Origin of the sequence: Vibrio sp. Vf1514 (assembly GCF_052076135.1) — a bacterium.
GTDB lineage: Bacteria > Pseudomonadota > Gammaproteobacteria > Enterobacterales > Vibrionaceae > Vibrio > Vibrio furnissii.
In genome coordinates, this window is the sequence record NZ_CP197267.1 from 346029 (window position 1) to 402392 (window position 56364).

54 protein-coding genes, 9 tRNA genes and 2 pseudogenes (2 of these 65 running past the window's edge) are annotated in these 56364 nt (G+C 51.6%); 25 read left to right on the forward strand and 40 right to left on the reverse strand.

Going from position 1 to position 56364, the window contains the following annotated elements; all coding sequences use genetic code 11:
- The 9 genes from mreC to ACS18Q_RS01665 form a co-directional block, all read left to right on the forward strand.
- Positions 1 to 745, forward strand: partial view of a rod shape-determining protein MreC gene (gene mreC / locus ACS18Q_RS01625; protein WP_441257302.1) — the 3' portion only. 143 nt of this gene lie to the left of the window's left edge; the window shows 745 of its 888 coding nt (coding positions 144-888); its start codon lies off the left edge, out of view; it ends in the stop codon at positions 743 to 745.
- Complete coding sequence (gene mreD / locus ACS18Q_RS01630; RefSeq protein WP_004724042.1) at positions 735 to 1223, forward strand: rod shape-determining protein MreD; 489 nt, start codon at positions 735 to 737, stop codon at positions 1221 to 1223. Before mreC ends, mreD begins: the two co-directional genes overlap by 11 nt.
- 9 nt (positions 1224 to 1232) lie before the next feature.
- A complete protein-coding gene (locus tag ACS18Q_RS01635) occupies positions 1233 to 1799 on the forward strand; it encodes a Maf family protein (RefSeq protein WP_004724041.1) in 567 nt (188 codons plus the stop codon).
- 23 nt (positions 1800 to 1822) lie between these two features.
- The gene (gene rng, locus ACS18Q_RS01640; RefSeq protein WP_004724039.1) at positions 1823 to 3292 is read left to right on the forward strand and encodes a ribonuclease G; all 1470 of its coding nucleotides are present in this window, start codon (positions 1823 to 1825) and stop codon (positions 3290 to 3292) included.
- Positions 3293 to 3303: 11 nt separating this feature from the next.
- A complete protein-coding gene (locus ACS18Q_RS01645; protein ID WP_441257303.1) occupies positions 3304 to 7185 on the forward strand; it encodes a YhdP family protein in 3882 nt (1293 codons plus the stop codon).
- A gap of 10 nt (positions 7186 to 7195) precedes the next feature.
- Positions 7196 to 8023, forward strand: coding sequence for a carbon-nitrogen hydrolase family protein (locus ACS18Q_RS01650; RefSeq protein ID WP_158108014.1), 828 nt, complete (start codon positions 7196 to 7198; stop codon positions 8021 to 8023).
- Positions 8024 to 8025: 2 nt separating this feature from the next.
- Positions 8026 to 9471 carry a metalloprotease TldD gene (tldD, locus tag ACS18Q_RS01655; protein ID WP_441257304.1) on the forward strand — a complete coding sequence of 482 codons (1446 nt, stop codon included), beginning with the start codon at positions 8026 to 8028 and terminating at the stop codon, positions 9469 to 9471.
- Between the two features lie 224 nt (positions 9472 to 9695).
- The gene (rraB, locus tag ACS18Q_RS01660) at positions 9696 to 10115 is read left to right on the forward strand and encodes a ribonuclease E inhibitor RraB (protein ID WP_004724031.1); all 420 of its coding nucleotides are present in this window, start codon (positions 9696 to 9698) and stop codon (positions 10113 to 10115) included.
- Between the two features lie 119 nt (positions 10116 to 10234).
- Positions 10235 to 11041: a glycosyl hydrolase 2 galactose-binding domain-containing protein gene (locus ACS18Q_RS01665; RefSeq protein WP_055466939.1), complete on the forward strand. Its 807-nt coding sequence runs from the start codon at positions 10235 to 10237 to the stop codon at positions 11039 to 11041.
- 93 nt (positions 11042 to 11134) lie between these two features.
- On the opposite strand, the gene ACS18Q_RS01670 is transcribed toward ACS18Q_RS01665, so the two are convergent.
- The 5 genes from ACS18Q_RS01670 to argR all read right to left on the reverse strand — a co-directional run bounded on the left by ACS18Q_RS01670 (position 11135) and on the right by argR (position 16750).
- Complete coding sequence (locus ACS18Q_RS01670) at positions 11135 to 11524, reverse strand: DUF2061 domain-containing protein (protein ID WP_041942638.1); 390 nt, start codon at positions 11522 to 11524, stop codon at positions 11135 to 11137.
- Positions 11525 to 11670: 146 nt separating this feature from the next.
- Positions 11671 to 12108: a universal stress protein gene (locus ACS18Q_RS01675; RefSeq protein WP_004724026.1), complete on the reverse strand. Its 438-nt coding sequence runs from the start codon at positions 12106 to 12108 to the stop codon at positions 11671 to 11673.
- 107 nt (positions 12109 to 12215) lie between these two features.
- Positions 12216 to 14795 carry a TRAP transporter permease gene (locus tag ACS18Q_RS01680; RefSeq protein WP_206982512.1) on the reverse strand — a complete coding sequence of 860 codons (2580 nt, stop codon included), beginning with the start codon at positions 14793 to 14795 and terminating at the stop codon, positions 12216 to 12218.
- Between the two features lie 166 nt (positions 14796 to 14961).
- Positions 14962 to 15930 (reverse strand): TAXI family TRAP transporter solute-binding subunit, encoded by a 969-nt coding sequence (locus ACS18Q_RS01685; protein WP_004724023.1) that lies wholly within the window; start codon positions 15928 to 15930, stop codon positions 14962 to 14964.
- Positions 15931 to 16279: 349 nt separating this feature from the next.
- Positions 16280 to 16750, reverse strand: coding sequence for a transcriptional regulator ArgR (argR, locus tag ACS18Q_RS01690; RefSeq protein WP_004724020.1), 471 nt, complete (start codon positions 16748 to 16750; stop codon positions 16280 to 16282).
- Positions 16751 to 17077: 327 nt separating this feature from the next.
- Between argR and mdh the strand changes: the two genes are divergently transcribed.
- Together mdh and ACS18Q_RS01700 are read left to right on the forward strand one after the other, a co-directional pair.
- Positions 17078 to 18010, forward strand: coding sequence for a malate dehydrogenase (gene mdh / locus ACS18Q_RS01695; RefSeq protein ID WP_004724018.1), 933 nt, complete (start codon positions 17078 to 17080; stop codon positions 18008 to 18010).
- Positions 18011 to 18369: 359 nt separating this feature from the next.
- Positions 18370 to 19775: pseudogene (locus tag ACS18Q_RS01700) on the forward strand (basic amino acid/polyamine antiporter).
- Between the two features lie 110 nt (positions 19776 to 19885).
- Here ACS18Q_RS01700 and ispB read toward each other — a convergent pair.
- Positions 19886 to 20857: an octaprenyl diphosphate synthase gene (ispB, locus tag ACS18Q_RS01705; protein ID WP_041942715.1), complete on the reverse strand. Its 972-nt coding sequence runs from the start codon at positions 20855 to 20857 to the stop codon at positions 19886 to 19888.
- Between the two features lie 270 nt (positions 20858 to 21127).
- On the opposite strand from ispB, the gene rplU reads away from it, so the two are divergent.
- From rplU to folA, 6 genes are all read left to right on the forward strand, one after another.
- Positions 21128 to 21439: a 50S ribosomal protein L21 gene (gene rplU, locus ACS18Q_RS01710; protein ID WP_014205844.1), complete on the forward strand. Its 312-nt coding sequence runs from the start codon at positions 21128 to 21130 to the stop codon at positions 21437 to 21439.
- 20 nt (positions 21440 to 21459) lie between these two features.
- Positions 21460 to 21717 (forward strand): 50S ribosomal protein L27, encoded by a 258-nt coding sequence (rpmA, locus tag ACS18Q_RS01715; RefSeq protein ID WP_014205843.1) that lies wholly within the window; start codon positions 21460 to 21462, stop codon positions 21715 to 21717.
- 217 nt (positions 21718 to 21934) lie between these two features.
- Positions 21935 to 23113 carry an Obg family GTPase CgtA gene (gene cgtA / locus ACS18Q_RS01720; RefSeq protein ID WP_004723698.1) on the forward strand — a complete coding sequence of 393 codons (1179 nt, stop codon included), beginning with the start codon at positions 21935 to 21937 and terminating at the stop codon, positions 23111 to 23113.
- 166 nt (positions 23114 to 23279) lie between these two features.
- Complete coding sequence (locus tag ACS18Q_RS01725; protein WP_038150551.1) at positions 23280 to 24041, forward strand: threonine/serine exporter family protein; 762 nt, start codon at positions 23280 to 23282, stop codon at positions 24039 to 24041.
- A 1-nt stretch (position 24042) separates the two neighbouring features.
- Positions 24043 to 24516, forward strand: a complete 474-nt coding sequence (locus ACS18Q_RS01730) for a threonine/serine exporter family protein (protein WP_014205842.1) — start codon at positions 24043 to 24045, stop codon at positions 24514 to 24516.
- Between the two features lie 41 nt (positions 24517 to 24557).
- A complete protein-coding gene (gene folA / locus ACS18Q_RS01735; protein ID WP_392441186.1) occupies positions 24558 to 25037 on the forward strand; it encodes a type 3 dihydrofolate reductase in 480 nt (159 codons plus the stop codon).
- Positions 25038 to 25111: 74 nt separating this feature from the next.
- Here folA and apaH read toward each other — a convergent pair whose 3' ends face one another.
- From apaH to lptD, 6 genes are all read right to left on the reverse strand, one after another.
- Complete coding sequence (gene apaH, locus ACS18Q_RS01740; protein WP_441257305.1) at positions 25112 to 25927, reverse strand: bis(5'-nucleosyl)-tetraphosphatase (symmetrical) ApaH; 816 nt, start codon at positions 25925 to 25927, stop codon at positions 25112 to 25114.
- A gap of 10 nt (positions 25928 to 25937) precedes the next feature.
- A complete protein-coding gene (apaG, locus tag ACS18Q_RS01745) occupies positions 25938 to 26318 on the reverse strand; it encodes a Co2+/Mg2+ efflux protein ApaG (RefSeq protein WP_004723687.1) in 381 nt (126 codons plus the stop codon).
- 69 nt (positions 26319 to 26387) lie between these two features.
- Positions 26388 to 27203, reverse strand: coding sequence for a 16S rRNA (adenine(1518)-N(6)/adenine(1519)-N(6))-dimethyltransferase RsmA (gene rsmA, locus ACS18Q_RS01750; RefSeq protein ID WP_004723685.1), 816 nt, complete (start codon positions 27201 to 27203; stop codon positions 26388 to 26390).
- A gap of 20 nt (positions 27204 to 27223) precedes the next feature.
- On the reverse strand, positions 27224 to 28225 hold the full coding sequence (gene pdxA / locus ACS18Q_RS01755; protein ID WP_014205840.1) for a 4-hydroxythreonine-4-phosphate dehydrogenase PdxA: 1002 nt from the start codon (positions 28223 to 28225) through the stop codon (positions 27224 to 27226).
- A complete protein-coding gene (surA, locus tag ACS18Q_RS01760; RefSeq protein ID WP_004723680.1) occupies positions 28215 to 29510 on the reverse strand; it encodes a peptidylprolyl isomerase SurA in 1296 nt (431 codons plus the stop codon). Before surA ends, pdxA begins: the two co-directional genes overlap by 11 nt.
- Before the next feature lie 62 nt (positions 29511 to 29572).
- Positions 29573 to 31933 carry an LPS assembly protein LptD gene (gene lptD, locus ACS18Q_RS01765; protein WP_004723677.1) on the reverse strand — a complete coding sequence of 787 codons (2361 nt, stop codon included), beginning with the start codon at positions 31931 to 31933 and terminating at the stop codon, positions 29573 to 29575.
- Between the two features lie 147 nt (positions 31934 to 32080).
- Between lptD and djlA the strand changes: the two genes are divergently transcribed.
- A complete protein-coding gene (djlA, locus tag ACS18Q_RS01770) occupies positions 32081 to 32941 on the forward strand; it encodes a co-chaperone DjlA (protein ID WP_055466948.1) in 861 nt (286 codons plus the stop codon).
- A gap of 253 nt (positions 32942 to 33194) precedes the next feature.
- Here djlA and ACS18Q_RS01775 read toward each other — a convergent pair.
- The 12 genes and pseudogenes from ACS18Q_RS01775 to ACS18Q_RS01830 all read right to left on the reverse strand — a co-directional run.
- Positions 33195 to 33270, reverse strand: a tRNA-Asn gene (locus tag ACS18Q_RS01775).
- Positions 33271 to 33283: 13 nt separating this feature from the next.
- Positions 33284 to 33359, reverse strand: a tRNA-Thr gene (locus tag ACS18Q_RS01780).
- Positions 33360 to 33395: 36 nt separating this feature from the next.
- A tRNA-Asn gene (locus ACS18Q_RS01785) sits at positions 33396 to 33471 on the reverse strand.
- Between the two features lie 17 nt (positions 33472 to 33488).
- Positions 33489 to 33564 (reverse strand) — tRNA-Thr (locus ACS18Q_RS01790).
- A 48-nt stretch (positions 33565 to 33612) separates the two neighbouring features.
- Positions 33613 to 33688: transfer RNA gene (locus ACS18Q_RS01795), tRNA-Phe, on the reverse strand.
- A 604-nt stretch (positions 33689 to 34292) separates the two neighbouring features.
- Positions 34293 to 34368, reverse strand: a tRNA-Asn gene (locus tag ACS18Q_RS01800).
- A 39-nt stretch (positions 34369 to 34407) separates the two neighbouring features.
- Positions 34408 to 34483 (reverse strand) — tRNA-Phe (locus ACS18Q_RS01805).
- A 7-nt stretch (positions 34484 to 34490) separates the two neighbouring features.
- Positions 34491 to 34566 (reverse strand) — tRNA-Thr (locus ACS18Q_RS01810).
- Between the two features lie 56 nt (positions 34567 to 34622).
- A tRNA-Phe gene (locus tag ACS18Q_RS01815) sits at positions 34623 to 34698 on the reverse strand.
- Positions 34699 to 34807: 109 nt separating this feature from the next.
- Complete coding sequence (gene mltC / locus ACS18Q_RS01820) at positions 34808 to 35935, reverse strand: membrane-bound lytic murein transglycosylase MltC (protein ID WP_004724275.1); 1128 nt, start codon at positions 35933 to 35935, stop codon at positions 34808 to 34810.
- A gap of 99 nt (positions 35936 to 36034) precedes the next feature.
- A complete protein-coding gene (locus ACS18Q_RS01825) occupies positions 36035 to 36310 on the reverse strand; it encodes an oxidative damage protection protein (RefSeq protein WP_014205836.1) in 276 nt (91 codons plus the stop codon).
- 61 nt (positions 36311 to 36371) lie between these two features.
- Positions 36372 to 36464, reverse strand: a pseudogene (locus tag ACS18Q_RS01830) (NUDIX domain-containing protein); the annotation flags it as partial.
- Between the two features lie 237 nt (positions 36465 to 36701).
- Between ACS18Q_RS01830 and ACS18Q_RS01835 the strand changes: the two are divergent.
- From ACS18Q_RS01835 to ACS18Q_RS01845, 3 genes are read left to right on the forward strand one after another with little or no spacing between them, the layout of a single operon-like run.
- A complete protein-coding gene (locus ACS18Q_RS01835) occupies positions 36702 to 37784 on the forward strand; it encodes an ABC transporter substrate-binding protein (RefSeq protein ID WP_441257306.1) in 1083 nt (360 codons plus the stop codon).
- Positions 37784 to 38800 carry a FecCD family ABC transporter permease gene (locus ACS18Q_RS01840; protein ID WP_441257307.1) on the forward strand — a complete coding sequence of 339 codons (1017 nt, stop codon included), beginning with the start codon at positions 37784 to 37786 and terminating at the stop codon, positions 38798 to 38800. Before ACS18Q_RS01835 ends, ACS18Q_RS01840 begins: the two co-directional genes overlap by 1 nt.
- Positions 38797 to 39567: an ABC transporter ATP-binding protein gene (locus ACS18Q_RS01845; RefSeq protein WP_441257308.1), complete on the forward strand. Its 771-nt coding sequence runs from the start codon at positions 38797 to 38799 to the stop codon at positions 39565 to 39567. Before ACS18Q_RS01840 ends, ACS18Q_RS01845 begins: the two co-directional genes overlap by 4 nt.
- A gap of 75 nt (positions 39568 to 39642) precedes the next feature.
- Here ACS18Q_RS01845 and mutY read toward each other — a convergent pair whose 3' ends face one another.
- Positions 39643 to 40662, reverse strand: coding sequence for an A/G-specific adenine glycosylase (mutY, locus tag ACS18Q_RS01850; RefSeq protein ID WP_441257309.1), 1020 nt, complete (start codon positions 40660 to 40662; stop codon positions 39643 to 39645).
- A 462-nt stretch (positions 40663 to 41124) separates the two neighbouring features.
- Here mutY and trmB point away from each other — a divergent pair, with 462 nt between their 5' ends.
- On the forward strand, positions 41125 to 41844 hold the full coding sequence (gene trmB / locus ACS18Q_RS01855) for a tRNA (guanosine(46)-N7)-methyltransferase TrmB (protein ID WP_004724268.1): 720 nt from the start codon (positions 41125 to 41127) through the stop codon (positions 41842 to 41844).
- Between the two features lie 172 nt (positions 41845 to 42016).
- Positions 42017 to 42937 carry a glutaminase B gene (glsB, locus tag ACS18Q_RS01860; RefSeq protein WP_004724267.1) on the forward strand — a complete coding sequence of 307 codons (921 nt, stop codon included), beginning with the start codon at positions 42017 to 42019 and terminating at the stop codon, positions 42935 to 42937.
- 142 nt (positions 42938 to 43079) lie between these two features.
- Here the strand turns inward: glsB and hemW are convergent, their stop codons facing one another.
- Genes hemW through ACS18Q_RS01895 form a run of 7 tightly spaced genes read right to left on the reverse strand, consistent with a single transcriptional unit; the run spans position 43080 to position 47826 of the window.
- The gene (gene hemW, locus ACS18Q_RS01865) at positions 43080 to 44252 is read right to left on the reverse strand and encodes a radical SAM family heme chaperone HemW (RefSeq protein WP_004724266.1); all 1173 of its coding nucleotides are present in this window, start codon (positions 44250 to 44252) and stop codon (positions 43080 to 43082) included.
- Complete coding sequence (locus ACS18Q_RS01870; RefSeq protein WP_055467258.1) at positions 44252 to 44851, reverse strand: XTP/dITP diphosphatase; 600 nt, start codon at positions 44849 to 44851, stop codon at positions 44252 to 44254. The genes hemW and ACS18Q_RS01870 overlap by 1 nt, the downstream gene beginning before the upstream one ends.
- A 23-nt stretch (positions 44852 to 44874) precedes the next feature.
- Positions 44875 to 45306, reverse strand: coding sequence for a DUF4426 domain-containing protein (locus tag ACS18Q_RS01875; RefSeq protein WP_412499290.1), 432 nt, complete (start codon positions 45304 to 45306; stop codon positions 44875 to 44877).
- Positions 45307 to 45363: 57 nt separating this feature from the next.
- On the reverse strand, positions 45364 to 45657 hold the full coding sequence (gene yggU, locus ACS18Q_RS01880) for a DUF167 family protein YggU (protein WP_038150700.1): 294 nt from the start codon (positions 45655 to 45657) through the stop codon (positions 45364 to 45366).
- A complete protein-coding gene (locus ACS18Q_RS01885) occupies positions 45654 to 46211 on the reverse strand; it encodes a YggT family protein (RefSeq protein ID WP_004724262.1) in 558 nt (185 codons plus the stop codon). The genes yggU and ACS18Q_RS01885 overlap by 4 nt, the downstream gene beginning before the upstream one ends.
- Before the next feature lie 51 nt (positions 46212 to 46262).
- Positions 46263 to 47081 carry a pyrroline-5-carboxylate reductase gene (gene proC / locus ACS18Q_RS01890; protein WP_004724261.1) on the reverse strand — a complete coding sequence of 273 codons (819 nt, stop codon included), beginning with the start codon at positions 47079 to 47081 and terminating at the stop codon, positions 46263 to 46265.
- A 37-nt stretch (positions 47082 to 47118) separates the two neighbouring features.
- Positions 47119 to 47826, reverse strand: coding sequence for a YggS family pyridoxal phosphate-dependent enzyme (locus ACS18Q_RS01895; protein ID WP_014205824.1), 708 nt, complete (start codon positions 47824 to 47826; stop codon positions 47119 to 47121).
- 25 nt (positions 47827 to 47851) lie between these two features.
- Between ACS18Q_RS01895 and ACS18Q_RS01900 the strand changes: the two genes are divergently transcribed.
- Positions 47852 to 48889 (forward strand): type IV pilus twitching motility protein PilT, encoded by a 1038-nt coding sequence (locus ACS18Q_RS01900; RefSeq protein WP_004724259.1) that lies wholly within the window; start codon positions 47852 to 47854, stop codon positions 48887 to 48889.
- An 11-nt stretch (positions 48890 to 48900) separates the two neighbouring features.
- Positions 48901 to 50007 (forward strand): PilT/PilU family type 4a pilus ATPase, encoded by a 1107-nt coding sequence (locus ACS18Q_RS01905; protein WP_441257310.1) that lies wholly within the window; start codon positions 48901 to 48903, stop codon positions 50005 to 50007.
- Positions 50008 to 50103: 96 nt separating this feature from the next.
- Here the strand turns inward: ACS18Q_RS01905 and ruvX are convergent, their stop codons facing one another.
- The 8 genes from ruvX to metK form a co-directional block, all read right to left on the reverse strand.
- Positions 50104 to 50529 carry a Holliday junction resolvase RuvX gene (ruvX, locus tag ACS18Q_RS01910; RefSeq protein ID WP_055467261.1) on the reverse strand — a complete coding sequence of 142 codons (426 nt, stop codon included), beginning with the start codon at positions 50527 to 50529 and terminating at the stop codon, positions 50104 to 50106.
- A 62-nt stretch (positions 50530 to 50591) separates the two neighbouring features.
- Positions 50592 to 51155 (reverse strand): YqgE/AlgH family protein, encoded by a 564-nt coding sequence (locus tag ACS18Q_RS01915; RefSeq protein ID WP_441257311.1) that lies wholly within the window; start codon positions 51153 to 51155, stop codon positions 50592 to 50594.
- A gap of 38 nt (positions 51156 to 51193) precedes the next feature.
- The gene (gene gshB / locus ACS18Q_RS01920) at positions 51194 to 52150 is read right to left on the reverse strand and encodes a glutathione synthase (protein ID WP_441257312.1); all 957 of its coding nucleotides are present in this window, start codon (positions 52148 to 52150) and stop codon (positions 51194 to 51196) included.
- A 12-nt stretch (positions 52151 to 52162) separates the two neighbouring features.
- Positions 52163 to 52894, reverse strand: coding sequence for a 16S rRNA (uracil(1498)-N(3))-methyltransferase (gene rsmE / locus ACS18Q_RS01925; RefSeq protein WP_441257313.1), 732 nt, complete (start codon positions 52892 to 52894; stop codon positions 52163 to 52165).
- Between the two features lie 107 nt (positions 52895 to 53001).
- Complete coding sequence (locus ACS18Q_RS01930) at positions 53002 to 53703, reverse strand: endonuclease (protein WP_232658425.1); 702 nt, start codon at positions 53701 to 53703, stop codon at positions 53002 to 53004.
- A 138-nt stretch (positions 53704 to 53841) separates the two neighbouring features.
- A complete protein-coding gene (locus tag ACS18Q_RS01935; RefSeq protein WP_004724252.1) occupies positions 53842 to 54342 on the reverse strand; it encodes a SprT family zinc-dependent metalloprotease in 501 nt (166 codons plus the stop codon).
- 76 nt (positions 54343 to 54418) lie between these two features.
- The gene (locus ACS18Q_RS01940) at positions 54419 to 55216 is read right to left on the reverse strand and encodes a DUF2189 domain-containing protein (RefSeq protein ID WP_014205819.1); all 798 of its coding nucleotides are present in this window, start codon (positions 55214 to 55216) and stop codon (positions 54419 to 54421) included.
- A 271-nt stretch (positions 55217 to 55487) separates the two neighbouring features.
- A protein-coding gene (gene metK / locus ACS18Q_RS01945; RefSeq protein ID WP_004724250.1) for a methionine adenosyltransferase crosses the window boundary here: on the reverse strand, positions 55488 to 56364 show its 3' portion. Its footprint extends 278 nt past the window's final position; only the last 877 of its 1155 coding nucleotides appear in the window; the start codon falls outside the window, past its right edge; the stop codon is at positions 55488 to 55490.

Sequence of the window (56364 nt, forward strand, 5' to 3'; positions counted from 1 at the left end):
CATCCAGTATGCTGCCGACCTGCCGCGCAGCATGTTTGATGGTTTCTACGAAAACTTCAATTCCCGTCAGCAGTTGATGGAGTCGAACCGCGCACTCAAACGGGATGTGCTGACGCTGAAAAGTGATTTGATCTTGTTGGATCAATATCGCGAAGAAAACCAGCGTTTGCGAAAGCTGTTGGGCTCGTCGTTCGTCCGTGATGAAAAGAAAGTGGTGACCGAAGTGATGGCGGTGGACACATCGCCTTATCGTCATCAGGTGGTGATCGATAAAGGTCGCATTGATGGCGTGTACGAAGGGCAACCGGTGATCAACGAAAAAGGCATTGTGGGCCAAGTCACGTTCGTGGCGGCGCATAACAGCCGCGTGCTGTTGCTGATTGACCCTAATAACGCCATTCCGGTACAAAACATTCGTAACGACATTCGCGTGATTGCCTCCGGCAATGGGCAGACGGATGAAATCCAACTCGAACACATCGCAACCAGCACCGACATTGAAGTCGGCGACATGCTGGTGACTTCGGGCCTTGGCGGCGTGTACCCAGAAGGGTATCCGGTGGCTTACATTTCCGAAGTCGATAAAGACACTCGCCGTGAATTCGCGGCCATTAAAGCCACACCAGTGGTGGACTTTGACCGTCTACGTTATCTGCTGCTGATCTGGCCGAATGAAGATCGCCAACAAAAAGCGATGAGTGCGGAAAATCAACCAATGACTGGGGATGTCAGCAATGGCCAATAATGATTGGGCAGGCCGTTTGGTTATCTGGGCCTCCTTCTTTTTCGCGTTAGTCTTGCAAACCATTCCTTGGCCGGGCTCCCTCGATTTACTGCGCCCGTCTTGGTTGCTCTTGGTGACCTGTTACTGGGTGCTGGCGCTGCCGCATCGTGTCAACGTCGGGACGGCGCTGGTCATGGGCTTGCTGTGGGATTTGCTGCTTGGTTCGACGCTCGGCATTCGCGGCATGATGATGGCGATTGTGGTCTACATCGTGGCGATGAACTTTTTGGTGCTGCGCAACATGGCGTTGTGGCAGCAAGCGATCGTGATTGCGTTGTTGTCGATGGCACTCGAAGTGCTGATCTTCTTCGGCGAATATTTGATTCAAGATGTGACATTCAATCCTTTATCACTCTGGAGTGGCTTGATTAGCTGTATACTTTGGCCATGGATGTTTTTATTGCTGCGTCGTGTACGGCGCCACTGGCACGTGAAATGATGGCCGACCATGACTAACCGAAAACTGATCCTGGCATCGGGTTCGCCTCGCCGCCGGGAATTACTGTCGCAACTGGGGTATTCATTTGAGGTTCTGGTGCCCAATGTGGAGGAATCCCAGCAAAGTGACGAAAACGCAGCGCAGTACGTCGAACGTTTATCACGGGATAAAGCGTTGGCAGGTTTGGCTCTCGCCAATGCCGATGTGGTGGTGATCGGTTCAGATACCATCGTGGTTCAAGACGGGCTGGTACTGGAAAAACCGCGCGATTTTGCAGATGCCGAGCGCATGCTGCAACACTTGTCTGGCCAGCGTCATCAGGTCATGACGGCTGTGACCGTTGCGACACAACAACATTCTCGCTCTGTGGTGGTGACCACGGAGGTGTGGTTCAAGGCCTTGTCACAACAAGAAATCGAACAATATTGGCAAAGCGGCGAACCTTGCGATAAAGCTGGCAGTTATGGCATTCAAGGATTGGGTGGACGATTTGTAACAAGAATTGAAGGTAGCTACTACGCCGTGGTTGGGCTACCCCTCTATGAAACTGACCAGCTCTTGCACGAATTCTTATAATTTAAAACTATTGAGGTGCGCTCATGAGTGCAGAGTTGCTCTTAAACGTCACGCCGAGTGAAACTCGTGTGGCGATGATTGAAGGCGGTGTCCTTCAAGAAATCCATATCGAACGTGAAGCAAAACGGGGCATTGTTGGCAATATCTACAAAGGTAAAGTCAGCCGTGTCCTACCGGGAATGCAAGCCGCCTTTGTCGACATCGGGCTTGATAAAGCGGCATTCCTGCATGCCTCCGACATCGTTCCTCACACTGAATGTGTGGCGGAAACCGAAAAACAGCAGTTCCAAGTGCGCGATATTTCTGAGCTGGTTCGCCAAGGGCAGGATATCGTGGTGCAAGTGGTGAAAGATCCACTCGGCACCAAAGGCGCACGTTTGACCACCGACATCACATTGCCTTCCCGTTACTTGGTGTACATGCCAGGGGCGAGTCATGTGGGCGTGTCGCAACGGATTGAAAGCGAAGCCGAGCGCGAGCGTCTGAAAAATGTGGTGGCGCATTATTGCGATGAGCATGGCGGCTTTATCATTCGCACGGCGGCTGAAGCGGCGAAAGAGCAAGAACTGTCACAAGATGCCGCGTTCTTAAAGCGCTTGTGGGGCAAAGTGATGGAGCGCCGCGAGAAATACAAAAACCGTTCAACCTTGTACGGTGAATTGGGGCTCGCGCAACGTATTTTACGTGATTTCGTCGGTACCGATTTGACCAAAATTTTGGTCGATTCACGGCTGGAATACGAAAACTTGTTGGAATTTACCTCCGAATTTGTACCGGAGTTAACCGACAAGCTGGAGCTGTACGAAGGCGACAAACCGATTTTTGATATGTACGACACCGAAAATGAGATTCAACGTTCGCTAGAGCGTAAAGTGGAACTCAAATCCGGTGGCTACCTGATCATCGATCAAACGGAAGCCATGACCACCATCGACATCAACACGGGTGCCTTTGTGGGCCGTCGTAATCTGGAAGAAACCATCTTCAACACCAACATCGAAGCGACGCAAGCGATCGCGCGTCAACTGCGTCTGCGCAACTTGGGCGGCATCATCATTATCGATTTCATCGATATGCTGTCGGAAGAACATCGTAAGCGAGTACTAACTTCACTGGATGCCGCGTTGAACAAGGATCGCGTCAAAACCAACATCAATGGCTTCACGCAACTGGGTTTGGTGGAGATGACGCGTAAACGTACGCGCGAAAGTATTGAACATGTGCTGTGTTCGACCTGTCCAACCTGTGAAGGGCGTGGCAGTGTCAAAACGGTGGAAACGGTGTGCTTTGAAATTCTGCGTGAAATTACACGCGTCAACCGCGCTTACGATGCTGACCAGTTTGTGGTGTACGCATCGCCTGCCGTGGCGGAAACGCTGCAAGGCGATGAATCGCATTCGCTGGCAGAGCTGGAAGTCTTTATCGGCAAGGAAGTACGTATTCAGGCAGAGCCTTTGTATGTACAAGAGCAATTTGACGTCGTGATGATGTAATAGGACAACGGGTGATCTCAACCTTAACTCGCCTTGGGCGGATTGTACTGTGGCTGCTGGTCAGCTGTTTGGTTTTGTTGGCGATTGCCATCACGGCGCTGCGCGTGCTGTTGCCGGAGATGAACCGCTTCAAGGACGAGATTCAAGACTGGGTGAGCGAACAGAGCCACATTCAGTTTGTGATCACCGATGTGCGTGGCTTTTGGCGTAACACGCACCCGTCCTTGGCGCTGCAAGGGGTTCAAGCCAATTTGCCCGATGGCAGCCAAATCCAGTTCGATACCGGACGGATTGATGTTGAATTCGATCTGGTGCAGAGCGTGCTCCAGCGCCAACCGGTGATCGCCAACCTCATCATTCACCAACTCAAACTCGATATTCGCTCCATTGACTGGACGCGCCTCAACCAAACCGATGGCCAGTCCAGTCAAGCCAACACGCAGGGCAAGATCCTGCGTCGCCTTGATGATCTGTTCCTGCGTCAGTTAGATGACTTTACGGTGCAGGACTCGACCATTCTTTATCAAACGCTGGCCGGCGACATGCGCCAGTTGAACATCGAAAAACTGCACTGGAAGAATCAAGGCGCACGCCACTTTGCTGATGGTGAAATCAGTATCGCCGATACGGAAATTAACTCTTTGCAAGTGAGTGCTAACTTCGAAGACCACGGTTCGCTGCAGGATATTTCGGGCAATTTCTACCTCAGTGCCGACAAACTGCGCGTTCGCCCGTGGCTCACCCGCTATTTGACCGACGCAACGGGCATCGAGCGCGGCGTGGTCAGCTTTAATGCGTGGATGACGCTGAAAAACAGTCAACCCGTGGATGGCTATGTCGAACTCAAGCCCTCGGAATTGGCGTGGCAAAGCGATGAACGTCATGAGTTGCTGCTTGAATCCGGCATTGTCCAGCTTTCACCGACTGAAAAGGGCTGGCAGGTGAATGCGCACTCACTCAAATTGCGCACAGACGACACGCCATGGCCGGAAGTGGACGTGGCGCTTGACTGGCAACCGGAACAATGGCGTCTGAACGTTTCGCAACTCGACATTCAAGCGCTGCTGCCGCTGATGAAGTTGGTGCCTGAATCGAAGCAAACCAATCAACTGCTGAGCGAATTGAACCCCAGCGGCTTGGTGGAAGATTTACGTATCGCCCAAGGGGCACATCAAGCACCGCTGCGCTACTCCGCCACGCTGACGGATGCAGGCATTTCGCAATGGGAACTGTTGCCGGAAGTGCATCATTTGCAGGCGCGCATTTCGGGTACACCGACGAAAGCGCTCATTAACGCCTCGTTGATTGATGACACGTTGCCGTATGGCGATGTGTTCCAAGCGCCGCTCAATATTCGTCAAGGGCAAGCGGATTTGGTGTGGCAAAGCGATGACGCAGGTTGGTCATTGTGGGCGGACAAAGTCACGGCGGCAACGCCGGATCTGCAAGTGCTGGGCGCGTTTCGTCTCGATTTCCCGAATGATAAAAGTCCATTTTTGTCATTCTATGCCGAAGCGGACGCTTACAACGCCGGTGAAACGTGGCGTTATCTGCCGACATTGGCATTGGGCCACGACCTGACCGATTACCTCTCCACCGCGATTCAGGGCGGGAAAGTCACGACTGCGAAGCTGGTGTGGTACGGCGAATTGGATCATTTCCCGTATCAACATCACAATGGCATTTTTCAAGCGTGGGTTGGGCTCAAAGAGGGCAAATTCAGTTTTGATACCGCGTGGCCGGCGATCACGGACATGCAGTTAGATTTGCTGTTTGAAAATGATGCCATGTATCTCGATTCTCACGCCGCGACTTTGATGGATGTGAAAGCGACGCGCATCACCGGCCGTATTCCCGAGCTGGCGCCTGATGGTCACATTGAAATTGAAGCGACTGCGGTTGCCCAAGGCAATGCGGTGCGCGACTACATGACCGCCACACCGCTGGTGGATTCCGTGGGGGCGGCGTTAACCGCGATTCAAGTCAGCGGCGAAGTGAATTCCGAATTCCGGCTCAATATTCCTTTTACCACCGATAAAGAGCCCCGCGCTTGGGGTTGGGCGGATCTCAAACGCAACCATGTTGAGATTGATGCGCCGCCCATGGTGCTCGATTCAGTGTCGGGACGCATTCAGTTTGATAACGATGTGGTGACGGCTGCCGGGTTGTCGGCTCAATTGCTCAAACAACCGATCTCATTTGATTTCAAAGGCGAAAACGCTCAGCAAGGGTATGCGGTCAATATTGATTTGGTCGGCGATTGGGACATCAAACCGCTCACGCCTTACGTCGGCGCGCGTTGGTTAAGCCGCCTGCAAGGTCACGCGCCGTGGCAAATGGGCGTGGATATTCAGCTTAATGATGTCGGCTTTACCTACCAGATTGATGCGCAAGCAAACCTGAACCGCGTGGCCAGTCGTTACCCGTATCCGTTGTCGAAAGCACTCAATACGCCAGGCAGTGCCCGTTTGCAAGCGTCAGGCAATCAGGAAGCGATTACCGCGCGTCTGCAACTGCCGAATGCCAAATATCAGGCTGAAATTGACATCACCAAAGCGACGCCGGTCTTGACGGCGACGAACGTGGTGCTGGGGCAAGGCAGCTTTAAGATCAGCCCAGTGGTGGGCCATCACGCGCAGATTCGAACGGATAAGCTCAATCTCGATGACTGGTTGGCTCTGGCCAATGAAACGCCACAGACCAAAGCGAATCAACAAGCGGCGTTGGCGACACTCAATACGCCGGAAATTCCTATGCCACAGCGGGTCGATCTGAAAGTGAAGGATCTGACATTGGCCGGTTTGGAATGGCACGATGTGAACTTTAACGCGCGCGAGAAAAATCTCGGTTGGCTGCTGAACCTCGACAGTCAGGAAATCAAAGGCCAAGCGAACTATATTGAACCGTATGATCTGTCGGTCTCTTTAGAGCGTCTGCATGTCTACCTTCCGGAGCTTGATAACCAAGACGCCAAAGCGCCGCTGGTGGATGTTGAGAAACAAAATACCCCATTGATCTCGGATTTTGATCGTCAGTTCCACGCGATGATGCCGAATCTCACCTTGGTGATCGATGATTTTTGGTTGCAGGGATATAAGATCGGCAAGCTCAATATGGATCTTGAACGCCATGACAAGACGCTGATGTGGAAGCGCATCGATGTGGCGAGCGGCACCAATCAAGTACACATTAACGGCAGTTGGACGTTGACCGATACCACCAGTCATACCGAAATGAATCTAGACATGAAAGGCGACAACAACAGCGATCTGATGGAGCGCTTTGGCATCAGTTCCGGGATTCAGAAAGCCCCCTTTGAGATGTCGAGTCGCACACAATGGGACGGCGCACCGTGGTCGATGAAGGTCAACACCTTGCAGGGCAACCTAGAAACCAAGTTGGGGAAAGGCGTGATCTCCAACGTCAGCGGTGCCGCGCGTTTGCTGGGGCTGTTTAGTCTGGATTCGATCATTCGCAAGATGCAGCTCGACTTTAGTGATGTGTTTGATAAAGGGATGGCGTTTAACTCGATTACCGGCAGTGGCGAGACTTCCCAAGGTGTCTTTCTGACCAACAACATCAAAATGGATGCCGTGGCCGGTGAAATGACGATCAAAGGATTGGCGGATCTCAATACGCGCATGGTCGACGCGGAAGTGAATTTCGTGCCGGACATTACCTCGGGTATTCCGGTCTTGACCGCGTTTGCCGTCACGCCAGCCACGGCGCTGTATGTGCTGGCGGTGACCACGGTGATTTCGCCAGTGGTCGAGATCTTTACGCAGGTCAATTATGAAGTGAAAGGTCCGCTGGATTCGCCGACAGTGAAAGAGCTGTCGCGTAGCAAAGGTGAATTCAAGTTACCGAAAAAACTCAGAAAGCTGGTTGAATAAGGATAAACACATGGAACGTGTCGGTATCATCCAAATGACTTCAGGGCCGCAGGTCGCAGACAATTTGGCGTTTATCGCTAAGCACGCGAACCGATTGGCGACGCAAGGGGCGCGTTGGATTGTGACGCCCGAAAATGCAGTGGTGTTTGGCAATCGCAACGACTATCACCAGCACGCTGAACCGATGGGGAACGGCCCGATTCAACGTGAACTCGCCCAAATTGCACGTGAAAATGGCGTGTGGTTACTGGTCGGCAGCATGCCGATAGCGCGTGCTCACGGCGTGACCACCACATCGATTTTATTCAATCCACAAGGCGAACCCGCAGCACATTATGATAAGCTGCATATGTTTGATGTGGATGTCGCAGACAGTCACCAACGGTATCGCGAGTCGGAAACGTTCACGCCGGGCGATGCGCTGACGGTGGTTCCGACCCCGATGGGATCGTTGGGATTGTCGATTTGTTACGATGTGCGTTTTCCGCATCTGTATTCTCAGTTGCGCCGTTTAGGCGCACAAATTTTAGTGGTGCCTGCGGCATTTACCGCAGTCACCGGACGTGCGCATTGGGAAGTCTTGCTGCGCGCCCGAGCGATTGAAACCCAATGCTGGGTGGTGGCTGTGGGGCAAGGTGGGCACCATGTGTGCGGTCGAGAAACTTGGGGGCATTCCATGGTGATTAGCCCTTGGGGGGACATCGTGGCCTCGCTGGAGCAACCCGCGGCAACGTTGATCGCCGACATCGATTTGCATCAGGTGGAACAAGTGCGCCTGACCATGCCGATCATGGCGCACACGCGCTTTGATAATCAATTTAAAGAGAAAAAGAGTTAGCTATGAGTATTACCCGAATTGAAGAGGCACTATTAACCCCTGCAGGGCTGACAGAGCAAGATATCGCTGACACTCTGGCGACCATCGCCACTCGTGAAATTGATTATGCGGATATTTACTTTCAGTCCAGCTGGCATGAGTCGCTGGTATTGGAAGACAGCATTATTAAAGACGGCTCGTTCAACATCGATTGTGGTGTGGGTGTGCGTGCCGTGACCGGTGAAAAGACCGGTTTTGCTTACTCTGATCAGATTCAACTCGATGGCTTAAAGCAGAGTGCCATTGCCGCGCGCGGTATCGCTCAGCAAGGCCAGAATGGCCGCGTGCAAGCTTTTAAACGTTTAGACAATCAAAGCTACTACGCGGCGGATAACCCACTGCAAAGCTGGGAAAAGCAGAAAAAAACCGAACTGCTGATGCAGTTGGATGCCTACATTCGAACCAAAGAGCCGCTGATCCAGGAAGTTTCCGTCAGCCTGAGCGGTGTGCACGAACAGATGCTGGTGGCCGCAACCGACGGCACGTACGCCGGTGATATTCGTCCGCTGGTGCGTTTGTCGATCAGTGTGCTGGCACAAAAAGGCGATCGCCGTGAACGCGGCAGCGCGGGCGGCGGTGGTCGTTTTAACTACGATTACTTCCTGACGGAAGAAAACGGTCAGAAAATGGCATTTGCTTACGCGGATGAAGCGATTCGTCAGGCGTTGGTGAATTTGGAAGCGGATGCGGCACCTGCGGGCACTATGCCGGTGGTTTTGGGTTCTGGTTGGCCGGGCGTGCTATTGCACGAAGCGGTTGGCCACGGCCTTGAAGGCGACTTCAACCGGAAAGGCTCGTCGGTGTTCTCAGGCAAAATGGGCAAGCAAGTGACCTCAGACCTGTGCACCATTGTTGATGACGGCACACTCAAAGATTTACGTGGCTCGCTCAACGTCGACGATGAAGGCGTGAACGGTCAGTACAACGTGCTGATTGAAAAGGGTGTGCTGAAAGGCTACATGCAAGACAAGCTCAACGCACGCTTGATGGGTGTGGCGCCTACGGGGAACGGCCGTCGTGAATCGTACGCGCATCTGCCGATGCCTCGTATGACCAACACTTACATGCTGCCGGGTCAGCATACACCGGAAGAGATCATCTCCACCGTGAAAAAAGGCGTCTACGCGCCCAACTTTGGCGGCGGTCAGGTGGATATCACCTCCGGCAAGTTCGTGTTCTCGGCGTCGGAAGCGTATCTGATCGAAAATGGTAAAGTGACGCGCCCGATTAAAGGGGCGACCCTGATTGGTTCGGGCATTGAAGCGATGCAGCAAGTCTCGATGGTGGGCAACGATCTCAGCATTGACCGCGGGGTCGGTGTGTGTGGTAAAGCAGGTCAAAGCGTCCCTGTCGGCGTGGGGCAGCCTACGCTTAAACTTGACGCATTGACCGTTGGTGGTACCGAATAACTCGAAAAAGCTGCGTTGAACGCAGCTTTTTTCTTGGCGCAGAAAGGCAGAGCGCTTCCTGAGATCGTTGATGGCTATGTTCATGCTCGTTGATGGTCAATGGAAGCGTTTGCGGCTAGAAAGATCGCGTGGAGATCACTTTGTGGCTGGCAATTCATGACGATCCGTGCCATATTTCGTCGCACTGAAATTTGATCCAACTTAACCATTCTGGAGCCACATTTATGTCTCACGAAGATGAATATCTGTCCGTTGAAGATTTTATTGAGATTCAAAAAGAAGAGACTCGCGACATCATTCAAGCGCTGCTCGAGGATGGCAGTGATCCAGAAGCTTTGTATGAGATCGAACACCACTTCTTCGCGGAAGATTTTGACAAGCTAGAAAAAGCGGCTGTGGAAGCATTCAAACTGGGTTTTGAAGTGTTGGAAGCGGAAGAAGCGGAAGACGAAGATGGCAATAAACTGCTGTGTTTCGATGCGACCATGCAATCTGTACTGAATCCAGAAGCGATTGATGCACAAGTTGAAAAACTGGTGAATCTGGCTGAAAAATACGACGTGATCTACGACGGTTGGGGGACTTACTATGAGGGTGAAGACGCTCTGTACGCCGACGAAGATGAAGATGACGACGAAGAGTAATCATTGATGATTTGTAAGATACCAGCCACACGGCTGGTATTTTTTTATGCAACTGACGTTTGTGTTAGCGAAATGAACTGTGTTTAAATGGCGCAAACCCTGACGACCGACCACTGATTATGCAGCTTTCTCTCGCCGGACTCTGGCAACTTTCTCCGCTGACCGATTTATCCATTCCTCAAGATGACGTGACGTTTCCGGCCCCCTTGAGTGCGGTGCTGCCTGACAGTTTGTCGGAATCGGCCATTGCCGCACAGGAGTGGCATTTGATGCACGACATCGAAGTCGACGACGCGCTACTTGGGTTTGCCGCGATCGATTTGGTGCTAGAAGGGGTCGATTATCACGCTGAGGTGCGTCTCAATGGGGTGGCGCTGTTTGATTGCGATGGCTCTCAGGCGGTGTATAAAAAAGATATTCGTCCGCTGCTGAACCCGGGGCGCAACCGATTTGAGATTCTGTTTCTTGAACAGGAAGACGACTGGTTGGTTGACGACGAGGAAGCGGACGGCGCTTTGTGCTCACTGGCGCCCAGCAAAGCCGAGCCGTACGATGCGCGCATGGGGATTTGGCGAGCGCCTTACTTGCAATGCATTCGCCATCTGCGCCTTGAGCATGTCGCGACCGAGCAAATCTGGCACCATGGCGGCGGCTGTGAGTTGTTGGTGAATCTGTTTTTTACGACCTATTCGCCGGGCTTAATTTCTGCTGCCGTGCGCTTTGATAGCATGACTTATCACCTGCCGATTGATGTGCGCAGCGACCATGCCAGTGCGTTGTTTCAGGTTGAAGCGCCGAAGTATTATGACGTGAATCATCCAGATCCGCGCGATCTTTACGAGGTCAGTGTGGAGTTGGATGGTCAGCGCCAAGCCTTTAAATTGGGCCTCAGCCACTCCCAATGTGTCACCCATTTTCCGGTTTGAATGCAGTGAATCGTCAGAATCACGTTTATCTTTCGAAGATAATCTCTCTTTAAAACATGAAGCCCCGCATTCGCGGGGCTTCATGTTTTCATCTTAGTGGGCACATTGCCAAGGTGCAGCGCTGGCGTGTTTGCTTTGCCATACTTTTTCATGGAAGTAGTACGCACAGGTGTTGAAGCTCGGTTCAATCAGGGCCATCACACCACCCACCAGAAAACTACCCGTTAATAAGTAGGCGACGTTGAACGCCACGGTAAAGTGAATCACGGCAAAGCTGGCCGTTTTCAGGCGCGGGTTCGACGCATAGCGTTGCAAGGGGGCATACTGGTTCCAAGCTTTCTCGTGGAAGTAGAAAGCAACCGTATTCACCATCGGTTCAAGCATTGCGATCAGGCTACCGATGATAACGTCACCGGTCAGGGCGTACGCGACGGTAAAAGCAATGCTAAAGTGGATAGCAGCAAAACTCAGTGTCTTTTTCATGGTAATCGTCCAATCTCGTTTCTCTTTGATGGAATTATTATTGATAATTATTCTCATAAAAGAAAATGGGAATGAACGATTAGTGTGATAGTTAAAAACGAATAAAAAAAGGCGCATTGAGCGCCTTCATCGAATCATTGTGAGTTTCAGCCTTGCGGTTTGACCACCAGAACGTTGATCGGAGAGTGTTCCACCACTTTACTGGCGACAGAGCCCAGCATCACTTTGTCGATACGTGAACGCTTGTGACTTGGCATCACAATCAGATCTGCACCCAGCTTCTCGGCATAGTCGAGAATGGTGGCGTAAGGCTTGCCTTCAGCGACATGCAGTTTGTACACCACGTCTTCGACGATGTATTTCTCGGCGAACGCTTTGAGTTGCGCGCGAACGTCATCTTTCATTTTGGCTGCCGCATCTTTGGGGAAATACGTGGCAACCATCGACATGTGAATGCCCGGCAGAACGTTAAGCAGATGTAATTCGGCATTGGATTGTTTTGCGTGCCACACGGCATGCTGAACGGCTTTGTCAGAAAAGCCTTTTTCGTTCAAATCAACAGGTACCAAGATGTGTTTATACATTATTCGTTATCTCTGTTTAGGTTGAGCCAGATGGCAACAAGTCTTTGGCTTGAGTATATGCCCTGCTGACACAGGGCATTTTGATTAAGCGCGGATTTTGTTAAACATTAAGTACGAATGGTCTCTTTGGCGGCCCGTCGCTTCTGGTTCCAGCCTAGGAGCAAGGTGAGCAGCAGCGCAGGGACAAACACCCATTCCTTCATCGGGCGATCGCTATCGACGACGATAGAGCGAATCTCCCAACCAAAATCAATGCCTGCAGATTCTGCCGGACTGCCAAACTCCACCATGTCGATCATCATGCGATTGTTTTCAGGATTGAGCATCAGGCCCATCGACGAGATACGTTCCTGCGCGGTACGGGCGCGGTCATCAAACGGCAGGATCACGGTTTTCGAAACGTAATCGCCCTCTAATGTTTCACCAGCCACCAACATCGCGACCGATTGTCCGACCGGTGTTTTCTCCACGATGTGCGCCAATTCAGTCCCCGGGTAGAGTTTTTGCGCCGGATAGATCATGTCCCACCAGAACCCCGGACGGAAGAAAGTAAACGTCAGCAGCAGCAGCGCCGCGATCTCCCACCACTTGGTTTTGGTGAACCACCACCCTTGCGTGGCGGCGGAGAAGAGCAACATCGCGATGATCGAAGAGCCGACCGTGAGTGCCAGATGCCACCAAGAATCAATGCCCATCAGCAAGAGCTGGGTATTGAACACGAACATAAATGGCAAGATCGCGGTACGAATATCGTAGGTAAACCCTTGGATACCGGTACGAATAGGGTCCGATTTCGCAATCGCTGCGGCGGCAAACGCGGCCAAGCCCACCGGCGGGGTATCATCGGCGAGAATCCCGAAGTAGAACACGAATAAATGCACGGCGATGAGTGGAATGATCAAGCCGTGCTGCGCGCCCAGCGTCACAATCACCGGCGCCATCAGCGTCGATACCACAATGTAGTTCGCGGTGGTTGGCAGGCCCATGCCCAGAATCAAACTGATGACAGCGGTAAAGATCAACATCATGATCACGCTGCCGCCGGAGATGAACTCAACAAAGTCGGTCATCACCAAGCCGATCCCCGTTAGCGTCACGACACCCACAACCGTCCCCGCGGCGGCGGTGGCCACACCGATCCCGATCATGTTGCGCGCGCCAGATACCAAACTTTCGAGCAAATCGGTCACGCCAGCTTTTACTTCACGTGTGAGATCACCCGTCTGATTAAAGACCGCCATCAACGGACGTTGTGTGAGCAGAATAAAGATCATGAACACGGTGGCCCAGAATGCAGACAGACCCGGCGAGAAGCGTTCGACGGTCAAACACCACACCAACACGACAATGGGTAACAGGTAGTGCAGGCCAGATTTCACCGTCGGGCCGGTGTCAGGAATCTCTTGCAGATCTTCGTCGATCGCCAGTCCACCTTCCGCCGCATACTTAGACGAAATACGCACCAACAACACGTAAACCACGAGCAGGGCAGCGGTCACGATGGGTGTGGCGGCTGCGCCAAAGACGTCTTTGGTCCAGCCGACACCGTAATAGACCACGGCACTGATCACACACAGCCCCAAGATGGTGCCGGTAAATGACAGCAGGCTTTGCAGCAGCGTTGGGTTGTGACGACGTGGCAAGCCTTCCATACCCGCTTTACACGCTTCCAAATGAACGATGTAAATCAAGGCAATGTAAGAAATCAACGCAGGCAGCAGCGCCGCGCGAATCACTTCCACATAAGAAATCCCAACATATTCAACCATCAGGAATGCTGCGGCGCCCATGATCGGCGGCGTCAACTGACCGTTGGTTGAGGCAGCGACTTCCACCGCACCGGCTTTGGTGCCCGGAAAGCCAACCCGTTTCATCAGCGGAATGGTAAAGGTCCCCGTGGTCACCACGTTCGCGATAGAGGAACCGGAGACCAGCCCCGACAGACCTGATGCCACGACGGCCGCTTTGGCCGGACCGCCGCGCATGTGACCAAGCATGGAGAACGCGACTTTGATGAAGTAAGCCCCAGCGCCGGCTCGTTCGAGCATGGCACCAAATAGCACAAACAGGAATACGAACGAGGTTGATACGCCCAGCGCGACCCCGAATACCCCTTCGGTGGTCAGCCACAGGTGTGACATCGCTTTATTGAGACTAGCCCCTTTATGGGCAATCACATCCGGCATGTAAGGGCCGGCAAAGGTGTAGAGCAGGAAGACGGCGGCAACGGCCATCAACGGAGGACCGAGTGCGCGTCGCGTTGCTTCCAGTAGTAGTACCATACCCATCACGGAAACCACCACGTCCAGCGTGGTCGGTGCACCAGAACGACCGGCCAATTGTTCATAGAAAAGATAGATGTAGGCGGCCGAGAAGCTACCGGCGAGCGCCAAAATCCAATCGATGGATGGAATGTGATCGCGTGATGAGTTTTTCATCGCCGGGTAGGCGGTGAATGCGAGGAAAATAGCAAAGCTGAGGTGAACGGCCCGAGCTTGCGTGTCATTGAGTACGCCGAAATCGAAAATGAATGGCAGTGGCGATGCGTACCACAACTGGAAGAGTGACCAGCATAGTGGCACCAACCACAGAATGCGACCTGGGATGCCGGTTGGGTTCCTTGCACCTGTATCAGCCTGTGCAACCATCTCTTGCACATCTTGCGACGGAGTGTTTGTCTGCGTCATGCACGTTATCCTTATTATTTGATGGTCTTAAAATATCGAAAGGTGGCCTGTCAAACGGAGTCAAAGCCAAGAGAGTGATGACCGCGCGCAACGTGGTGACGCGCTGAGCGGCCATACTAATAAGGAGGCGCCCGGCCTCCTTATTTATGGAGTGGTGCGTACTGAATTATTTCAGTAGACCGACTTCTTTGTAGTATTTCACTGCACCTGGGTGGAGTGGGATAGAGATACCTGCTTTCACCATGTCCTCTTTTTTCAGGTTGGCAAATGCTGGGTGTAGGCGAGTGAAAGTATCGAAGTTTTCAAACACGGCTTTGGCCACGTTGTACGCGACTTCGTCAGAGACATCGGCGCTAGTGACCAAGGTTGCGGCCACACCGAAGCTTTTCACGTCCATGTCGGTGCCACGGTACATGCCTGCAGGCACGGAGGTGTATGCGTAGTAGGGGTTGTCTGCCACAACTTTATCGATTTCTGGACCTGTTGCCGGCACCAGTTTCGCATCACAAGATGTCGTCGCTTCTTTGATGGAACCGTTCGGGTGGCCCACCATGTAGATGAATGCGTCGATCTTGTTGTCACACAGGGCTTGTGAACGCTCAGAGCCTTTTAGCTCAGAAGCCAGTTTGAAGCTGTCGTTGGTCCAGCCAAATGCGTCCATCACGACCTGCATGGTCGCGCGGTCGCCCGAGCCTGGGTTACCAATGTTCACGCGTTTACCAGCCAGATCCTGTACGTTGTTGATGCCAGCATCAGAGCGCGCGATGATGTTAAAAGGTTCTGTGTGAAGAGAGAACACAGCGCGCAGTTTCTTGTATGGACCTTGCTGAGCAAATTCGCTGGTGCCGTTGTAACCGTGGTATTGCCAGTCAGACTGAACGATACCGAAGTCCAATTCGCCAGAGCGGATCGTATTGACGTTGTAGATCGAACCCCCAGTGGATTCTACAGAGCAGCGGATATTGTGTTCTTTGCGGTCTTTGTTAACTAGCTTACAAATCGCACCGCCGGTTGGGTAGTAAACACCCGTGACCGAACCCGTACCAATTGTGATGAATTCCTGAGCGTTAACCGCGCCTGCGCCCAATACTGCAGCAGCAATCGCACCGACCTTAATTATTGTATTCAATGCCATGAATTTCCCTTCCTTCTTTTCATTATTTGCTCCCAAAACAAGTGTAGTTGCTTTGGGCGTTTCTTCATCGAGAAACGGAAGCTTTTTCAATCCATTTGTTGAAAAAGTGACTGAATAATACCAAAAAATCGAAAGATAATTATAGGAATGTAAAAATATGTAGCCAAACAGGCTAGTTATTTCGCCAAAACTCAGCGGAGTTGTGCGAGGGGATATGTCTAAAAATCAATAAGTTAAATTGAATTTAATGCAGGTGAAGAGAGTTGGTTAAGATGTGATTGGAGTCACGCGTCACGGACTTTTCGTGACTCCATCGTTCTGTTTTATATACAGTTTCTCAATAATGAGATCAGCCAGCGTACTCGAAAAGTTCACAAACGGACTTAAACAGCTGCTTGGTTGAGACGTTCAGCGTTGGCGTAATGAAGATCGTGTCATCACCAGCAACCACACCCAAAATGCCTTCGGATTTACCCAGTGAGTCGAGTAAGCGGGCAATCAACTGTGCAGCGCCAGGGCCGGTATGGATGACAACCAGCGCGTTGTTGTGGTCGATATCAAGCACCAGTTCACGCAACGAACTTGAAACCGTAGGAACGCCGAGTTCAGCGGGTAAGCAGTACACCATTTCCATTTTGGCATTGCGAGTTCGAACGGCGCCGAACTTTGTCAGCATGCGGGACACCTTCGATTGGTTGATGTTATCAAACCCTTCGTGTTTCAGTGCATCCACAATATCGCCCTGAGAGCCAAAGCGTTCCTCTTTCAGCAGAGCTTTAAAAGCTCGGACTAGATTGTCTTGTTTGTCTGTATGGCGCATCGTCTTCTTACTATCGCTATTCATAACTGCGGTGTATTTTCCCATAGGTCGGGTATCAGTGCCAAATTATCGCTCAAAACTGTCTTAAAGGTCACTGTAAATATGGTAAATATTCGGTTAGATAACACTTTAACTCTTTGTCATCGAAGAAAAATAGACTCATAATCGGGCCCGGAGTTGTCGCACACGAATACGTAGTTGCGCAAAGTCGCAAAGCTGAGGTTAATTGATTGTAATCAACTTGTGATTGCTATAGCTTCTTGGGGTCGGATACTAGATACCCTACCAAAAACATTTATAAGAGATTTACTCTCAAGGAGAACTACGATGAAAGTCGCTGTTATTGGTGCCGCTGGCGGCATCGGTCAAGCCCTAGCCCTATTGTTGAAAAACCGTCTTCCTGCAGGTTCTGATCTTGCGCTGTATGATATCGCGCCTGTAACTCCGGGTGTTGCAGCGGACCTAAGCCATATCCCAACGCCGGTCTCTATTAAAGGCTACGCGGGCGAAGATCCAACACCGGCACTGGATGGTGCGGATGTGGTTCTGATCTCTGCGGGTGTTGCTCGTAAACCGGGTATGGATCGTGCGGATCTTTTCAATGTGAACGCAGGTATTGTCAAAGCACTGGCTGAACGCATCGCGGTAGTTTGTCCTCATGCATGTATTGGTATCATCACCAACCCAGTGAACACCACTGTGCCAATCGCAGCGGAAGTTTTGAAAAAAGCAGGTGTGTACGACAAGCGTAAACTGTTTGGTATCACGACGCTGGACGTGATTCGTTCAGAAACGTTCGTGGCTGAACTGAAAGGCCAAGATCCAGGTCAGGTTCGTGTTCCTGTAATTGGTGGTCACTCAGGTGTAACCATTCTGCCATTGCTGTCTCAAGTTGAAGGTGTGGAATTCACTGACGCTGAAATTGAAGCGCTGACTAAACGTATCCAAAACGCGGGGACTGAAGTGGTTGAAGCGAAGGCGGGTGGCGGTTCTGCGACACTGTCAATGGGTCAAGCCGCATGTCGTTTTGGCCTGTCTCTGGTGAAAGCACTGCAAGGTGAAAGCGTGGTTGAGTACGCTTACGTTGAAGGTGCTGGTGAGCACGCACAATTCTTTGCACAACCAGTGAAACTGGGCAAAGACGGCGTGGAAGAAGTACTGAGCTACGGCCAACTGAGTGCATTTGAAGAAGCCGCACTGAACGGTATGTTGGATACGCTGAAAGGTGACATCCAAATCGGTATCGATTTTGTGAAATAATCATCACGCTTCTCGTGAACGATTTTCAAGAGCCGCTTGTCGCAGGATAAGCGGCTTTTTTACGTCTATGCTTTGCGTGAACCGCCTGCATTCTAAACATGCGCGATTGTTGAATTAATAGTCATAAAATTTATCTGGCTTCTAGTTTCTATTTAAACATTCCATCAAAGTTGTATTATTCAGAGTTTTTTACCAACTACAGACAATTTTGCGTTGATAAGTGTGTGACTTTTTGATCGTTGGCAATGAATGTGTTGTTAAAAACACTTTCTCGGTGATGTGGATCACGCACTGTATGCATCCTTTCATCATTTGCCTTTAAAATAACGCCCTTCTCGAAAGCAGAATCGGAAATAACCATGGATAACAAACTGGGTTTAGGCTCGTTAACCGCACTGGTCATTGGCTCAATGATTGGTGCTGGCGTTTTTAGCCTGCCGCAAAACATGGCCGCCGTGGCGAGCCCTCTGGCCGTGATGATTGGCTGGATGATTACTGGGGTCGGCATGATTTTTCTTGCACTCTCTTTCCAGCAGCTCGCAATGCATAAACCGCACATCAACAGCGGCGTGTTTGGTTATGCGCGGGAAGGTTTTGGTGATTTCACCGGCTTCTGTTCTGCCTGGGGGTATTGGTTCAGCGCGATGGTGGCCAATGTGTCCTATCTGGTGATCGTGTTCAGCACGCTCGGCATGTTGTTTGATACACCGGATCGCACGCTGTTTGGCAGCGGCAACACGTTGTTGTCGGTGGGCGGCGCGTCGGTTCTTCTTTGGTCGGTGCACTTGCTGGTGCTACGCGGCGTGCAAACCGCAGCACTGATTAACCTGGTCACCACATGTGCCAAGATGGTACCGCTCTTGCTGTTCATTGTCTGCGCGGCGTTGGCATTCAAATGGCAGACGTTCACCGTCGATTTCTCTGGGCTGCATTTTGGCGAGCAGCATGATCTGTGGTCGCAGATCAAAGCCACCATGTTGATCACGGTCTGGGTGTTCATTGGTGTGGAAGGGGCTGTTGTGGTGTCTAACCGTGCTCGTCATCGCAGAGACATTGGCCGTGCGACGATCCTTGGCTTACTGACCGCGTTGTCGATTTATGTGTTGGTGACGTTGTTGTCGATGGGCGTGATTCGTCCGGTTGAGCTGGCGCAGTATCACAACCCGTCGATGGCAAAAGTGTTGACTGAGATCTTGGCCCGTGGGGACAATACATCATTGCCGGTGGTCTGCTTGTTTCGGTGTGTGGCGCGTTCTTGAGTTGGACTGTATTGGCGTCCGAAGCGCCTTATCTCGGCGCTAAAGACAAGATGTTCCCCGCGCGTTATGCGAAGCAAAATGAGGCGGGTAGCCCGTATCAAGCCCTGACGTTGACCAATATCTGCATTCAGGTGTCGCTGATCTTGGTGATGTTTGCGGGCAGTACCTATGACACGCTGCTGGTTTTGGCATCTGAAATGATCCTAGTGCCTTATTTCCTTGTCGGTGCTTACACGCTCAAATTGGCGCTGGATCGCAAGGATCGTGGTCGCATGTTAGCGATTGGTGTTGGGGCGAGCTTATATGGTATTTGGTTGCTCTACGCATCGGGATTGAATTATTTGATGCTGTCCGCGCTGTTGTATCTACCCGGAATGCTGTTTTACGTGAAAGCCAAGAAAGAGCAGGGCAAAAGCCCATTTATGGGCCGAGAGCGTTTAGGGGCGTGTTCGTTGACGGTGGTTGCCGTATTGGCCTGTGGCATGCTGTGGCAAGGCTGGATGTAACACCTCGAAAGATGACGACCACATAGACGTTAACACAGACGTTAAAAAGCCTCGCGATGCGAGGCTTTTTAACGTCTGTGATGCGTCCGATTTCAGTCGTCAGCTGGCGATTACTTGTTGCGGTTGACCGCCATATGCGCAAGAGCAATCAGTGCTTGTTTGTAGTCGCTTTCGGGCAAGATGGCCAGTTCAGTGATCGCTTTGTCCGCTTCTTCATTGGCTTTGGCGACGGTGTATTCCAACGAACCTGTTTCTTTCATTGCCGCAAGAATCTCATCCAGACGTGCCATGCCGTTGGCTTGTTCAATCGCTTCACGAATCATCGCAGCTTGTTCTGCGTTCCCGTGGCGCATCGCATACAAAAGCGGCAGGGTAGGTTTGCCTTCCGCCAGATCGTCACCGACGTTTTTACCCATCTCTTTGCCATCGGCGGTGTAGTCCATGACATCATCAATCAGCTGGAATGCGGTGCCCAAATATTTACCGTAGTTTTGCAGTGCGGTTTCAATCTCGGGTGACGCATCGGCTAAGATGGCTCCAATTTGTGTGGCCGCTTCAAACAGACGGGCGGTTTTGGAGTAGATGACCTGCATGTAGCTGGCTTCCGTGGTGTCGGGATCGTTGCAGTTCATTAATTGCTGCACTTCACCTTCAGCAATGACGTTCACGGCTTCACTCATCAGTTGCAGGATCTTCATGGATCCGAGTTCAACCATCATCTGAAACGAGCGAGTGTAAATGTAATCGCCGACCAACACGCTGGCGGCATTGCCAAATGCCGCGTTTGCGGTGGCTTTTCCACGGCGCATGTCGGATTCATCGACGACATCGTCGTGCAGCAGCGTGGCGGTGTGAGTAAATTCGATAAATGCAGCAGCGAGCGTATGGCCTTGCCCTTGGTAACCGAGGGCTTTGGCTGACAATACTGCCAGCAATGGGCGCAGTCGTTTTCCCCCTCCGCTGACAATGTAGAAGCCAAGTTGGTTGATGAGAGAAACGTCAGAGTTGAGTTGAGCTTGAATTGTTTCATTCACTTTTGCCATGTCATTGGCAGTAAGCGTTTGGATAGCTTTAAAATCCATCGTAAATCCGGCTGAAGTTAGAGCGTGTAAGGCATTTTGTTCTTCGATAATCAGTGAATAATACACTAAAAAACATTGATTAATACAAGGCTTAAAGGCATGATTGCGGCACTTTTGATTGGCGATTAGCTTTTCGCCAATTTTTTTAAAATATGGCTTGTCATAGGTGCGCCATTCACGTAGAATCTGCGCCCTATTGATGATTAGTTTAGCGCACACCCTTATTGCTCAAATTATAAGCATGGCTGTGCGGAAAGAGCGGAGTAAAATATGTACGCTGTTTTCCAATCTGGTGGTAAACAACACCGTGTAAGCGAAGGTCAAACTCTTCGTTTAGAGAAATTAGACGTTGAAACTGGTGCAACTGTAGAATTTGATAAAGTTCTGCTGGTTGCTAACGGTGAAGAAGTAAAAGTTGGCGCTCCTCTTGTTGAGGGCGGCAAAGTGACTGCAGAAGTTGTACAACACGGTCGTGGCGATAAAGTTAAAATCGTTAAGTTCCGTCGTCGTAAGCACTCTCGCAAGCAACAAGGTCACCGTCAGTGGTTCACAGAAGTGAAAATCACTGGTATCAACGCTTAAGTTATTAGGAGAGTTTAACAATGGCACACAAAAAAGCTGGTGGTTCTACTCGTAACGGCCGCGATTCAGAAAGTAAACGTCTGGGTGTTAAACGTTTCGGCGGTGAATCTGTTCTTGCAGGTAACATCATCGTTCGTCAACGTGGCACCAAGTTCCACGCTGGTACTAACGTAGGTATCGGTAAAGACCACACTCTTTTCGCTCTATCTGATGGTAAAGTGAAATTCGAAGTGAAAGGTCCTAAAAACCGTAAATTCGTTAGCATCGAAGCTGAATAAGTTTAGTTTCTCGATGAATTTAAAAGCCCTGCCGTTAGGTGGGGTTTTTTATTTATCTGGAGAGAAGAGCCAATAACAAGAGGCCCTGCTCCGTCAGAGTGGCTTGTTATCTGTTCCCAAGCAGAAGGTCTGGACCGTTTATTGCGGTGATACTTCTGCTAAAATTTATATCATTGGTAAATGATGATATTGCAACGCAAGTAATGCGGAGTAAGTAATGAAATTCGTTGATGAAGCGGTAATTAAAGTCGAAGCGGGCGATGGCGGTAACGGTGTTGTCAGCTTTTGGCGCGAAAAATTCGTAACGAAAGGTGGCCCGGACGGCGGCGACGGCGGTGATGGTGGCGATGTCTACATCCAAGCCGATGAGAACTTGAATACACTGGTGGATTATCGTTTCCAGCGTTTTTACGCGGCAGAACGTGGTCAAAACGGTGGCGGCGGTAACTGTACTGGTAAGCGTGGTAAAGACATTACGTTGAAAGTGCCTGTCGGGACGCGCGCAGTGGATATCCACACCAACGAAATCGTGGGTGAAGTGGCTGAACACGGCAAGAAAGTGATGGTTGCTAAGGGCGGCTGGCACGGTCTGGGTAACACCCGTTTTAAATCATCGGTGAACCGCGCGCCACGTCAAAAGACGATGGGGACGAAAGGTGAAGTTCGTGAACTTCGGCTTGAGCTGCTCCTGCTGGCGGATGTCGGTATGCTTGGTCTGCCGAATGCTGGTAAATCCACTTTTATCCGTTCTGTTTCAGCGGCGAAGCCAAAGGTTGCGGATTATCCGTTTACAACCTTGATCCCAAGCTTGGGTGTCGTGAGTGTTGTTCCTGAAAAAAGCTTTGTTGTGGCAGACATTCCGGGATTGATCGAAGGTGCTGCAGAAGGTGCAGGCCTGGGGATCCGATTCTTGAAACACTTGGAGCGTTGTCGCGTGCTGCTGCATATGATCGATATTTTACCGATCGATGGCAGTGAACCCGCACAAAACGCGTTGACCATCATGGATGAGCTTGAGCAGTACAGCGAAAAGCTTGCGAAGAAGCCGGTTTGGTTAGTCTTTAACAAAACGGATCTGATGTTGGAAGAAGAAGCGGAAGAAAAGATCCAAGAGATCTTAGACGCGCTTGCATGGGAAGGCCCATACTTCAAGATTTCAGCGGTAAACAAGCAAGGAACGGCGGAACTGTGTCGTGAACTGGCTGACTTCATGGAAACGCTACCTCGCGGCGCTGAAGAAGCGATCAGCGAAGAGCAAAAAGTCGAGTTTATGTGGGACGATTACCACAAAGACGCCATGGCGGGTCAAGACGTGGTGACTGAAGACGATGACGACGACTGGGATGATTGGGACGACGAAGAAGATGACGGTCACGTGATCTACGTTCGCGAATAATTCATTTCTGATGAAATCATCAAAAGCCGCATAGTATTTGCGGCTTTTTTGTGTCTAAGTCATGTTTCGTTGCGTGATTTTCATGCAGACTAATAACTTGTACTCAGAATGGAGTACGCTTTGATTGAATCATTTTTGTGGTAAGTCGGACGTTAGGAAAGGAATCATGGCATCCAAACAGAGAGCAGTTTCTCGTTTGATAGCGCAGGCTGGGCAAATGTTACTGGCCCACGGCGCTGAAAGTACGTTAGTCGGCGATATCATGCGCCGAATTGGATTGGCCAGTGGCATGAGCGAAGTGGAAGTGTCGTTGTCGGCCAGTTCGTTAGTGGTCACCACGGTCTATCAAGAGCATTGCATCACCACCACTCGGCGTTGTCCGGATCGTGGTATCAACATGCGCGTGGTCACGCAGATCCAACGGATCTGCATCATGATGGAAAAGAGATTGCTCGATCACGAGCTGGCCCAGAAAAAACTCAATAAGATCAACCCGGAACGATACAACCGTTGGTTGGTGGTGCTGATGATCGGCCTCTCTTGTTCGGCCTTTAGTCGCCTTGCGGGCGGGGATTGGACCGTCTTTGCGATTACCTTTGTCGCTTCTTCGGTTGGGATGTTTGTCCGCCAAGAAATCGGCCATCGTCATTTCAACCCATTGCTCAACTTTGCCGCCACTGCATTTGTAACTTCGGTGATATCCGCCCAAGCGGTGATCTACCATTTGGGCAACAAGCCCACCATTGTCATGGCCTCATCGGTGCTGATGCTCGTGCCCGGTTTTCCATTGATTAACTCGGTCGCAGATATGCTGAAAGGCTACATCAATATGGGCATCGCCCGTTTTGTGATGGCCAGTTTGCTGACGCTGGCGACGTGCCTTGGCATCATCGCGGCGATGAGCGTCACTGGCATTTGGGGGTGGTAACATGTTGAGCTGGCAATTATTTTTTGGATTGATCAACGATATGTTCTTTGCCGCAATTCCGGCGGTGGGGTTTGCTTTGGTATTTAATGTGCCATCACCAGCACTGAAATATTGTGCGTTGGGTGGCGCCATTGGCCACGGGGCGCGTTATTTGATGATGCATTTTGGTGTGCCAATCGAGTGGGCTAGCTTTTTTGCCGCCACGATCGTCGGCATGGTGGGGGTGCAGTGGTCGCATAAATTCCTCGCTCACCCGAAAGTGTTCACCGTCGCCGCCTTGATCCCGATGGTGCCTGGTGTGTTCGCCTATAAAGCGATGATTGCCATGGTGGAGATCAACCACCTAGGGTTCACGCCTGAATTGCTGGCCACGCTGATGGAGAATTTCCTCAAAGCGATGTTCATTATTGCTGGCTTAGCGGTTGGCCTTGCGGTTCCTGGGCTGCTATTCTATCGCCGCAAACCGATTGTATAGATGCCACGCCATCCGGGTGGCCAACGCTTAGGAACGAATTGATGATCATCAGTATGATTGCCGCGATGGCAAGCAACCGAATTATCGGCAAGGACAACCAGATGCCCTGGCATCTTCCAGCGGACTTTGTCTGGTTTAAACGCTGTACCATGGGCAAACCGGTTGTGATGGGACGCAAAACCTATCAATCGATTGGCCGTCCACTGCCGGGGCGTCAGAACATTGTGATCAGCCGTGATTCGAGCTTAGTCATTGACGGTGTAGATGTGGTGACGTCAATCGATGCGGCATTGGACAAAGCTGGCGCGGCTGATGAAGTGATGATCATTGGCGGCGGCAGTATTTACACCGAATGCCTGCCACGCGCTGGCAAACTCTATATCACGCTGATTGATGCCGACCTCGACGGTGACACTCAGTTTCCAGCGTGGGGCGCCGAGTGGCAAGAGACGCACCGTGAACATTATGACGCCGATGAGAAAAACCAGTACGACATGGATTTTGTGATTCTAGAGCGCTAATCGCAAATCAAGCATCTCGAATCAAGCAAGACGTATGACATGAAAAAGCCCGGTTTCACCGGGCTTTTTGCTGTTTAATTGGCGCGACTTAACGCTGCTTGTTCAAAGTACGCTTTGTCTTCCCAGCGCAACAGCGTGAGGGTGGCACCCCATACACAACCGGTATCGAGCCCGATGACGTCATGACCGCGATATCCTTCCAGTGCTGCCCAGTGACCAAAGAGCACGGTTTTTTCCAATTTCACACGGTTGGGGAGCGCAAACCAAGGCAGTAAGCTGCCGTCGGTGACTTCGCTGGGGGGCAGTTTGCATGCCATGTCCAGCCGCCCGTCAGGAAAGCAAAACCGCATGCGGGTGTAGCTGTTGATGATGTAGCGATAGCGCTCAAGCCCGCTCAACGTATCGTGCCACATGTCCGGTTGATTACTGTACATGTGTTCAATCAACCAGTCCCAATGGGAGCCCTGCAAGAGCGTTTCAATCTCTTTGGCTGCTTTACGTGCGGTCTGCAGATCCCACTGCGGCGAAATGCCAGCGTGAGCTAAGACAAATTCCTCGTGCTCCTGCAGCAAGGGCTGCTGGCGAATCCAGTCCAGCAGCGCTGGGCCATCATCGGCTTCCAAAATCGGCAAGGTTTTGTCTTTCTTTTTGACTGGATGAATGCCGCGCGATACGGCCAAAAGGTGCAAGTCATGATTGCCCAGCACCACTTTCGCTGCGGGGCCTAAATCACGAATAAAGCGTAAGGTTTCAAGTGATTTGGGGCCTCGGGCAACTAGATCGCCAGCGACCCATAGGGTGTCATGTTCGGGATTAAACGCAACCTGTTTGAGTAACAGTTGCAGTTCATCAAAACAGCCTTGGATGTCACCCACAATGTAATTTGACACACAAACTCCGTTAATTGAGGACGTTGGGAACCGCGAGGCGGAATGGCTCGATATCGGCAATAAATTCCTCACCCGCTTGATTGTGCATGATGTAGTGGCCTTGCATGACGCCAACCGGGGTTTCTAGCGCGGTGCCGCTACTGTAGGTATATTCGTCATTGGCTGGAATCACGGGTTGTTCTCCGACCACGCCATCACCTTCCACGGTCATCTGTTTGCCGTTGGAATCAGTGATGAGCCAGCGACGGCTGATCAGTTGTACGTTTTCATTGCTGAGGTTTTTAATCGTGATCAGATAGGCGAACACATAACGCTGGTATTCAGGGTTGGATTGTTCAGGAATGTATTTGGTGTGAACCTGAATCTTGATACAAGGATTGGAAATATCCATGAAAACTCCTTATCCGGATATCGAGGCGTGAAAACAGACAAAGGATGACACTGAGGTCATCCTTTGTATTTATGCCTGTTGCACGTGGTTGGCGTCAAGCCAGTTGGCCATGGCCACGAACTGTTGCAGGGTCAAATTCTCTGGGCGCATGCCAGGATTGACACCGAGCTCTTCCAACACCTCAAGCTCAAGCAAGCCTTTGTAGCAGTTTCGCACGGTTTTACGGCGCTGGTTAAAGCCTTCACGCACCACGCGATCCAGCCATTTCAAACTGGTGGTCGGGTGCGGTAGGTCTTCGTAAGGCACCAGACGAACCACGGCGGAATCCACTTTTGGTGGCGGAACAAACGCGGTTGGCGGCACTTCCAGCACAGGCACCACTTTGCAGTAGTACTGCGTCATGACGGTCAGACGGCCATACGCTTTGCTGCCAGGGCCTGCTGCCAAACGGTTAACCACCTCTTTCTGCAACATGAAGTGCATGTCCTGAATATCTTTATGAAATTCGAACAGATGGAACATCAGCGGCGTGGAGATGTTGTAGGGCAGGTTACCGAAGATGCGTAGTTTGTTGTTTGGCTTCACCAATTGGGTGAAGTCAAAACGCATGGCATCGCCTTCGTGAATGGTCAGTTTATCGGCCAATTCAGGGTGGTTACGTAGACGTTCAGCCAGATCGCGGTCCAGCTCAATCACGGTGAACTTGTCGACTTCGCGGCCAACGGGTTCGGTGATCGCGCCCAGACCCGGACCGATTTCAACCAAGTTTTGCCCCGGTTGAGGGTTAATCGCTGACACAATCCCATCAATGATGTAAGGATCGTTCAGGAAGTTCTGACCAAAACGTTTACGCGCTTTGTGTCCTAAGTGGACATCGTTTCTCATAGTGTTCTCGACATTCTAGATCATCGACAAGAGGATGATTTCTTATCAACTAATTCAATCGCTTGAGCGAGTGCTGTTCTAAAACTTCCCACATCGGCCAAGCCACTGCCGGCTAAATCGAGCGCGGTGCCGTGGTCGACGGATGTTCGAATAAAAGGCAGACCCAGCGTGATGTTCACGGAGCGGCCAAAGCCTTTATATTTCAGGACGGGAAGAACCTGATCGTGGTACATGCCCAGAACAGCATCAGCTTGCTGCAAATATTTGTCATTGAAGATGGTGTCGGCCGGTAATGGACCAATCAGTTGCATGCCATCTTGCTGACGTAATTTTTCCAGGGTCGGTGTAATGGTATCGATTTCTTCGTGACCCAAAACCCCATCTTCCCCGGCATGTGGATTGAGGCCGCATACATAAATGGTAGGCGCTTCAATCGCAAATTTCTCGACCAAATCCTTGTGGAGAATATGAATGATCTTTTCCAGACGCTCGCTGGTCACTGCTTTGGACACATAAGCCAATGGAATATGTGTCGTCACCAGTGCCACGCGCAGCCCTTCGGTTGCCAGCATCATCACCACCAACGGGGTGTTGGACTGCTCCGCAAAGAACTCAGTGTGGCCGCTAAACGCCACGCCTGCGCGATTGATCACTCCCTTATGAACGGGACCGGTGACAATAGCATCAAATTCATCATTCATACAGCCTGCAGCGGCTCTTTCTAGTGTTTTTAACACATAATGGCCGTTGCTTTCGTCCAATTGACCGGCAACCACAGGCGTAGCGACCGGAATATGATCGACAATTAAGGTCCCCGCTTGCTGCGGTTTCGGTGTAGCAGAGGCATCGTAGTCGAGTAGGGTGACTTGGATGCCCAAGGTTTCAGCGCGCTGAGCCAGGACGGTTTTATCAGCACACACCACCAGTTGGTGAGTCCAGTCTTCCGTCGACAGGGCCAAAACCAAGTCCGGGCCGATGCCTGCCGGTTCACCGGCGGTCACTACGATTCGCTTAATTGTCATCGTCTTCATCCTTCAACACTTCCACGAACGCGCCTGCGCGCAGTTCTTGTAGCCAAGCGCTGGCTTCTTCGTTGAACTTACGGCTGAACAGAATACGATATGCTTTGTTTTTCAGCGCGGAGTCGGTTCGGTCGACTTCGCGGCGATCCAGAACTTCCACAATGTGCCAACCGTGCACGGTTTTAAAAGGTTGGCTGATCTGGCCGACGGGCAGTGTTTCTACTTGATGTTTGAACTCAGGCACGTACAGATCCGGCGTTTGATATCCCAATTCACCGTTTTGCGCTGCAGAACCTGGGTCTTGGCTATATTGTTGAGCCAGTTCACCAAAGGTGGCTTCTCCGGCTTGAATGCGGCGTACAAACTCGTTGAGTTGTTTTTGAGCGCCATCATCGCTCAGAATGATGGTGGGTTTAATCAGAATATGGCGCGCATTGACTTCGGTAACGGCTACGGTTTCTAGGCCTTTGACGTCATCAATTTTGAGAATGTGGAAGCCCACACCGCTGCGAAATGGCCCAATGATGGTGCCTTTGTTCTGCATCTTGATTTGGTCAGCAAAAATCGTCGGCATCTCTTCTTTACGCATCCAGCCCCAGTCACCGCCATCCAGCGCTTTTGGACCTTTGGAGTAGGTGATTGCCATGGTGCTGAAATCCGCGCCCTTGTTCAGTTGTTCAACCAATTTCTTTGCTTGAGCTTCGACTTCAGATTTGTCTTGTCCGTCATTAAAGCGCAGTTGAATGTGGCTGATTTTGTACTGAATGGTGGCGTTGGTCTCTTTGGCCAGCAGATCCGCGAGCGTGTTCACTTCAGCGGGAAGAATGTTGATGCGGCGGCGAACCAAAGCATTGCGCGCTTCACTGGCTGACATCTCTTTACGAATTTGCTCGCGAAATTCTGGGTAAGTCAGTCCTTCTGCTGCGACAGACACGCGCAACTGCTCGGCGGTTTGATGGTTCTCTTTTGCGATGTCATTGATCGCTTCGTTGAGGCGGTTGTCGTCGATGCGCACCCCGATACGTTCAGCTTCTTGTTGTTGTAACGTATCAATGATCAGCTTCTCAACCACTTGTTCACGCAGCACCGCTTCGTCTGGCAGTGCGCGGTTATTTTTCTTGGCATTGGCTTTCACGCTCAGCAGCGCGGTATCAATGTCACTTTGCAAAATAACACCGTTGTTGACGATGACCGCGACGCGATCCATCTCAACCGGTTGGGCTTGTACCAAGCCAATGCTCATGAGACCCAGCAGAGTCAGTAGCGTGTGTTTCCACAATTTCATTAGAAGTCCTATCAAAATCAACGGCCTGACTCTTCAGACCGGATGGTTCGTTATTAAGAAACTCAGTTATTCAAGAAGAATGGTCGACCGTAGCCTAGAGAGCTATCCGACGTATCGATACCCGTCATGCTTTCGCTGGAGCCGATACTGGTGCCAAATCCAATAATGCCGATGTTAAAGCTAAAGTTGTTTTCGTAAATGGGGTCATCAAACGATGCGTAACCACCTTTCAGGGTTTGGTTCCAGTCTTTCAGCTGGTTGCTGTAGGAGAAACCGATGTACCAGCAGTCGGAGGTATAGCGAACGCCTGCCAGCCACTCCAGCGCTTGGTTGGTGGTTAAGTCATGGAAATATTGTCCGCCAATGTACCATTTCGGTGACACCTGATAACCCGCCAGCAGGCCGGCTTGCGAGATGCCATCTTCCGTAATGGTGTCGATGTCGTTGAGCGTATCGCCCACGGTATCTTCAATGTACTGCTTGGTCACGTAACGATAGTTTGCTTGCACGAAGCCATCATCAAAGCGGTATTCCAAGGTGCTGTTGGCGAGCTGCATTTCGCTGGTGTCCACGTCGTACTGCACACCACCGTGGTAGAACAGGTAATCATCGTAGTTGAAGTCCATCTCAACTGCCCAAGCTGAGTAGCTTGATTGGGAGTCTTCGTCGGTGGATGAAGAACCGGTTTTCAGATCCTTATCAATGTAGAAGATCTGACCAAAGGCGATGTTGAGACGTTCTTTGTACTCATCGTCAAAGAAACGGGTTGAAGCCCCGTAGCTCACTTGGTTGGCGGGTGCGACGTAATCGATGCTGCTGTATTTACGGCTACGGAACAGACCGTAGTAATCCGCTTGCAAAATGGTGGTGTCGTACCAAGCGATGTTGCTTTGATCTTCTTTCGGCACGTACAGGTATTGGATCTGAGGTTCGAGCGTTTGCGTGTAGTTATCAAACAAAATGGTATCGCGTTCCAGAACAATACCAGCGTGACTGCGGAATTCGGGAATCACGCGGGTGACGCTTTCTTCGAGATCACGATAACTGTCGGAACTGGTGTCGACGCCATCAAGATCTTGTTGATAGTAAGTGCCAAGTACGCGCGCTTCCGTGGTCCACGTTCCCCAAGTGGTTCCCAATGGAATGGTAACCCCTGGTTCTACGTGTACGCGCGTGGCCGATGGCTTGCCCTTCGCATCGGTCTCAAAACGAGCCACATGGCTCTTCATGTCCAGATTGAGGTAACGCATCACTTCAGGCGCGTAATAGTTAAAGGATAACTGTGGCATGAGGCGATAAGGTGAGTTATCTGTAGTGGTCAATACTTGAAAATCACGTGCCATCAACGCAGCATCCCAAGAATGCGTGCGGTAGGTAATTTTACCTTGTTGAATCAGCTGACCATCTTCACGGTTACCAATGCCTGAGCTGAGGTCGGAGAAATAATCGACGTCACTGACGCGTGAATAATCGGCTTCCAGTTTCCACGCTTCGTTGTAAATACCGCTGTGTTGGTATTGGAATGCCCAGCGTTTACCTTCGTCTGGGTTGAGCGAGTCATCGGGAAGGTACTCGGATTTCAGGCTTCCTTCCCCCAAATCGGTCAAATAACGGAACACGGTGTTGAGTTGCGTGCCGCGTTTTTCCATGTAACGCACTGACGTTTCTAAATCGTAGTTGGGTGCCAAGTTCCAGTAAAACGGCACTTCCAATTCAAAACCATCACGCGAACCGTAAGACACTGTAGGGTAAAGGAAACCGGTTTTACGCGTGTCGCCAATTGGCACCGTTAAGTATGGGAAGTAGAAGACGGGGACATCCAGCACTTCTAAGCGCGGGTTATAAAAGGTCGCTCTTTCTTCGTTTTGATCAACGGAAATACCGGACGCTCTCAATCGCCAAGCACTGTCGCCTTCCGGACACGAGGTGATCGAACCATCTTCGATTTCATACACCGCTTTCCCGGTTTTGGATATATACGCGGCTTCACCTCGGCCCTGTTCACACAGGAATTTATACTTGGTGTTCTCCAGCGTCATTTGATCCGTGGTGAGATTATTGGTGGCTTTATCTGAGGTGGCTTTGACCTGACCATCGCTAAAGTTGACGTTGCCTTCGGCCACCACCACGTTGTCTTTTTGGTGCAGTGTGACGTTGTCAGCACGAATCTGTTTTTTACCCTGAATCACCACCACATTGCCGGAATAGGTCGCGCGTTCGCCATTAATTGCTTCTAGCTTATCCGCTTCGACATTGATAGGCTGTTCATTCGGATTGTCAGCCTCGGGCTGGTCAACTAAACATTGATCGATAGTGGGCAGTTCCTGCACACTGTCATCCACCGTAGCGTCTGCTTGAGTCTGAGGCGCAAAGAGCGCGGCGCTAATCGAAGCGGCTAAAAACGTGCGGGAAAAACGTGACATCGAATTGTACTATCCTGTTGAAATTGTTTGAGTCCGATATTGGGAGAATTGATTCATAAAAAACGCTTCCTATCATAAAGGAATTTCACGCTCCCGGCACTATCAGACCACGACACACCTAAAAAATTCATAGATTGAGAGCACATAATGCATATTTTTGGCAAAATTCTCGGCGCTTTCTTTGGCTTCCTATTTGGTGGCCCGCTTGGCGCAATCTTTGGCCTATTTCTCGGGCATCAATTTGATAAAGCCCGTCGTTTTAACCAAGCTGGGTTCAGCACCGGTGGATTTGGCAATGGCCCCAGTCAGGCTGAACGCCAAGAAGAGTTCTTTAAATCAGCCTTTGCGGTCATGGGCCATGTGGCGAAGGCAAAAGGGCAGGTAACGCAAGAAGAGATTCGTCTCGCCAGCATCATGATGGACCGCATGAACCTGCATGGCGAACAGCGCCGCGCGGCGCAAGATGCGTTTCGTGAGGGTAAAGATGCAGATTTCCCCCTTGAACAAGTGCTCAATAAAGTGCGAATTTCGAGTGGGGGGCGTTTTGATTTGTTGCAGTTCTTTTTGGAGCTGCAAATTTCCGCCGCATTGGCTGACGGCGACATTCATCCAGCCGAGCGCAATGTCCTGCATAAGGTTGCGAGCGGTTTAGGTTTTTCAGCCGATCAATTAGAACGCCGTTTGCGCATGCACGAAGCCGCGTTTCGCTTTCAACAAGGTGGCGGCTTTGGCGGTTCGCAGGGGCAGCAGCAGTATTCGGGCGGCGGCCAGTGGCAACAAGCGGCTAGCAAAGATCGCTTGGCGGATGCGTATTCTGTGCTGGGCGTAAGTGACAGTGCCGATGCCAAAGAGATTAAACGTGCTTATCGTAAACTGATGAATGAACACCATCCCGATAAATTGATGGCCAAAGGTCTGCCGCCAGAAATGATGAACGTTGCCAAAGAGAAGTCACAAGAGATTCAACATGCTTACGACTTGATCAAAAAGGAAAAGGGCATCAAGTAAGGCACGATACGGTGAGAAGGCGAGCTGAGGCTCGCCTTTTTTGTGGCGTTTCATCCACGAGCGGTTGTTTCGCGATTCTCACCCAATCATCTATTTCAGCACTTGATGTGATGAGGCGGATGAGCGCATGCATGCGATGGCCCTGCGGTGTCGTGTATCTCTGAGCTGAACTGAAATGAAGGGATGAACATCGAACCGGTCGGGAAGGGCAGATAAAAGAAAAGCCCAGTCGTTAGACTGGGCTTTCTCAAAGTGGCTCCCCCTGCAAGACTTGAACTTGCGACATACGGATTAACAGTCCGCCGTTCTACCGACTGAACTAAGGGGGAATAGATTTTGTAATGGTGCCGACTACCGGAATCGAACTGGTGACCTACTGATTACAAGTCAGTTGCTCTACCTACTGAGCTAAGTCGGCCTTTCAACAAGCTGATGTGTCAGCTTACTGATAAAGTGGCTCCCCCTGCAAGACTTGAACTTGCGACATACGGATTAACAGTCCGCCGTTCTACCGACTGAACTAAGGGGGAATAAATTGTTAGATAAATGGTGCCGACTACCGGAATCGAACTGGTGACCTACTGATTACAAGTCAGTTGCTCTACCTACTGAGCTAAGTCGGCACACTTAATCTTGTTGCATGCTCGTGCGTTACACCAACATCTAAAATATGGTGCCTCGAGGCGGAATCGAACCACCGACACGAGGATTTTCAATCCTCTGCTCTACCGACTGAGCTATCGAGGCAACGGGGTGTATTAAACGAGTTTTCGCTTTGGTCGTCAACAGCAAAATGCAAAAAAAAGATCGTTTGTTGCTTTTCTATACTTAGTGGCCTGTTTTTATCCATTTTTGTTAGAAAATATCGTGTAAACAGGCCTCAAAAACGCAGCGCAGTAGGTTTGACCGGATGATGACGCGGGATTCCGTGGCTGAAAGCAGGTAAAAAAGCGTGCTTGATGCCAAGGAAAATGACGGGCAAATGTGAAGGTGAGTGTGGCGTGCACATCGTGGTGTGGTCTCGGGCGAATATGATGCTGCTTTCTCGTGGTGGGTGTTGCGTCGCAATCCATGCGTTTGATGCTGGTTGGAGAGGCATGTTCGCATCTTGTTGTGTGTCGCTCGTTGGTTTGAAGGTTTGAAGGCGTGAATCGCGATTGAGTGATAACTGGATGGTCGTGGTGAGCGATACGGATGTGAATGACTCGGATTGTTTTATGGCACGGTTTTCTGTGATGTGAATTGAAATAAAGTGTGGGTGTTGACGTACTGGGCTAGCCTGGAAAGGCGAGGGGAATGGCTTGGGGCAGATAAAAGAAAAGCCCAGTCTTTCGACTGAGCTTTCTGAAAGTGGCTCCCCCTGCAAGACTTGAACTTGCGACATACGGATTAACAGTCCGCCGTTCTACCGACTGAACTAAGGGGGAATTATTTGTGTCACTTGCGTGAAGTGATGCACCAAATAATGGTGCCTCGAGGCGGAATCGAACCACCGACACGAGGATTTTCAATCCTCTGCTCTACCGACTGAGCTATCGAGGCAAAAGAATGGTGCCGACTACCGGAATCGAACTGGTGACCTACTGATTACAAGTCAGTTGCTCTACCTACTGAGCTAAGTCGGCACACTGTATTCTTTGCTAAAAACTGTTCGTGCTATGCACCAACAATCGTCAAATTGTGGTGCCCGGAGGCGGAATCGAACCACCGACACGAGGATTTTCAATCCTCTGCTCTACCGACTGAGCTATCCGGGCAACGGAGCGCTATTAAACGGATTTTCCCTTCTGCCGTCAACCAGTTTTTCTAAAAAAATTAAAAAACTGGTTTGTTTGCCGCTATTTTAAGCAAGTTGATGGTTTTTTCTCAACCTGCGTTAAATTCTTTCTTAAATTGAGTCACTTTTTCCAAATAACGGCGTGATTCCGCATTGGGATGTTTTTTGGTGAGCGCCCAATACACTTGGTTCGGTTGCAGGGCATTTAAGTCGCGCATCGCGCGTTGACGATCACGGCTAAAGGTATTGAGTACGCCCCCGGTGCCGCCGTTATAAGCTGAAATCATGCTGTATTCGAGCGATGTCGGGTTGCGAACATCACGTAAATAGCGATTTTTCAAAATATAGAAATACGCCGTGCCAGTGTCGATGTTGTTTTCTGGATTAAACAGATACTCCGGCGTCGGCTCGCCGGCACGGTTTTTTACCAGTTTGAAGACGTCGCGTCCGGCCGTTTTGGGAACCACTTGCATCAGACCATACGCGTTGGCCCAGCTCACCGCATAAGGGTTAAAGCTACTTTCCGTTTTGATGATGGCGTAGATCAGATCTTCGGGAATGTCGTATTTGCGCGATGCGCGCTGCACGATGTCGGCGTATTGGTAGCTGCGAATTTGAATCTGATCGGCGACCATCGGGATTTCAACATAGTAGGCTTTCTTGAAATCGACCTGTTTCACTTTGAGTTGATTGGCAATCAGGTAATCGGCAAAGCGGTTGGCGCGCCAACTCCATTGAATGGGCTGATTTTCTTGGTCTACCACTTGGCGATAAAGGAACGGTTGGCCTTTGAGTTCAATGTTTTTGGATGAAAACAGATCGACGTGCGCCGGATCATCAGGGGTCAAGAGCGTTGTGATGATCGCATCTTTCAAATGGCCTTTGGGATCGGTCGGCGACACGGTTTCGATGATGATCTTGCCATCGTCGAAATTCACTTCGGTTCGGCTGAGGTAGTTGTCGATGTATTTGACGTAATTGCGTTTGCCGGCAATCTTGACTTCGCGGCTGCCCCAACGCTTTTCGATATTGCCCGAAAAACTGTTGATCAGCGCATCCAGGGCCGCAGTATCTTTTTGAAACTGGCCGGGCAACTGAGCCAAATTTTTTGCAAAACGGTTGGTTGGCTCGTAGTTGACGTCGTAAATGCTTTCAATGAATTCACGACTGCAGCCCACCAACAGCATGGCGGCAATGCAATAAACTAACTTTCTCATGCGCTCCCCGGCGGTTGTGGATGAAGGGGTCAGACAAAAAAAGAGACATCATACCAGAAGGTGATGATGTCTCTAGAAATAACCTTGCTAACCTTAAGATTATTGTTGGCTCGGTGGCGTGTAGCCTTCAATGTGAACGTCTTTCCCTTCAAACAAGAAGTTCACCATCTCTTGCTCAAGCAGTTTGCGGTGCTCTGGATCCATCATGTTGAGCTTCTTCTCGTTGATCAACATGGTTTGTTTGGTTTGCCATTGCGCCCAGGCTTCTTTCGAAATGCTGTCGAAAATACGTTTGCCGAGTTCGCCTGGATAGAATTGAAAATCCAGACCATCCGCTTCTTTTTGTAGTCGAGCACAAAATACAGTGCGGCTCATAATGACTTCCTCTTTAATTTTTTCGTGTGAATGTCGTTTGGCAAGCTTTGCCGTCGCGACTTCACCGGATTTTTTCAGGTTGGCTTAAGTTATACCAAAGACCTGTGTTGGCTTCCATGATGATGTCGGGATTGCCTGACAATTCCAGCAAAATCGATTCCAGCAAAATCGATGTTAGGTCGGATGCGGGTGGCAGAATCGTTAGCTGAGCTAAAGGCGCGGGGTGGCGCTGAGGTGGCGTATCACGGCCACGCAGTGAGATCGCATGATGTATCAGAGATTTGATTAAATTATTTTTTATTTATCTAAACTTTTTTTGATTTCGCACCTTGAGTCTGATGGACATCGGCGTATTTTGACGCCTTCCGTCCATTCAACCCGAACTCTCTCTATGAATAAGCGTCTTGTTTCTCTCTTCTCTGCTGTGCTTCTTTTCACCGCGAGTGCCTCAGCATTGGCGAGCCGTACCATTGTCGATCAACTGGGTCGCACCGTGACAATCCCTGACCACGTTGACCGCGTGGTGGTTTTGCAACATCAAACGTTAGATTTACTGATGCAGCTGGGGGCGAAAGACCAAATCGTCGGCGTGCTGTCCAGTTGGAAACAAAATTTGGGGGCCGATGTGGTGCGTTTGTATCCCGCTTTACCGTCATTGCCTATGCCGGGTGATTTGACGCAAGTGAACCTCGAAAGCCTCTTGAACCTTCAACCTCAGGTGGTGTTTGTGGCGAACTATGCGCCGCAAGCCATGATTCAACAGATGACAGATGCTGGCATTCCAGTGGTGGCCATTTCATTGCGCAAGGACATCCAAAGTCAGGCCAATAAAATGAATGCGTCCATGGTGAACGAAGAGCAAACCTATAACGAAGGCTTGAAAGAAGGGATTCGTTTAATCGGTCACATCGTCAATCACGATCAGCAAGCGGAAGATTTAATTCAAGCAACCTTCCGCAATCGCGCCCAAGTGGCTCAACGTTTAAACGCCATTCCTGACGAGCAGCGCATTCGTGTTTACATGGCCAACCCGAATCTCACGACGTATGGGGCGGGCAAATACACTGGGTTGATGATGCAACATGCGGGGGCAAAAAACGTCGCAGCCAGCACCATCCAAGGCTATCAACAAGTGTCTATTGAGCATGTGATGATGTGGAATCCGGACGTCATTTTTGTCCAAAGTCGTTATCCCGATGTGGTCGACGAGATCAATCATGATCCCCGCTGGCAATTGATCGAGGCTGTGAAACAACATCGCGTTTATCTGATGCCTGAATACGCCAAAGCTTGGGGCTACCCAACGCCAGAAGCGATGGCATTGGGCGAGATGTGGATGGCTAAAAAACTCTATCCAGCCCAATTTAAAGACATCGACATGTCAGCAATGGCGAACGATTATTACCTGCGTTTCTACCACGTTCCTTTCGATCACGCTGCGTTCGACCTCGCGCCACGCACTGTGACGCAATAATGGTGCAGCGATACACGCGATTGTCGCAAAGTGCCCTGATCTTGGGCACGTTTCTCATTGCGCTGTTGTCATTGGGCGTGGGCACTTACGCCATGGGCTTTGTGTCGGTGGTTACCACGTTACTCCACCCCATCATGCATGTGGCGCCAGCGCCTTCTGCCATTGAAGCGCAGATTATTTGGAACGTTCGCCTGCCCAGAGTGCTGATGGCGTTAGGTGCGGGGGCTGGGTTGTCGCTGTGCGGCGCCACCTTGCAAGGGGTGTTTCGAAACCCCTTGGTGAGCCCGCACATTATCGGGGTGTCTTCGGGCGCTGCATTTGGCGGTACGCTGGCGATTTTGCTTGGATTTGGGCAAGTGGGATTGCTGTGTTCCACGTTTAGTTTTGGCGTGTTGGCGCTGATGTTGGTGTTTGTGATCGCGAAATTATTTGGCCAACACAACCGATTGGTGTTGATTCTCGCCGGGGTCATTTTAAGTGGCTTGTTCAGTGCGTTGGTCAGTTTGGTGCAGTTTCTTGCCGACACAGAAGAAGTGCTACCCAACATTGTGTTTTGGTTGTTAGGGAGTGTAGCGACCGCCAATTGGCAAAGTTTGCTCACCATGGCGCTGCCGCTGAGTCTGGCCAGTGTCATGTTGCTGGGCATGCGATGGCGCATCAATGTGCTGTCGATGGGGGAAGAGGATGCCCGTGTGCTGGATGTGCGTGCGCACCGCACGCGTTGGCTGGTGTTGATGCTGTGTGCGGTGATCATCGCCAGCCAAGTGGCGGTGAGTGGCAATATTGGTTGGATTGGGTTGGTGGTGCCTCATGTGGGCAGAATGCTCGTCGGCCCCGATCATCGTCGGTTGTTGCCCGCATCGATGTCGATTGGCGCGTCCCTGATGATGGTGGTGGATGATTTGGCGCGTACCATCACCGATGGCGAAGTGCCGTTGGGAATTTTAACCGCCCTGATTGGTACGGTGCTGATCATGGTGCTGGTTTATTTGAATCGCCGGGAGGTGTTGCGATGAATCCCATCACCCTGAAAACGGAGCAACTGGTTTGTGGTCATCGCCAAAATCGGCCGTTGTTTGACCCCGTGGATCTTGTGTTATCGCGGGGCGAAATCACCGCGATATTGGGGGGCAATGGGCAAGGCAAAACGACCTTGATGAAAACGCTGTTGGGCGATCAACGACCGCTGCAAGGCCGCGTTGAGCATTCGGGGCGGATTAATTTTGTGCCGCAACGTTTTGATTGCGCATTTTCGTATGCCGTTCTCGATATGGTGTTGATGGGCCGAGCCAACGCCATTGGCCTGTTTTCCTCGCCAAGTCAGCATGACATCACCATGGCTCAGCGCGCCTTGGCGATGCTGTCGATTGACCACCTTGCGCACGAGGCGTTTGATCGATTATCCGGCGGTCAGCAGCAACTGGTGCTCATCGCCCGCGCATTGGCAAGTGAGTGCGATGTTTTGATTCTTGATGAACCGACGACTGCGTTGGATCTGGCCCATCAAGCCACGGTGATTGAATTGCTCCACGAGCTGGCGAAAGAGCGTCAGATCAGCATCTTGTTTTCAACGCATGAGCCGGCGCAAGCGCAGTTCATTGCGGATCACGTGGTGTTGCTGATGAGAGATAAACGGTGTTTGACGGGCCCCAAACATGAGGTGTTAACGGAGCACCACTTGACCGAGTTGTACGGGGTGCCGATTCAGCAATGCCACATCCAACGTGGGCACCAGAGCTACACCACGTTCTTGCCCGATTTAGGTCGTTTCCTTGGGGAATGACCTTGTTTGAAAGGCGCGCTAAATGCTGCTTCGGGCAAGTGCCCGTCCTCGACATGTGAAGCGCGCCTGTCCCATCTACGCTTGTGCCTTCACGTGCTTTTCGATGAAAGTGCGAATCGGTTTGGGCAGGCCGACATCATCCAACTGGTCCAACGGCATCCACTGCTGTTGGGGATTTTCGACGCCCAATTTATCAATTTGCCACACTTTTCCATCGAGTTTGTAATGTGTAAATGTATGTTTGAACGCACCTTTGAGCTTGATGTGCTCCCCAAGCTGCTCCGGTTCAAGATAAATCTGGGGTAAACACCAGAGCGCGCCCCAAATGCCATCGTCCGCTCGTTTTTCGAGCAATAACTTGCCATCGGATTCGAGCCAGAGAAAATGTCCGGGCTTGGTTGGGGTCACTTTCTTGGGTTTGGGCGTCGGCAGTTCACTCACGCGGTTGGTCTGGTAAGCCTTGCATGTTGTTGTGAAGCTGCAGGCATCGCAGGCTGGGTTTTTGGGTTTGCAGAGGGTCGCTCCCATATCGAGAAGCCCTTGCGCATACTGGCGATTATTGTGAGTCGGCGTATACGCTTCGGCTGTGCTCCAAAGCTGCTTATCCACTGCAGAGGTTCCCGGTACGCCTTCAATGCCAAAATAACGGCAAAACAGGCGTTTCACGTTGCCGTCGACGATGGGGCCATAGGTATTGAAGGCAAAGGCGGCGATCGCTCCTGCAGTGTAGCGCCCGACGCCAGGGATGTTTTGTAGGGCGTTGACGTCAGCCGGAAATTCACCGTTCCATGTTTCTTGAATATAGAGGGCCGCTTTGCGTAAATTGCGCGCTCGTGAGTAGTAGCCTAGCCCTTGCCAGTGATTCATGACGGCATCTTCCGTCGCGTTTGCGAGCGCTTCGATGGTTGGGAAACTCGCCATCCAGCGCTCAAAGTAGGGAATGACCGTCACGACTTGCGTCTGTTGCAGCATCACTTCAGACACCAGCACACGATAGGGTGATGGGTTTTGTTGCCACGGCAGATCGTGTCGGCCATGGTGGCGTTGCCAAGTGAGCAGGTGCTCTTGAAATTGCTTCGGTGTGAGCGACGGCATGGTCATTCTATTTAGTCATCCGATGGGGTTAAGTGTTACTGATCAATTCGACGCTGAACGGCGTCGTTCAACCGCGCCGTCTTGCATGGCGCGTCCGATTGTTGGTGGCCGTAGCCGAGTGTTGTGCCTGCATGCCTCATCCTTGGTAAACATTGCGTTTGCGAATCGAGTCACAATTTGCGCGGCATGCATGAGCGTGATGGGGCAAAATTGCACCATAGAATGACAAAGATGTAAAACAGATGATCCAAATTTCAGTGTGATGAACGCCCTTGGGGGGCAAGCGGCAGCGCATGGTGAACACATGCAAAGGACGCGTGTTGGCTGGTGGCAGACGCACTTCGCGTGCCCGCTTGTCGCTTAGGAGTAGATTTCAACGACAATAACACTTGCGCCCAAAGCAATTCTTTGGATAATCACAAGCCCTTTGAGTCGAGACTAAAAATTGAACAGGCAATACCAATGACTGAAGTAACCAAAAACGAGTTCACCGAAGACGGCAAAATTGTGCGTAAAATCCGCAGTTTCGTGCGTCGTGAAGGCCGCCTGACAAAAGGTCAGGAAGCAGCGATGAAAGAGTGCTGGCCAACAATGGGAATTGATTATCAGGATGCGCTGCTGGATTGGCAGCAGGTGTTTGGCAACAACAATCCTGTGGTACTGGAAATCGGCTTTGGTATGGGGGCGTCACTGGTTGAAATGGCCAAAAACGCACCTGAGAAAAACTTCTTCGGTATCGAAGTACACAGCCCAGGCGTGGGTGCGTGCCTGTCCTCCGCTCGCGAAGCGGGCATCACCAACCTGCGCGTGATGTGTCACGATGCGGTGGAAGTGTTTGCCAACATGATTCCAGACAGCAGTCTCGCGACGCTGCAACTGTTCTTCCCCGATCCGTGGCACAAGAAACGTCACCACAAACGCCGTATCGTTCAACTCGAGTTTGCTGAAATGGTGCGTCAGAAGTTGATTCTGGGTGAAGGCGTGTTCCACATGGCGACCGACTGGGAAAACTACGCAGAACACATGGTTGAAGTGATGAATCAAGCGCCGGGTTTTGAGAACATCGCGCAAGAGGGTGACTTTGTCCCTCGTCCGGAAGAGCGTCCGCTGACGAAGTTTGAACAGCGTGGCCATCGTCTGGGACACGGCGTTTGGGACATCAAATACAAACGCATCAGTTAATACTGGACAAGCCGCGGCCGAGCGGCCGATACTAGCTCGGCACGTAACGTGAACGAAAGCCAACATTGCTGCAATGTTGGCTTTTTTGACTGTGTTCCTCAGGAAATCACCGTGGATTTGGTGCGCTCCGCTGGAATAGGGACGATAACAATAAGAAAGTAAAGCCGACACAATGAAACCGACACCAGAATTACTGGCGAGCATATTGGATGACGTTCGCCCACTGATCGGACAAGGAAAAGTCGCGGATTACATACCGGCACTGGCCCAAGTGCCGAACCATAAATTAGGCATGGCGGTCTACACCAATCAAGGTGAGGTCATCAAAGCCGGAGATGCAGACGAAGGATTTTCGATTCAGTCGATCTCCAAAGCCCTGAGCTTGACGCTCGCCATGGGGTTGTATCAACCGGATGAACTGTGGCGCCGCGTGGGCAAAGAGCCCTCTGGGCAAGCGTTCAACTCGCTGATTCAGCTCGAAATGGAGCAGGGGATTCCACGGAACCCGTTCATCAATGCGGGGGCGATTGTGGTGGCCGATATGCTGCACAGCCGATTATCGGCACCGCGCCAGCGTTTGTTGGAATTTGTACGCCAACTGTGCGGCGAAGAGCAGATCATCTACGATAAAGTGGTGGCGAACTCGGAGATGCAGCACAGCGATCGCAATGCGGCGATTGCCTATCTGATGCGCTCATTTGGTAACTTTGACAACGAAGTGCTCCCCGTGTTGACCAACTATTTCCACGCCTGCGCGCTCAACATGAGCTGTGTCGAACTGGCGAAAACCTTCAGTTATCTCGCCAACAAAGGCGTGTCGGTGCTGACCCATGAACGTGTGATCACTGCGACACAAAGTAAGCAGATCAATGCGCTGTTGGCGACTTGTGGTTTGTACGATGGGGCGGGTGAGTTTGCTTATCGGGTCGGGATGCCGGGCAAATCCGGCGTGGGCGGCGGCATTATCGCTGTCGTGCCGGGCGAAATGACGATTGCGGTCTGGTCGCCTGAGCTGGATCCGTCCGGCAACTCGCTGGCAGGCACCAAAGCACTGGAGTTATTCGCGCAGCGCATTGGCCGCTCGATCTTCTAACTTCAAATCCCGTTTAATACGCATTGGGTTGGCCATGCCCCAAAGGGCATGGCGGCACACTCGTCCAAAGCGCGAGGCGCTATCGCCATTTGGCTCGGCATGAAGGACTGAGCCAAATGGGGATTGTTGAGGGGAAGGGCGGTTACTCGTCGTCTGCCATAAACGCTTCCAACAGATCGTTCAGAAACAGTTTTCCTTTCTCGGTGATCTGCCAGTGAGTCTCCGTTTCACTTAGAAACTCTTGTTCAATTGCCCAATCCAATGTGGGTTGAATCACGCTGATAGGCAGGCCGGTGGTGGCGCTGAAATCGGCTTTCGGGCACGGTTCAATCAGGCGAAAGCGGTTCATGAAGAACTCAAACGGCCGATCCACATCCGCCACCAACTGCTCGCTGTCGAGGTAAGGCTTTGCCAGGTTTTGATACGCCGCCAGATAACCGCGCGGGTGTTTGACCTTGGTGGTGCGCACAATGCGCCCATCAGCAAAACTCAGCTTACCGTGCGAGCCACACCCGATGCCAAGGTAGTCACCAAAACGCCAGTAGTTGAGGTTGTGCTGACACTGATAACCCGGCTTGCTGTACCCTGAAATCTCATATTGCACATACCCCGCTGCGGTCAGTTTCTGATGACCGAGTTCGAAGATGTCCCACAGCGCGTCGTCGTCTGGTAAGGTCGGCGGCTTGAAGTAGAACAGGGTGTTCGGCTCAATGGTGAGCTGATACCACGACAGATGCGGCGGCGCGAGTTCGATGGCGCTCTCGAGATCCGCCAGCGCTTGCTCTAATGTTTGATCCGGCAGGCCGTGCATTAGATCGAGGTTAAAGCTATTTAAGCCAATCTGATGTGCCAGTTGGGCGGCTTTGACGGCTTCATCGCGGCCGTGAATACGGCCCAGGCGAGTGAGTTTCTCCGGTTCAAAGCTCTGTACCCCAATCGAAATGCGCGTCACACCCACCTGGCGGTAACCGGCAAAGCGCTCGGCTTCGATGGTGCCCGGGTTGGCTTCCATGGTGATCTCGATGTCGGGTTTGAACGCAATACGCGCTTCAATGCCGCGTAGCAAGCGGCCGATGCCGTCGGGCGAGATCAAACTTGGCGTGCCGCCGCCGATGAAGATCGAGTGCAACAACCGCGGATCGTCCGTCAGTTGATAGCGCTCGATATCGGTGTCGAGATCTTCCAACAGCGCATCAATGTACTCGGTTTCCGGAATGTCGGCTTTGAGCGCATGCGAGTTAAAATCGCAATACGGGCATTTCTGCACGCACCACGGAATGTGTACGTAAAGGCTGAGTGCCGGCGGGGTCAACATCACTGCTTTTGCTCTTCAATCGCCTGAAATAGTTTTTTCAACGCCTGACCGCGGTGCGACAACTGCTTCTTGCGCGCCGGTTCAAGTTGAGCCGATGCGCAGTTGTCTTCCGGAACGAAGAAAATTGGATCGTAACCAAATCCGTTACTACCGTGCGCTTCGGTGAGAATGCGACCTTCCCAACTGCCGTGGCAAACCAGCGGCGTCGGATCGTTCTCATGACGCATCAGTACCAACACGCAGTGGAAACGCGCCGTGCGCTGCGCTTCTGGCACATCTTTCATCGCATCGAGCAGCTTGGCTAGGTTCTGTTGGTCTGTGGCGTGTTCACCCGCGTAGCGCGCAGAATAAACGCCGGGCGCGCCGTCAAGGGCATCCACTTCTAGGCCGGAGTCATCAGCGATGGCCGGTAAGCCGGTTTCTTTGGCCGCGTGGCGCGCTTTGATGATGGCATTTTCGATAAAGGTGGTGCCGGTCTCGGCCACCTCAGAGACATTGAATTCGCTTTGTGCGACCACATCAAACCCAAAATCAGCCAACAGGTCGGCCATTTCACGGACTTTGCCTTGGTTTCCGGTGGCTAAAACAATCTTTTTCATCGCACTCTCTTTTCGGTTAACGGTTACGGTTCAACGTAAAACTTCTGCGTGAATTTCAGCTTGCCAGCGCCTTTGAGGCCGGCGTTGACATCAATATCAAAGCGAAGCTCCTCTTCATTGCTGATCGGAAATTCGGCCAGATAGTAAATCGCACTGCCTTCTTTGACTTCGCTGAATGCCAGTTCGCGCATGTTGCCGATCAGGTTTTTGACCTGACCTGACAGCGTCGCTTCCACGGCGGGTTTGCCCACGGTGCTGGTATCGAGCACGCTGATGTTGAGCACCGCGGAATACCCATTTCGGGTAAGCTGGTAGCTTTTGGCCACCTGCGGCGTCAGAAACGTTGAGTTAAAAGCGGAGTAGTGTACCTCAACATCCTTGATGTTGATCAATTGCTCTGCACTGGCGGGGATGGCCGCGCATGCAAGCAACAGGGCGAGTGTCCATTGACGCATGGTTTTTCTCCTTCTTAAAAAAATAGTCCCCGCCATAGGAGGCGGGGAGCTGGCTATCTAGTCGAGGATGGCTTGAACTTCGGGCGGTATCTGAGCCGGCGTGTGGATGCGAATCTGTTTATGACGCCCCAACTCTCCTTTCTCTATATCGATCAGGCCCTTGGCAACTTTACACTGTTTGGCTAGGTATTTACTGAGATGCGCATTGGCTTTTCCGTCCACCGGTGGCGCGGTGATCGCCACCTTCAGTTCATCCCCGTGTAACCCCACAATGCTGTCGCGGCTGGCCTTGGGTTGAATATAGAGCCGCAGCAATAGATCGTCCCCGTCAAACCAAGCTGCTTTCATTATAGCTGATACCAGATGGGGCCAATGATATCGCCCATCAGGAAGTTGGCAAATTGCAGCACGATAAACAGCACCAGCACGCTGAGATCAAAGCCGCCCATGACTGGAATAATGCGGCGAATCGGCGCCAGCATTGGCTCTGTCAGTTGATGGAACACATACTCCACCGGGCTGCGACCTTGGCTGACCCAGCTGAGAATCGCTCGTAGCACCAGCACCCAGAACAGCAGGCCGCCAGCGGCTTTCACCAGAGACAACAGACCCAGCAGCAGAAAATCAGCACTGAAGACCACGCCGCCTCGTGAAGCGATCAGGATCAACGCGACGTACTTGAGAATACACAGCACGTAACCAAACAGCACAGTGGCCAGATCCAGACTCCCGATTGATGGGATCACGCGACGCAGTGGCCCCACGACCGGTTGCGTTGCTTTGACCACAAACTGAGAAAATGGGTTGTAGAAATCTGCACGTGCTGCTTGTAGCCAGATTCGTAGAATCACGACCATGATATAAATATCAAACAGGGTGGAGATTAGAAAACTCATTGCATTCATAAGAAGCCCTTACTACAGATAAAGGTCACTCATGGGTGAGTGACCGTCAGATTAAAATAATTTTTCCATCTCTTCGGCGCGGCTGACCGCTGCGCGCATTGCTTTCGCCACAATCTCCGTTAACTGATGGTCGTTAAAGGTGCGAATGGCTTCGGCGGTGGTGCCGCCTTTCGATGTCACTTGCTCGCGCAGTGTGGCGAGTTCGATGTCGGGGTTGGCTTGCACCATTTCGGCGGCGCCCAGCGCGGATTGTTGTACCAGCAGGCGCGCGGTGTCTTTATCAAATCCTTGTGCCATCGCTTCGGCTTGCATCGCTTCCATAAACAAGAAGAAGTACGCCGGCGCGCTGCCCGCCGCTGCAATCACGCTGTTGATGCCCGATTCCTGTTCTACCCAGCATACTTTGCCCACGGCGCTCATCAGCTCGGCGGTAAAGGCTTTATCGGCGTCGCAAACCGACGGCGCAGCGTACAGCCCTGCCATGCCGCGATTGACCAGCGATGGCGTGTTTGGCATCACGCGGACCAAATTCAGTGTACTGCCCAGCATGGCATTCAAACGTGCCACGGACACACCTGCGGCGATGGAAATCACCAGCTTGCTGGAAAAGTCGATCGCGTGCAGCGGCTGACAGACGTCGGCCATCAACTGCGGTTTGACCGCCAAGACCACCACGTCAGCTTCGCTTGCCGCAGCTAGGTTGTCGCTGGTGGTGCGAATGCCGTAGTTGTCTTCCAACGGTTTGCGACGCGTTTCCGACGGCGCGGTGGCGATAATGCGTTGCGCTGGGTAGCCGCTACCCACTAAGCCTGCAATGATGGCATGCGCCATGTTGCCTGCGCCAATAAAGGCGATGGTTCTGTGTTCCATGATCATATCCAAATCAAAAATTAGGGTGGATGCCGCGTTACGCGCGGGGGTAATCGCGCTGGCCGAAAATCGCGGTGCCAATGCGCACAATGGTGCTGCCAGCTTCAATCGCCGCCGCCATGTCGCCACTCATCCCCATCGACAGCGTATCGATGCCGTCATATTTCTCGGCCAACTGGTCTTTCAATGCCGCCAGTTGACGAAATGCCGCCAGCTGCGATGCGTAATCCGGCACGTTCTCCGGAATGGACATCAATCCTCTTAAAGTGAGGTTTGGCAGGCCGGAAATCAATTCCGCAAGTGTAAATAAATCATTCTCGCTGACGCCAGATTTCGAGGCTTCACCACTGGTGTTCACTTGAATCAGCACCTGCAATGGCGGCAAATGGGCGGGGCGCTGCTCACTCAGACGCTGCGCAATCTTGGCGCGGTCAATGGTGTGCATCCAGTCGAAATGCTCGGCGATCAGCCTTGTTTTGTTGGATTGCAATGGGCCGATGAAGTGCCATTCAAGGTCCAATTCCGGGTGATGCTCGGCAAAAAACTGCACTTTATCGCAGCCTTCCTGCACGTAGTTTTCACCAAAGGCACGCTGACCGGCCTCTGCTGCTTCGAGAATTGCCTCGACGGGTTTGGTTTTACTGACCGCCAGAAGTTGCACAGAGCTTCGAGAACGGCCACACTTTTGCTGTGCGTTTTCGATCTGTGAAGTGATATGTTCAAGATTTTGTTGAATACTACTCATAGCCAGACTTTAGTAAGGAAAATAGATGGATATCTCTGAGTTACTGGAATTTAGTGTAAAGCATAATGCGTCAGATCTACATCTTTCTGCGGGCGTTCCTCCGATGGTGCGCATTGATGGCGAGGTGAGAAAGCTTGGTGTGCCTGCGTTTACACACGCTGACGTGCATCGATTAATTTTTGAAATCATGAATGATGCCCAGCGCAGTGAGTACGAAGAAAAGCTGGAAGTGGACTTTTCCTTTGAATTACCGGATATCGGTCGTTTTCGTGTCAACGCTTTCCATCAATCGCGCGGCGCATCCGCGGTTTTTCGGACCATTCCAACGACGATTCCAACGCTAGAGCAACTGCATGCGCCGGACATCTTCAACAAAATCGCCAATTACGAGAAAGGACTGGTATTGGTGACGGGGCCTACGGGCTCGGGTAAATCGACTACATTGGCCGCGATGGTTGATTACATTAACGCCACCCACAACAAGCATGTGCTGACCATCGAAGATCCGATTGAGTTTGTGCACAGCAACAACAAATGTTTGATCAACCAACGTGAAGTGCACCGCGATACGCACAGTTTTAAAAATGCGCTGCGCAGTGCACTGCGTGAAGATCCGGATGTGATTCTGGTCGGTGAGCTGCGCGATCAAGAGACCATCAGCTTAGCGCTGACGGCGGCGGAAACCGGTCATTTGGTGTTTGGGACGCTGCACACCAGTTCGGCGGCGAAAACCATTGACCGCATCATTGACGTGTTTCCGGGCAGTGATAAAGACATGGTGCGTTCGATGTTGTCAGAATCGCTGCGCGCGGTGATTGCGCAGAAACTGCTCAAACGTCTCGGCGGTGGGCGGGTGGCGTGTCATGAAATCATGTTGGCGACGCCGGCGATTCGTAACTTGATCCGCGAAGACAAAGTCGCGCAGATGTATTCGATCATTCAGACGGGCGCGGCGCATGGCATGCAAACCATGGAACAGAACGCCAAGCAGTTGATCGCACAAGGGCTGGTGGATCCGGCGGAAGTGCAGAAGAAAATTGAACTGGAAATGTCCGCATTTTAAGAGAGAACAAGATGCAACTTGAGGAGTGCCTGCAAGGCATGATGACGCATAAAGCGTCGGATCTGTATATCACTGTGGGCGCGCCCGTGTTGTATCGGGTCGATGGTGAACTGCGCGCCCACGGCGACGCGCTGAATGAAGCGCAGGTCAGGGCGCTGTTGGCCGCGATGATGGATGACACGCGCCATGCCGACTACTTGGCGACGCGTGAAGCCAACTTTGCCATTGTGCGTGATTTAGGGCGCTTTCGCGTCAGCGCTTTTTTTCAGCGCGAGCTGCCCGGCGCAGTGATCCGCCGCATTGAAACGCAAATTCCCACGTTTGATGAACTCAAACTGCCACCCGTGTTGAAAGATCTCTCGATTGCCAAACGCGGTTTGGTGTTGGTGGTGGGGGCGACTGGATCGGGGAAATCGACCACCATGGCCGCGATGACCGGGTATCGCAATATGCATCGCACCGGGCATATTCTCACCGTTGAAGATCCGATTGAATTTGTCCATGAACATCAGCGCTGCATCGTGACGCAGCGCGAAGTGGGATTGGATACGGAAAGCTATGAAGTGGCGCTGAAGAACTCGCTGCGTCAGGCGCCGGACATGATTTTGATCGGCGAGATCCGCAGTCGGGAAACCATGGAATACGCGATGACGTTTGCCGAAACGGGGCATTTGTGCATGGCCACTTTGCACGCCAACAACGCCAACCAAGCGCTTGAACGGATTTTACATCTGGTGCCGAAAGAGCAGCGTGAACAATTTCTGTTTGATTTGTCGATGAACCTTAAAGGGGTTGTCGGCCAGCAACTGATCCGCGATAAAAATGGCCAAGGGCGTCACGGGGTGTTTGAAGTGCTGCTCAACAGTCCGCGGGTGTCGGACATCATTCGTCGCGGCGAGCTGCATGAGTTGAAAAACACCATGGCGAAATCGAAAGAGGTCGGCATGCAGACGTTTGATCAGGCGCTGTATCAGTTGGTGGTTGAGCACAAGATCAGTGAGCAAGATGCGCTGCACAGTGCTGATTCGGCCAATGATCTGCGCTTGATGCTCAAGACGCAGCGGGGCGATGTGACCAGCAGCGGGTCGCTGGATCATGTGCAAATCGACATGGAATAAAAAACAGCCACGACAGTGGCTGTTTTTCTTTGTGTTTGTTGAGGAGGGTGTTCGTTGAGGGCGGTATTTGCAGAGGACGTTGTCAGAGGAACAGGGTTACTCGTTCCACAAGCTCTCAAACCAGCTTTCCAGAATGATGACCGCCGACTGGCAATCGACATTGCCTTTGCTCAATGCTTTATAGCCACCCATCGAGAACAGCTCCGAGCGCGCTTCCGTGGTCGAGAGGCGTTCATCGTGCAGTTCAACCGGTAAACCGAAACGGCCATGCAGGCGCTGAGCGAATTTTTTCGCCCGCGGCGTGATGGTTTCCAGTGCTTTGCCGTGTAGATCGGTCGGCAAACCAATCACCAACAGATCCGGTTGCCACTCTTTGATCTGCTTTTCAATCTCATCCCAATTCGGAATGCCGTCGTTGGCTTTGAAGGCTTTCAGCGGTGACGCGGTGCCCGTGATCTCTTGGCCGATCGCGCTGCCGATACTTTTGGTGCCAAAATCAAACGCCATAATGGTACGTGACATAGGGTGTTTCTCGTGGGTCTTACGGTAAAAAATAAACAGCGCTTCGAGAAGCGCTGCTGTGATTAAGCGTGGCCAGATTGGGTCGATAACTGGTGCGGATTAATGCCGAGCTTTTGAATCGCCTTGTTCCATTTTTCGTCGATCGGGGTGTTAAAGATCAGCTCCGGATCGGCTTCAATCGTCAGCCAGGAGTTCTCCGCCAGTTCATCTTCCAACTGACCCGGCGACCAGCCAGAGTAGCCAAGGGCGACGATGTAGCCGCTGGGTTCTGCTTCGGTGCCGAGCACGGTCAAAATGTCTTTGGATGTGGTGACGGCAATGTCGTCGGTCATTCGAATGCTAGATTCGTAATGATCTTTGGGACGATGCAGAATAAATCCGCGATCTTCCGACACCGGGCCGCCATTGAATACCGGACGTTTCAGGCTCTCTTCGTGTGATTGCGGATACGCCGGTTCCACTTCCACTTGCTGCAACATGCCGCCGACCGTAATGTCGATCGGCGCGTTGATCATCAGCCCCATCGCGCCTTCTTCGTTATGCTCGCAGATGTAGATAACACTGTGCTTGAAGTACGGATCCTTCATGCTGGGCATCGCTACGAGAAAATAGTTCGTCAGATTCATCTTGTCTCCAACCTTCTAGCGTTCAGGAGCCCATGCTCCTACAGTGACAAGGCTTTCACACGACGCTCGATCGCGTCCATGAGTTTGCCCGTGATGGAGATGTCAAACGCCGCCTCAATTTCACGAATACAGGTTGGGCTGGTGACGTTAATCTCAGTCAGTTTATTGCCAATCACGTCGAGGCCAACAAAGATCAAGCCTTTCTCTTTCAGGATTGGTGCCACGGTTTCTGCAATTTGGCGATCCGTATCGCTCAATGGACGTGCTTCACCGCGTCCACCGGCGGCGAGGTTCCCACGGGTTTCCCCTTGTGCTGGAATGCGCGCCAAGCAGTAAGGCATCGGTTCACCATCTACCACCAGAATGCGTTTGTCACCGTTGCTGATGTCGGGGACGAACGTTTGCGCCATGCAGTAATTCTGGCCGTGGTTCGTCAGGGTTTCGATGATCACCGACACGTTCGGATCGCCTTGTTTGACGCGGAAAATGGAAGCGCCGCCCATGCCGTCCAGCGGTTTCAAAATCACATCCCCATGTTGTTCGCGAAAGGCTTTAATTTTTTCGGCTTTACGCGTCACGATGGTGGTTGGCGTCAATTCCGGGAACCATGCGGTGAACAGTTTTTCGTTGCAGTCACGCAGGCTCTGCGGTTTGTTGACGATCAGCGCGCCGTCATCTTCCGCTCGCTCTAGAATATACGTGGCGTAGATGTATTCGGTATCAAATGGTGGATCTTTACGCATCAAGACGGCATCCAGTTCAGACAAGACGATGGTCTGTTCTGATTTGAATTCGTACCAGCCGTTTGGATCTTCTTTTAGCTCGACGACTTTGGTGTCCGCCATGGCGACGCCTTGATCTAAGTGTAGATCATTCATTTCCATGTAATGAATTTCGTAGCCGCGACGTTGCGCTTCGAGCATCATGGCGAAGCTGGAATCTTTCTTGATGTTAATGGACGAAATCGGGTCCATAACGATACCGAGTTTAATCATTGCTCATCTCCGTTAGCCAAGATCGCCGAAACGAACTTGCAGGGCTGTAATTGCGGTGAGCGCTGCGGTTTCGGTGCGTAGCACGCGAGGGCCCAGCAGCGTCTCTTCAAAATGGTATTGTTGAGTCATGTCGATCTCTTCTGCCGACAGACCACCTTCCGGACCGATCAGCAAGCGCACTTTGGTCACTGGCTCTGGAAGGGTATTGATGGAATATTTTGCGCGTGGATGCAGGTTGAGTTTGAGCGCGTCGGTTTGCTCGGCGCACCACGCTTCCAGCGTCATAATCGGGCGAATATCAGGCACCACGTTCCGGCCGCATTGTTCGCACGCACTGATGGCGATTTTCTGCCATTGTTGCAGTTTTTTCTCGAAACGTTTGGCATCGAGTTTCACGCCGCAACGTTCAGACAACAGCGGTGTGATGGTATTGACCCCCAATTCAACGGACTTCTGAATGGTGAATTCCATTTTGTCGCCACGTGAAATCACTTGACCTAAATGCAGGTTCAATGGCGATTCAAGATTGGTGTCGATGCGCTCGGCCAAGTCGACCACGACCTGTTTTTTCCCCGCTTCATGAATGATGGCCGGAAATTCGGCGCCGCTGCCGTCAAACACCAAGACTTCCTGACCTTCTTGCATACGCAACACGCGGGCGATGTGGCCTGCGGCGTCGTCGCTTAAGGCCAAGGGGCCAAGGTGAGTGATCGGTTGCGGGTGGTAGATACGGGGAACTCGCATGCTGTTTTTCCTGAAATTACGCTGGTTACTGGCATCTAACATGGATGCTCAAAGTGAAAAAAACAAGGGCAATGACAGGATTGCCCAGAGATTGCCTAGAGATTGTATTAGCTACTGCACTGTTGGCGCACAAATGGGTTGTGGTTGCCCTGAACGTTGAAGATGCGCTGATCGCGTTCGCACTCCCATGAATCGACCGGATATTGGCGATTCCACACCTGCATCAATTGCGTCTGTGATTTAGAGAGGCGAAACCCGTACTCCTGACTCATGTAGAGATACGTCCGTGCAATGGCGCCGCGGGCGCGTTCGGGCGGCATCACTTTGCGCTGCTGGAAGTTGACCTGAATTTCACACTGGCCATAAGTGGCGCCATCAATGCCATGCCACTGACTGAAATTGAGGTTGGAGCGATCGCCATTGACCTCGCCAATGGCGGGCGTCAGGTTGTGCAGATCCGCTTCCATGCGTTTGAACGCCGTATCGTGGCGGCTGCATTGTTTGCGTCCACCTTGCTGCCAACATTGGAGCTGATGACCAAATTGCCATGCAGGCACTACGTGCTCCCATTCAATTCGGCTGGCGCGTTTTTCCTGCTTGCGGACTTGGTAGCCGCAACCTTTCAAATCGGGCGTGCCTTTTTTGCCCTGCCATTGAATATCACAGCCACAATAAAAGGTGACTGGGTGATCCTGATAAATCTTCACGGCCTCTCTTTTGGCCTGTGAAAACGAAGCGGGCGCGGACGCCCACGCAAAAGAGGCGGCCAATAACAGGCTGCCAGTGAGTAACAAGCGAAAACGAAACATAAGTAAAGACTGTTTTTAGTATGATTTTTCTCAGTCTATCACTCAAAAATTTGAAATCTAGCACGCGGTTGCAAGAAGCTGGCGTGTTTGGTTCGAAGGGTTACGATTCCTGCTGTCGCACGAGGCGCAGGTTGCCGATTACGACAGCTGTTGGCCGGTAAACGTCAGGGTTTGATGGCATTGCTGACAGCGATACACCGCTTGGTGACGCTGCACTTTGTTATGGCGACGAATGGATAGCGGGTAACGATTGCAGGCGCACAGATACTCGAACGTTTTTCCTTGCACCGAGGCCACCGAAAAGCGGTGTGTGGTGTTGGCTGCAATGGCGAAGACCTGCGTCATTACATGTTGCCATTCTGCGCCATGCGGTCTGACTCGGCCATAAACGGCATGCGTGATCAAATGAGCGATTTCGTGAGGAATCACTTCATCGAGAAATGCTTGGCGGTTTTCGGTAAACAGCACGGGGTTGAGGCGAATTTCCCACAGTTGCAGATAGGCTTTGCCTGCGACTTTACCGCGCAGACGAAAACTGAGTTCGGGCATAGAAAACTTCCGGCCAAAGTGACGGGATGCGATGTCGATACATCGTTGAATTTGCGCTTTGGCGCGATATTGCAGTTCAAAATCGACCAAGAAAACTCTCCAAAAAAAAGCCTCAACACAGGGTTGAGGCAATCATAACACCAATTGCAATGTCAGGTTGGAGACCTTAAGTGTTGTGTTTCTTTTTAATAATTGCGTGATACGCATGCCACGTGCTGTATCCCAGAATCGGCATGGTAAACAACATGCCAATGCCGTAGGTGGCAAAGCCAATCAGGATGCCACCGCAGATGATGCCCGCCCAGACGATCATGGCTGGAATGTTCGATTTCACCGCGTTAAAGCTGGTAAATACGGCGGTCATGACATCGACGCGGCGTTCCATCATCAGTGGAATCGAAAAGGCTGAGATACTGAAAATGATGCAGGCGATGACAAAACCGACCAACGAGCCGATGACTAAAAATGGCAGAAAGTCGGTCAGTGGTGCGCCTTGCACCGACGGATAGAGTGCGTGCAGCAGCGCGGCAATGCGCATCCAGAAAATCATGGCAACGACCAACATCACCGCAAAGGCCCATTGTGAGCTGGAGTTGCGTGTAATCGCTTTGATGGAGTGCAGCAAACCGGCGGTGTGGCCTTTTTCGCGTTCCCAACTGGCGGCGTACAAACCGAGCGACAAGAAGGGACCAATCAGCATATAGACCACCAAGCTTGGCAGGATCACCAGATGGGTGCCTTGCCATTGCACCAGCAGCACAATGCCAATTGCGGCGGCCATGAAGCACACCCCGTAAAAGGCACTGATGAGCGGCATGCGAATGAAGTCATGGAGTCCAAGCGCAAGCCAGTGAAATGGAGTCGACACACTGATCGTGTTGCACGGCAGCGTGCGGGCGTACTCCTGTGGGCTGACTTCTTTGTTTTTCTGGTCGAAGTCAGAAGGGTTAACCGTCCGAGGCATACATCCTCCTTGATCGAGGTGGCAGAGAAAAGTGTTCAGCATGCGATGCTCGCGACAACTGACCTGCTGCGCCGCAACGCGGTGTGGTGTTGCTTTCGTCAATGAGGCGTCATTGTAGTGGTCTCATTAACACTTTATTAACTATTGATGACGAGTCTCAAAAATACAAATGGATTGCACAAATTTTGTACACATTGCGGGGTGTTATCGAACTGCGGGCAATAAAAAAGCCCTTGTCGTGTGACAAGGGCTTTTTCAGTATTCGTGTGGCTTATTTTAGGCCAGCGAAATCGCGCAGTTCAGCCGCTTTATTGGTCGCTTCCCAAGGGAACTCTTCGCGACCGAAGTGGCCGTATGCCGCTGTTTTCTTGTAGATAGGTTGAAGCAGGCTCAGCATCTCTTGCAGACCGTAAGGACGCAGGTCGAAGAACTGGCGTACCGCTGCAATGATGATGTCGTGAGACACTTTCTCAGTACCGAACGTTTCTACCATGATAGACGTTGGATCCGCTACACCGATTGCGTAAGACAGTTGAATCTCACAACGATCAGCCATGCCCGCTGCAACGATGTTTTTCGCAACATAACGTGCTGCGTAAGCCGCTGAACGGTCTACTTTTGATGGATCTTTACCTGAGAACGCACCGCCACCGTGACGTGCTGCGCCGCCGTAGGTATCCACGATGATCTTACGACCTGTCAGACCACAGTCACCCATTGGACCGCCGATCACGAAACGACCGGTTGGGTTGATGAAGTATTTGGTGTCTTTGCTCAACCATTCTGCTGGCAGAACCGGTTTGATGATCTCTTCCATGACCGCTTCACGCAGATCTGCAGTCGAGATGGAATCGCTGTGCTGAGTCGACAGAACCACTGCATCAATACCCACGATTTTGCCATCGTTGTATTGGAAGGTAACCTGTGATTTTGCATCCGGACGCAACCAAGGTAGCGTGCCGTCTTTACGGACTTTCGCTTGACGCTCAACCAAACGGTGAGAGTAAGTGATCGGTGCTGGCATCAGCACTTCGGTTTCGTTACAGGCGTAGCCGAACATGATGCCTTGGTCACCGGCACCTTGCTCTTTCGGATCGGTTTTATCAACACCTTGGTTGATGTCTGGAGACTGTTTACCAATGGTGTTC

What these genes read in the sequence shown, in the direction of transcription:
- mreD (WP_004724042.1), top strand. Translation starts at nt 735, where the DNA reads ATGGCCAATAATGATTGGGCAGGCCGTTTGGTTATCTGGGCCTCCTTC.
- ACS18Q_RS01635 (WP_004724041.1), top strand. Translation starts at nt 1,233, where the DNA reads ATGACTAACCGAAAACTGATCCTGGCATCGGGTTCGCCTCGCCGCCGG.
- rng (WP_004724039.1), top strand. Translation starts at nt 1,823, where the DNA reads ATGAGTGCAGAGTTGCTCTTAAACGTCACGCCGAGTGAAACTCGTGTG.
- ACS18Q_RS01650 (WP_158108014.1), top strand. Translation starts at nt 7,196, where the DNA reads ATGGAACGTGTCGGTATCATCCAAATGACTTCAGGGCCGCAGGTCGCA.
- tldD (WP_441257304.1), top strand. Translation starts at nt 8,026, where the DNA reads ATGAGTATTACCCGAATTGAAGAGGCACTATTAACCCCTGCAGGGCTG.
- rraB (WP_004724031.1), top strand. Translation starts at nt 9,696, where the DNA reads ATGTCTCACGAAGATGAATATCTGTCCGTTGAAGATTTTATTGAGATT.
- ACS18Q_RS01665 (WP_055466939.1), top strand. Translation starts at nt 10,235, where the DNA reads ATGCAGCTTTCTCTCGCCGGACTCTGGCAACTTTCTCCGCTGACCGAT.
- ACS18Q_RS01670 (WP_041942638.1), bottom strand. Translation starts at nt 11,524, where the DNA reads ATGAAAAAGACACTGAGTTTTGCTGCTATCCACTTTAGCATTGCTTTT.
- ACS18Q_RS01675 (WP_004724026.1), bottom strand. Translation starts at nt 12,108, where the DNA reads ATGTATAAACACATCTTGGTACCTGTTGATTTGAACGAAAAAGGCTTT.
- ACS18Q_RS01680 (WP_206982512.1), bottom strand. Translation starts at nt 14,795, where the DNA reads ATGACGCAGACAAACACTCCGTCGCAAGATGTGCAAGAGATGGTTGCA.
- ACS18Q_RS01685 (WP_004724023.1), bottom strand. Translation starts at nt 15,930, where the DNA reads ATGGCATTGAATACAATAATTAAGGTCGGTGCGATTGCTGCTGCAGTA.
- argR (WP_004724020.1), bottom strand. Translation starts at nt 16,750, where the DNA reads ATGCGCCATACAGACAAACAAGACAATCTAGTCCGAGCTTTTAAAGCT.
- mdh (WP_004724018.1), top strand. Translation starts at nt 17,078, where the DNA reads ATGAAAGTCGCTGTTATTGGTGCCGCTGGCGGCATCGGTCAAGCCCTA.
- ispB (WP_041942715.1), bottom strand. Translation starts at nt 20,857, where the DNA reads ATGGATTTTAAAGCTATCCAAACGCTTACTGCCAATGACATGGCAAAA.
- rplU (WP_014205844.1), top strand. Translation starts at nt 21,128, where the DNA reads ATGTACGCTGTTTTCCAATCTGGTGGTAAACAACACCGTGTAAGCGAA.
- rpmA (WP_014205843.1), top strand. Translation starts at nt 21,460, where the DNA reads ATGGCACACAAAAAAGCTGGTGGTTCTACTCGTAACGGCCGCGATTCA.
- cgtA (WP_004723698.1), top strand. Translation starts at nt 21,935, where the DNA reads ATGAAATTCGTTGATGAAGCGGTAATTAAAGTCGAAGCGGGCGATGGC.
- ACS18Q_RS01725 (WP_038150551.1), top strand. Translation starts at nt 23,280, where the DNA reads ATGGCATCCAAACAGAGAGCAGTTTCTCGTTTGATAGCGCAGGCTGGG.
- ACS18Q_RS01730 (WP_014205842.1), top strand. Translation starts at nt 24,043, where the DNA reads ATGTTGAGCTGGCAATTATTTTTTGGATTGATCAACGATATGTTCTTT.
- folA (WP_392441186.1), top strand. Translation starts at nt 24,558, where the DNA reads ATGATCATCAGTATGATTGCCGCGATGGCAAGCAACCGAATTATCGGC.
- apaG (WP_004723687.1), bottom strand. Translation starts at nt 26,318, where the DNA reads ATGGATATTTCCAATCCTTGTATCAAGATTCAGGTTCACACCAAATAC.
- rsmA (WP_004723685.1), bottom strand. Translation starts at nt 27,203, where the DNA reads ATGAGAAACGATGTCCACTTAGGACACAAAGCGCGTAAACGTTTTGGT.
- pdxA (WP_014205840.1), bottom strand. Translation starts at nt 28,225, where the DNA reads ATGACAATTAAGCGAATCGTAGTGACCGCCGGTGAACCGGCAGGCATC.
- surA (WP_004723680.1), bottom strand. Translation starts at nt 29,510, where the DNA reads ATGAAATTGTGGAAACACACGCTACTGACTCTGCTGGGTCTCATGAGC.
- lptD (WP_004723677.1), bottom strand. Translation starts at nt 31,933, where the DNA reads ATGTCACGTTTTTCCCGCACGTTTTTAGCCGCTTCGATTAGCGCCGCG.
- djlA (WP_055466948.1), top strand. Translation starts at nt 32,081, where the DNA reads ATGCATATTTTTGGCAAAATTCTCGGCGCTTTCTTTGGCTTCCTATTT.
- mltC (WP_004724275.1), bottom strand. Translation starts at nt 35,935, where the DNA reads ATGAGAAAGTTAGTTTATTGCATTGCCGCCATGCTGTTGGTGGGCTGC.
- ACS18Q_RS01825 (WP_014205836.1), bottom strand. Translation starts at nt 36,310, where the DNA reads ATGAGCCGCACTGTATTTTGTGCTCGACTACAAAAAGAAGCGGATGGT.
- ACS18Q_RS01835 (WP_441257306.1), top strand. Translation starts at nt 36,702, where the DNA reads ATGAATAAGCGTCTTGTTTCTCTCTTCTCTGCTGTGCTTCTTTTCACC.
- ACS18Q_RS01840 (WP_441257307.1), top strand. Translation starts at nt 37,784, where the DNA reads ATGGTGCAGCGATACACGCGATTGTCGCAAAGTGCCCTGATCTTGGGC.
- ACS18Q_RS01845 (WP_441257308.1), top strand. Translation starts at nt 38,797, where the DNA reads ATGAATCCCATCACCCTGAAAACGGAGCAACTGGTTTGTGGTCATCGC.
- mutY (WP_441257309.1), bottom strand. Translation starts at nt 40,662, where the DNA reads ATGCCGTCGCTCACACCGAAGCAATTTCAAGAGCACCTGCTCACTTGG.
- trmB (WP_004724268.1), top strand. Translation starts at nt 41,125, where the DNA reads ATGACTGAAGTAACCAAAAACGAGTTCACCGAAGACGGCAAAATTGTG.
- glsB (WP_004724267.1), top strand. Translation starts at nt 42,017, where the DNA reads ATGAAACCGACACCAGAATTACTGGCGAGCATATTGGATGACGTTCGC.
- hemW (WP_004724266.1), bottom strand. Translation starts at nt 44,252, where the DNA reads ATGTTGACCCCGCCGGCACTCAGCCTTTACGTACACATTCCGTGGTGC.
- ACS18Q_RS01870 (WP_055467258.1), bottom strand. Translation starts at nt 44,851, where the DNA reads ATGAAAAAGATTGTTTTAGCCACCGGAAACCAAGGCAAAGTCCGTGAA.
- ACS18Q_RS01875 (WP_412499290.1), bottom strand. Translation starts at nt 45,306, where the DNA reads ATGCGTCAATGGACACTCGCCCTGTTGCTTGCATGCGCGGCCATCCCC.
- ACS18Q_RS01885 (WP_004724262.1), bottom strand. Translation starts at nt 46,211, where the DNA reads ATGAATGCAATGAGTTTTCTAATCTCCACCCTGTTTGATATTTATATC.
- proC (WP_004724261.1), bottom strand. Translation starts at nt 47,081, where the DNA reads ATGGAACACAGAACCATCGCCTTTATTGGCGCAGGCAACATGGCGCAT.
- ACS18Q_RS01895 (WP_014205824.1), bottom strand. Translation starts at nt 47,826, where the DNA reads ATGAGTAGTATTCAACAAAATCTTGAACATATCACTTCACAGATCGAA.
- ACS18Q_RS01900 (WP_004724259.1), top strand. Translation starts at nt 47,852, where the DNA reads ATGGATATCTCTGAGTTACTGGAATTTAGTGTAAAGCATAATGCGTCA.
- ACS18Q_RS01905 (WP_441257310.1), top strand. Translation starts at nt 48,901, where the DNA reads ATGCAACTTGAGGAGTGCCTGCAAGGCATGATGACGCATAAAGCGTCG.
- ruvX (WP_055467261.1), bottom strand. Translation starts at nt 50,529, where the DNA reads ATGTCACGTACCATTATGGCGTTTGATTTTGGCACCAAAAGTATCGGC.
- ACS18Q_RS01915 (WP_441257311.1), bottom strand. Translation starts at nt 51,155, where the DNA reads ATGAATCTGACGAACTATTTTCTCGTAGCGATGCCCAGCATGAAGGAT.
- gshB (WP_441257312.1), bottom strand. Translation starts at nt 52,150, where the DNA reads ATGATTAAACTCGGTATCGTTATGGACCCGATTTCGTCCATTAACATC.
- rsmE (WP_441257313.1), bottom strand. Translation starts at nt 52,894, where the DNA reads ATGCGAGTTCCCCGTATCTACCACCCGCAACCGATCACTCACCTTGGC.
- ACS18Q_RS01930 (WP_232658425.1), bottom strand. Translation starts at nt 53,703, where the DNA reads ATGTTTCGTTTTCGCTTGTTACTCACTGGCAGCCTGTTATTGGCCGCC.
- ACS18Q_RS01940 (WP_014205819.1), bottom strand. Translation starts at nt 55,216, where the DNA reads ATGCCTCGGACGGTTAACCCTTCTGACTTCGACCAGAAAAACAAAGAA.